Origin of the sequence: Desulfomonile tiedjei DSM 6799 (genome assembly GCF_000266945.1) — a bacterium.
Taxonomy (GTDB): Bacteria; Desulfobacterota; Desulfomonilia; order Desulfomonilales; family Desulfomonilaceae; genus Desulfomonile; species Desulfomonile tiedjei.
Map to the genome: position 1 here is coordinate 6,346,583 of NC_018025.1, position 57,671 is coordinate 6,404,253.

General features: G+C 49.3%; 43 protein-coding genes and 1 pseudogene (1 of these 44 cut by a window edge). 29 read left to right on the forward strand and 15 right to left on the reverse strand.

The window, feature by feature from the left end; all coding sequences use genetic code 11:
- Together DESTI_RS27335 and DESTI_RS27340 are read left to right on the forward strand one after the other, a co-directional pair.
- Window positions 1-1,056 carry the 3' portion of an ABC transporter permease gene (locus DESTI_RS27335; protein WP_014813185.1) on the forward strand. 153 nt of this gene lie to the left of the window's left edge, so only the last 1,056 of its 1,209 coding nucleotides appear in the window; the start codon falls outside the window, past its left edge; the stop codon is at window positions 1,054-1,056.
- Window positions 1,057-1,060: 4 nt separating this feature from the next.
- Complete coding sequence (locus DESTI_RS27340) at window positions 1,061-2,287, forward strand: ABC transporter permease (RefSeq protein WP_014813186.1); 1,227 nt, start codon at window positions 1,061-1,063, stop codon at window positions 2,285-2,287.
- 372 nt (window positions 2,288-2,659) lie between these two features.
- Here the strand turns inward: DESTI_RS27340 and DESTI_RS29570 are convergent, their stop codons facing one another.
- Entirely contained in the window at window positions 2,660-4,294 is a 1,635-nt protein-coding gene (locus tag DESTI_RS29570) for an FAD-binding oxidoreductase (protein ID WP_014813187.1), read from the reverse strand.
- 512 nt (window positions 4,295-4,806) lie between these two features.
- On the opposite strand from DESTI_RS29570, the gene DESTI_RS27350 reads away from it, so the two are divergent.
- The 4 genes from DESTI_RS27350 to DESTI_RS27365 all read left to right on the forward strand — a co-directional run bounded on the left by DESTI_RS27350 (window position 4,807) and on the right by DESTI_RS27365 (window position 13,953).
- Window positions 4,807-5,613, forward strand: coding sequence for a 50S ribosomal protein L11 methyltransferase (locus DESTI_RS27350; RefSeq protein WP_014813188.1), 807 nt, complete (start codon window positions 4,807-4,809; stop codon window positions 5,611-5,613).
- 83 nt (window positions 5,614-5,696) lie between these two features.
- Entirely contained in the window at window positions 5,697-6,224 is a 528-nt protein-coding gene (locus DESTI_RS27355; RefSeq protein WP_014813189.1) for a (Fe-S)-binding protein, read from the forward strand.
- Window positions 6,225-6,544: 320 nt separating this feature from the next.
- Window positions 6,545-12,514 carry a polysaccharide deacetylase family protein gene (locus tag DESTI_RS27360; protein ID WP_014813190.1) on the forward strand — a complete coding sequence of 1,990 codons (5,970 nt, stop codon included), beginning with the start codon at window positions 6,545-6,547 and terminating at the stop codon, window positions 12,512-12,514.
- 497 nt (window positions 12,515-13,011) lie between these two features.
- Window positions 13,012-13,953, forward strand: coding sequence for an IS110 family RNA-guided transposase (locus DESTI_RS27365; RefSeq protein WP_014809154.1), 942 nt, complete (start codon window positions 13,012-13,014; stop codon window positions 13,951-13,953).
- 129 nt (window positions 13,954-14,082) lie between these two features.
- Here the strand turns inward: DESTI_RS27365 and DESTI_RS27370 are convergent, their stop codons facing one another.
- The 5 genes from DESTI_RS27370 to DESTI_RS27390 form a co-directional block, all read right to left on the reverse strand.
- Window positions 14,083-14,493: a hypothetical protein gene (locus DESTI_RS27370; protein WP_041286544.1), complete on the reverse strand. Its 411-nt coding sequence runs from the start codon at window positions 14,491-14,493 to the stop codon at window positions 14,083-14,085.
- A gap of 501 nt (window positions 14,494-14,994) precedes the next feature.
- Entirely contained in the window at window positions 14,995-16,158 is a 1,164-nt protein-coding gene (locus tag DESTI_RS27375) for a class I SAM-dependent rRNA methyltransferase (protein ID WP_041286545.1), read from the reverse strand.
- Between the two features lie 32 nt (window positions 16,159-16,190).
- Entirely contained in the window at window positions 16,191-17,039 is an 849-nt protein-coding gene (locus DESTI_RS27380; protein WP_014813193.1) for an ABC transporter permease, read from the reverse strand.
- Window positions 17,040-17,078: 39 nt separating this feature from the next.
- The gene (locus DESTI_RS27385; protein ID WP_014813194.1) at window positions 17,079-18,056 is read right to left on the reverse strand and encodes an ABC transporter permease; all 978 of its coding nucleotides are present in this window, start codon (window positions 18,054-18,056) and stop codon (window positions 17,079-17,081) included.
- Between the two features lie 6 nt (window positions 18,057-18,062).
- Window positions 18,063-19,706 (reverse strand): peptide-binding protein, encoded by a 1,644-nt coding sequence (locus DESTI_RS27390; RefSeq protein ID WP_041287709.1) that lies wholly within the window; start codon window positions 19,704-19,706, stop codon window positions 18,063-18,065.
- A 225-nt stretch (window positions 19,707-19,931) separates the two neighbouring features.
- Here DESTI_RS27390 and DESTI_RS27395 point away from each other — a divergent pair, with 225 nt between their 5' ends.
- From DESTI_RS27395 to DESTI_RS27405, 3 genes are all read left to right on the forward strand, one after another.
- Window positions 19,932-20,246 (forward strand): hypothetical protein, encoded by a 315-nt coding sequence (locus tag DESTI_RS27395; protein ID WP_157212294.1) that lies wholly within the window; start codon window positions 19,932-19,934, stop codon window positions 20,244-20,246.
- Window positions 20,247-20,522: 276 nt separating this feature from the next.
- Window positions 20,523-21,800, forward strand: a complete 1,278-nt coding sequence (gene serS / locus DESTI_RS27400) for a serine--tRNA ligase (RefSeq protein ID WP_014813197.1) — start codon at window positions 20,523-20,525, stop codon at window positions 21,798-21,800.
- A 110-nt stretch (window positions 21,801-21,910) separates the two neighbouring features.
- Complete coding sequence (locus tag DESTI_RS27405; RefSeq protein WP_014813198.1) at window positions 21,911-22,777, forward strand: formyltransferase family protein; 867 nt, start codon at window positions 21,911-21,913, stop codon at window positions 22,775-22,777.
- Between the two features lie 160 nt (window positions 22,778-22,937).
- On the opposite strand, the gene DESTI_RS27410 is transcribed toward DESTI_RS27405, so the two are convergent.
- On the reverse strand, window positions 22,938-23,372 hold the full coding sequence (locus DESTI_RS27410) for a thioesterase family protein (RefSeq protein ID WP_014813199.1): 435 nt from the start codon (window positions 23,370-23,372) through the stop codon (window positions 22,938-22,940).
- Window positions 23,373-23,485: 113 nt separating this feature from the next.
- On the opposite strand from DESTI_RS27410, the gene DESTI_RS27415 reads away from it, so the two are divergent.
- On the forward strand, window positions 23,486-24,388 hold the full coding sequence (locus tag DESTI_RS27415) for a LysR family transcriptional regulator (RefSeq protein WP_014813200.1): 903 nt from the start codon (window positions 23,486-23,488) through the stop codon (window positions 24,386-24,388).
- A gap of 354 nt (window positions 24,389-24,742) precedes the next feature.
- Here DESTI_RS27415 and DESTI_RS27420 read toward each other — a convergent pair whose 3' ends face one another.
- The 3 genes from DESTI_RS27420 to DESTI_RS27440 form a co-directional block, all read right to left on the reverse strand.
- The gene (locus DESTI_RS27420; protein ID WP_014813201.1) at window positions 24,743-26,137 is read right to left on the reverse strand and encodes a short-chain fatty acid transporter; all 1,395 of its coding nucleotides are present in this window, start codon (window positions 26,135-26,137) and stop codon (window positions 24,743-24,745) included.
- Window positions 26,138-26,551: 414 nt separating this feature from the next.
- Window positions 26,552-27,328: a selenium cofactor biosynthesis protein YqeC gene (yqeC, locus tag DESTI_RS27430; protein ID WP_014813202.1), complete on the reverse strand. Its 777-nt coding sequence runs from the start codon at window positions 27,326-27,328 to the stop codon at window positions 26,552-26,554.
- A gap of 477 nt (window positions 27,329-27,805) precedes the next feature.
- Window positions 27,806-28,153, reverse strand: a complete 348-nt coding sequence (locus DESTI_RS27440; protein WP_014813203.1) for a hypothetical protein — start codon at window positions 28,151-28,153, stop codon at window positions 27,806-27,808.
- A 135-nt stretch (window positions 28,154-28,288) separates the two neighbouring features.
- Between DESTI_RS27440 and DESTI_RS27445 the strand changes: the two genes are divergently transcribed.
- The 13 genes and pseudogenes from DESTI_RS27445 (at window position 28,289) to DESTI_RS27500 (ending at window position 40,823) form a co-directional block, all read left to right on the forward strand.
- A complete protein-coding gene (locus DESTI_RS27445; protein WP_157212295.1) occupies window positions 28,289-29,623 on the forward strand; it encodes a glycerate kinase type-2 family protein in 1,335 nt (444 codons plus the stop codon).
- 31 nt (window positions 29,624-29,654) lie between these two features.
- Complete coding sequence (locus tag DESTI_RS29575) at window positions 29,655-31,265, forward strand: adenylate/guanylate cyclase domain-containing protein (protein ID WP_014813205.1); 1,611 nt, start codon at window positions 29,655-29,657, stop codon at window positions 31,263-31,265.
- A gap of 88 nt (window positions 31,266-31,353) precedes the next feature.
- Entirely contained in the window at window positions 31,354-31,647 is a 294-nt protein-coding gene (locus DESTI_RS27455) for a hypothetical protein (protein ID WP_041286551.1), read from the forward strand.
- A 72-nt stretch (window positions 31,648-31,719) separates the two neighbouring features.
- Complete coding sequence (locus DESTI_RS27460; protein WP_014813207.1) at window positions 31,720-32,622, forward strand: phosphoribosylaminoimidazolesuccinocarboxamide synthase; 903 nt, start codon at window positions 31,720-31,722, stop codon at window positions 32,620-32,622.
- Window positions 32,623-32,974: 352 nt separating this feature from the next.
- Window positions 32,975-34,681: a CTP synthase gene (gene pyrG / locus DESTI_RS27465; RefSeq protein WP_014813208.1), complete on the forward strand. Its 1,707-nt coding sequence runs from the start codon at window positions 32,975-32,977 to the stop codon at window positions 34,679-34,681.
- 140 nt (window positions 34,682-34,821) lie between these two features.
- A pseudogene (gene kdsA, locus DESTI_RS31865) lies at window positions 34,822-35,640 on the forward strand (3-deoxy-8-phosphooctulonate synthase); the annotation flags it as partial.
- A 42-nt stretch (window positions 35,641-35,682) separates the two neighbouring features.
- Window positions 35,683-36,219 carry a KdsC family phosphatase gene (locus tag DESTI_RS31870; protein WP_169316412.1) on the forward strand — a complete coding sequence of 179 codons (537 nt, stop codon included), beginning with the start codon at window positions 35,683-35,685 and terminating at the stop codon, window positions 36,217-36,219.
- A 47-nt stretch (window positions 36,220-36,266) separates the two neighbouring features.
- Complete coding sequence (gene lptC, locus DESTI_RS27475; RefSeq protein WP_041286552.1) at window positions 36,267-36,875, forward strand: LPS export ABC transporter periplasmic protein LptC; 609 nt, start codon at window positions 36,267-36,269, stop codon at window positions 36,873-36,875.
- Window positions 36,872-37,465, forward strand: a complete 594-nt coding sequence (locus DESTI_RS27480) for an LptA/OstA family protein (protein WP_157212296.1) — start codon at window positions 36,872-36,874, stop codon at window positions 37,463-37,465. The genes lptC and DESTI_RS27480 overlap by 4 nt, the downstream gene beginning before the upstream one ends.
- An 8-nt stretch (window positions 37,466-37,473) precedes the next feature.
- Window positions 37,474-38,196 carry an LPS export ABC transporter ATP-binding protein gene (gene lptB / locus DESTI_RS27485; RefSeq protein WP_014813212.1) on the forward strand — a complete coding sequence of 241 codons (723 nt, stop codon included), beginning with the start codon at window positions 37,474-37,476 and terminating at the stop codon, window positions 38,194-38,196.
- Between the two features lie 13 nt (window positions 38,197-38,209).
- Complete coding sequence (rpoN, locus tag DESTI_RS27490; protein ID WP_014813213.1) at window positions 38,210-39,640, forward strand: RNA polymerase factor sigma-54; 1,431 nt, start codon at window positions 38,210-38,212, stop codon at window positions 39,638-39,640.
- A gap of 40 nt (window positions 39,641-39,680) precedes the next feature.
- Window positions 39,681-40,223: a ribosome hibernation-promoting factor, HPF/YfiA family gene (hpf, locus tag DESTI_RS27495; RefSeq protein WP_014813214.1), complete on the forward strand. Its 543-nt coding sequence runs from the start codon at window positions 39,681-39,683 to the stop codon at window positions 40,221-40,223.
- A 135-nt stretch (window positions 40,224-40,358) separates the two neighbouring features.
- On the forward strand, window positions 40,359-40,823 hold the full coding sequence (locus DESTI_RS27500; RefSeq protein WP_014813215.1) for a PTS sugar transporter subunit IIA: 465 nt from the start codon (window positions 40,359-40,361) through the stop codon (window positions 40,821-40,823).
- A 15-nt stretch (window positions 40,824-40,838) separates the two neighbouring features.
- Here the strand turns inward: DESTI_RS27500 and DESTI_RS27505 are convergent, their stop codons facing one another.
- Window positions 40,839-41,414: a Fe-S-containing hydro-lyase gene (locus tag DESTI_RS27505; protein ID WP_014813216.1), complete on the reverse strand. Its 576-nt coding sequence runs from the start codon at window positions 41,412-41,414 to the stop codon at window positions 40,839-40,841.
- 22 nt (window positions 41,415-41,436) lie between these two features.
- Complete coding sequence (locus DESTI_RS27510; RefSeq protein WP_014813217.1) at window positions 41,437-42,276, reverse strand: fumarate hydratase; 840 nt, start codon at window positions 42,274-42,276, stop codon at window positions 41,437-41,439.
- A 397-nt stretch (window positions 42,277-42,673) separates the two neighbouring features.
- On the opposite strand from DESTI_RS27510, the gene DESTI_RS27515 reads away from it, so the two are divergent.
- Entirely contained in the window at window positions 42,674-42,955 is a 282-nt protein-coding gene (locus DESTI_RS27515; RefSeq protein WP_014813218.1) for a hypothetical protein, read from the forward strand.
- Window positions 42,956-43,164: 209 nt separating this feature from the next.
- On the opposite strand, the gene DESTI_RS29580 is transcribed toward DESTI_RS27515, so the two are convergent.
- Together DESTI_RS29580 and DESTI_RS27525 are read right to left on the reverse strand one after the other, a co-directional pair.
- Complete coding sequence (locus DESTI_RS29580; RefSeq protein WP_014813220.1) at window positions 43,165-44,184, reverse strand: sensor histidine kinase; 1,020 nt, start codon at window positions 44,182-44,184, stop codon at window positions 43,165-43,167.
- A gap of 202 nt (window positions 44,185-44,386) precedes the next feature.
- A complete protein-coding gene (locus DESTI_RS27525) occupies window positions 44,387-50,104 on the reverse strand; it encodes a hybrid sensor histidine kinase/response regulator (RefSeq protein WP_014813221.1) in 5,718 nt (1,905 codons plus the stop codon).
- A 791-nt stretch (window positions 50,105-50,895) separates the two neighbouring features.
- Between DESTI_RS27525 and DESTI_RS27530 the strand changes: the two genes are divergently transcribed.
- The 5 genes from DESTI_RS27530 to DESTI_RS27550 all read left to right on the forward strand — a co-directional run bounded on the left by DESTI_RS27530 (window position 50,896) and on the right by DESTI_RS27550 (window position 55,955).
- Complete coding sequence (locus tag DESTI_RS27530) at window positions 50,896-52,047, forward strand: ABC transporter substrate-binding protein (protein WP_014813222.1); 1,152 nt, start codon at window positions 50,896-50,898, stop codon at window positions 52,045-52,047.
- Between the two features lie 63 nt (window positions 52,048-52,110).
- Complete coding sequence (locus tag DESTI_RS27535; RefSeq protein ID WP_014813223.1) at window positions 52,111-53,166, forward strand: branched-chain amino acid ABC transporter permease; 1,056 nt, start codon at window positions 52,111-52,113, stop codon at window positions 53,164-53,166.
- A gap of 33 nt (window positions 53,167-53,199) precedes the next feature.
- Window positions 53,200-54,132 (forward strand): branched-chain amino acid ABC transporter permease, encoded by a 933-nt coding sequence (locus DESTI_RS27540; RefSeq protein ID WP_014813224.1) that lies wholly within the window; start codon window positions 53,200-53,202, stop codon window positions 54,130-54,132.
- 121 nt (window positions 54,133-54,253) lie between these two features.
- On the forward strand, window positions 54,254-55,036 hold the full coding sequence (locus DESTI_RS27545) for an ABC transporter ATP-binding protein (protein ID WP_014813225.1): 783 nt from the start codon (window positions 54,254-54,256) through the stop codon (window positions 55,034-55,036).
- Between the two features lie 214 nt (window positions 55,037-55,250).
- Window positions 55,251-55,955 (forward strand): ABC transporter ATP-binding protein, encoded by a 705-nt coding sequence (locus DESTI_RS27550; RefSeq protein ID WP_014813226.1) that lies wholly within the window; start codon window positions 55,251-55,253, stop codon window positions 55,953-55,955.
- A gap of 660 nt (window positions 55,956-56,615) precedes the next feature.
- Here DESTI_RS27550 and DESTI_RS27555 read toward each other — a convergent pair.
- A complete protein-coding gene (locus tag DESTI_RS27555; RefSeq protein ID WP_041286553.1) occupies window positions 56,616-57,488 on the reverse strand; it encodes a substrate-binding domain-containing protein in 873 nt (290 codons plus the stop codon).
- Window positions 57,489-57,671: the final 183 nt, after the last annotated feature.

The window sequence follows — 57,671 nt, forward strand, 5'->3', positions numbered from 1 at the left end:
AAAGTCGAAAGATGGGGACTCGATCAAATTATGATCATGGCCGGGGCAGGAAGAAAGCCAGGAGTCCCTCAGCCTATTCCCACAACACTCAGGGTTGAAGATGCTCAGGCAATGATGTCTGAGATAGAAAACGTTAAAGATGTGAGCCCACAGATCAACCGCAGAGATTTCCCTGCAAAATACGGGAACAAGAGCACTTACGGCGTGCTTGTTGCGGCCAATCCCAATTGGTCGTCCGTCTGGAGCACGACTGCGGAAAACGGTAGATTCCTTTCACAGGATGATAGCAGTAAGCTCGCTCGGGTGGTCGTGATAGGAAAAACGATTCAGAAGGATCTCTTTGAAGACGAGGACCCGGTAGGGAAACAGATTATCCTGGGAACCAATCCTTTTGAAGTCATCGGTGTTCTCGAACCTCGTGGAACCGCCGCAGTTGGGGTCGACATGGATAGTCGCATGGTCATACCTCTTTCAACCGGCCAAAAGAGAGTATTCAATCAAGACTACCTGCTTATGATAAAGGTGGTTTTCCACGATGCTTCACAAATGACGGATAGCGTCGAAGACGTTCGTGCTCTCCTCCGGGAACGACACAATCTCCAGGCCGGAGTGGAGGACGATTTCACCATTGTCACGCCAACCCATGTGATGAATATTGCGTCCAAACTGTCTTCCACCTTCAGCATCTTTCTCGTGCTTGTGTCCGGCATATCTCTTATCGTAGGAGCCATTGTTATAGCGAATATCATGTTTATAGCCGTGAACGAGAGAAGATCCGAAATCGGCATTCGCAGGGCAATAGGGGCCCGTAAAAGAGACATCCTCCTCCAGTTTCTCTTTGAAAGCGTGAGTGTCGCTGCTATTGGAGGCATTATCGGTATCATCCTCGGGCTGACAGGATTAAAGCTGCTTTCAGGTGTCATGAAGATGCCGTCGGCCATTCTCTGGCAACCTATCGTTCTGGCGCTCGTCAGCGCAATCATCGTCGGGCTTTTGGCTGGGATTCAACCTGCCAAGAAGGCTGCCAATCTGAACCCGATCGACGCGTTGAGGTAAAAGCGTGCGAACGACGCATGTGCGAGGCTTCCACATTGCCTTGAAATCCCTGATGGGTCACCCCATGAGAGTCGCTCTCGCTGTGCTCGCCATTATGATCGGAGTAGGTTCCGTAATCATTATGGTCGGAATCGGGAGAGGCGCTGAAGACGATGTTCGTCAAAGAATAGAGAGCATGGGTACGAACCTGATAGTGGTGAGCGCAGGACCGTCCAGGTCTGTCAAGGGACAATTGGGAAGCCTCAGAATCATGACGACCCTTACGTTGAAGGATGCTGCTGCTATCGGAGAAGAGTGCCCGTCCGTTCGTGAGGTTGCCCCGGCATATTCCAAGAAGCTTGCCATCAAATTCGAAAATGTGAGCTACAGCACTCGCGTCGTGGGGGCCACTCCGTCAATTCAGTCCATACGAAATATCTCGATTGAACACGGCGCATTTTTTGATGATGAAGAAAACAGGCTCATGGCTCCGATTGCGGTGGTCGGGCCCACGGTCGTACAGAATCTTTTTCTGGGCCGCGATCCCATAGGAGAATCCATACGAATCGGCAAAGTGCTGTTCAAAGTGATAGGTGTGACAGTCCCCAAAGGAAATGTGTCAGGTGAAGATGAGGACGATCAGATTATTGTTCCATTACGAACAGCTATGAATAGGCTTATGAACGTCACGTACCTGAGCAATATATTCGTCGAAGCTACAGATTTTGAGAACATTCATATCGCAGAGACCGAAATTAGAGTGCTCTTGAGGGAGCGACATCGACTGCGAGAAGGAAGAGACAACGATTTTACCATTCAGAACCAGGCCGATGTGATTGAAACTCAGGGCTCGGTAGCCAAAACCTTCAGCCTGTTGGTGGCAAGTATCGCTGCAGTCTCCCTCCTCATAGGCGGAGTCGGAATACTTGGGGTCATGCTCCTTTCCATCCGGGAAAGAGTCAGCGAAATCGGCATTCGTCGCGCTGTAGGTGCAAGACGGAGAGATATACTTACCCAGTTTCTCGCTGAATCTGCCTTCCTCGGCATAGTAGGCGGCGTTGCCGGTCTGATGTCAGGTGTTGCCGTTTCATGGGGAATAGGATATTTCTCGGGAATGCCGGTGGTCCTGGTTCCTGAATATGTAGTGCTCTCGCTGGTCTTCTCTCTTGCGACCGGGTTGATTTTCGGGATTTATCCCGCATGGAAAGCTGCCGGGCTCGATCCGATTGACGCCCTCAACACCAGGACCTAATTCTCGTACCGAAACGATGATGTAGAGGATCTCTCTCTCGGTGGCATTCTCTCTTCGCTCTGTCCAATGCGATTACCTGACGGTAAGGTTGCTTTTATAGCAAATGTCAGAATTTTTATCCGATTGCGAAAAGCGCTTCTCGATAATTGGTGGGAGCCAGCCTCCGTGCTCCCGAGACTGTCTCAAAATTCTCGAATGCACAAGAAATCGTGCCACGATTCTCCATCCGAATAGAGGCAGACCTATGTGTCTGCCCATATTTGGGCGGACTCGCAGGTCCGCTCCTGCAATCAGGCCGGGAATATGGTGAGAAATACGTGCCACGTGAAGAGTGCTCGTTGCTTAACCAATCTAACTTACGGAAACGAAACCCTAGACTCCATACCTCCCCGCTGCAATGATGTGGTTGGGGTCTATGGCCAGTTTTATCTTCTTCATGAAATCTTGATAGGATGGATTGTCCTGGAGAATGTTATCCATTTGAGGGGTAGTGCACCGGTACTGCTGGTAGTGGTGTATTTTAAGAAATTCGCAAAGTTGATCGTAGGTTCTCTGGCAGCGCTCTGCTTCTTCTGCATTTGTTCGATCGAAAAACAACGGAACGAGCACAATGAAGGTTCTCGGATTTGACTGAATAAGTAGGACGGCAGTTTCAAAATGATTGCTACTACAAATCCGCTCGATATTTTGTAGGAAGACTTGAATCTCATTTCCTATGGCTGGCAAAATGGGAGCAAAGAAAATAAGTCCACATGCATCTCGAGCTGGATCTAAATTCTCCTTGGGTTGTCGCTCCTTATTTTTGAAATAGGCAGCGGCCAAGATATCCTCGTTTGGTTCACCTCTAAGGATTGGATACAAAGCTAATAGAGACTCGATCGTCTTTGTGGATATTCTGTCAACAAACAAATGCAGAAAGGATTTCAGCCCCCGATAAAAAGCCCCATGAAAGCCTGGTCTGCGAACTCCCTCAACTATCCGATTCAATGATTTTTGTGAAAGCTCACCGATAAAGACGAGATGCCCCAACCTCGAAAGATACTTTGCGATTTCGCGTTTGTTGGTCCTAACCTGTCGAGAAGTCCCATATATTCCTCCGACAAAGGTCCAAGGCGGCAGTCCTTGTTCGGCAGCTAACTGCTCAATCACTTCTTTATCTAAAAGTTGCTTTCCATCAAGAAGGTGGCTCGGATACCCAATCGAACGAGCCAGTGCCAGAAAAGCATTGAATCCGTGGCAATGGCTGATGATTCCTCTCAGGGCTAATTTTCGTTGTGCATCGATTACCGGCGCAAGAGGTTTTGGATCAGAGATGCCTATTACGAACATTTCGAATGCTTCCGGTTTGGGCATAAGCCACAGGCCCGCTTTCGTGACAATTCCCAAACTGGATTGAGCAAAGAGTCCGTCAATACAGGGCCCCACACCCCACTGGTAGATATGTCGAGTTGGGCATTGTTTCGATACTCCCCCAGTGGTGACAACTTGTCCGTTGGCAAGAACAACTTCCATACCGCAAAGATTACCGAAATGATCGCCGTAGGGAGTATAGCCGACTCCTTTATCGAGAGCATTGCCAATAAGACTACCGTCGGGAGACGAATCCGTGCAATCAATCCACAGGTTGAAGCCTTTGCTTTTAAGATATCCGTTGAGCTGGCCCTGGCTTACACCTGGCTCGACCACCGCATAACAGAGTTCTTCATTGACCTCGTGAATCCTGTTCATTCTTCTGAGGATAAGGATCAAAGCGCCTTGTTGCAGAGCAAGTACAGTTCCGTAACCCCAATTATGTCCCCGACTGAAAGTCCAGACAGGAGTTCCGTACTCATTACACAGTTGAACGATCCGTGAAACCTGATCGACGTTATCGGGAAGAGCCACAGCTCCACAGGTCCGAGACCAGGGAATAGTACATCTGGAATATAGCTCGATAGCTTCAGGCGAGCGCAAGACATGTTCGGAACCGCAAATCTCAATCAGGCGTTTTACAAAATCGGTCTTCATGTGAGGTACTCCTTCTTCCGAACTGAAGCTCGTCTTTCTTGGGCAGAGGCAGGGTCTTAGTTCACGGAATCATATCATATTAACCAGGGCTTGATCAGTTTCCACTTTTCTCATAAACCCTCAATGCGTTTTGTTTTCGCTTCAGGTGTACGAGAATGGAATCGATCGGTTTCATACGCAATTGGGCTTGCCTGCCGAGCAACTTTTATCACCGTAATCCAAATCCGGACCTTGCAGTAATTCGGATTTTCAGCAAGTATGAAAGAGAGTAATACCATTTCGACAGTTGTGGGCGAAGGCTGGGGTGCCCTGAGCGGAGTGATTAGACGGCTCTGCGTCGTCCGGAGCGAGGGATACTCCAGCCTCCCAGATTATGAGAAGAAAAAGCGAATCGGTTAAGACCCTTCGCAGGAAGGCCGAATGCGAGCATGATGGATGCCAATCTTGCCGTCCTGTGACCGGCATCTCGCATTTCGCGAAGACATTCGAAAGTTCAAGGTCAAAAACTGCTCATGATGGCACCGGAAACAACTCTCATCGTCTATGAAATCGAAGGTGACATCCGCGACAATTTGGACGATCCTCCTTTCTCATTTGTAGGTCTCTGGAATGAAGATGATGCCTCTTATCTCTTCTTCACCGAGATACAGGACGCATATATGGATGCCTGTCTGTCTCGAAGTGGCTGCAAATTACGATGCCGCCATTCTACGAAATACTCTGAATGGCAAGATGCAATCCCGGAGGAAGGCCGAACAGTCGGCAACTTGATATTTGTGAGGGACAATCACGGCTCTCCACCGCGTGGAGCTTTACTTCTGGATCCCTCGGTAATCTTTGGGGACGGTTCTCACCCCACTACCGTGACCTGCATTGAATTCATGCACGAGATAATTACGGAGAATTCGATCGAGTCTTTCCTGGACTTAGGCACAGGAACCGGAATTCTGGCCGTCGCGGCTGCAGCAATGGGCGTTGAACGAATCACCGCAGTGGACATGAACAGCCTTGCGGTGAAGACGGCCGCGAAAAATGTTGACGTGAACGGCTTCAGCAATCGGATCGAGGTGATTGAGGCCGATGCGGCACAGTTTTTCAGGGCGAGTTACGATCTGGTTGTGGGAAACCTTCCTTTCGAAGTACTTCAAAATATTGCAACTAACGGAACAATCGGGCATTCTAAATGCTGGGTGATTTCCGGTGTAAGTAGAGATCAGGGCGGGATTCTTGAAAGCCTGTTCGTCCGGAACGGTTTTCGGCGTAGTGGATTTCGGTCAATTCCGCCGTGGGTAACAATGGTTTTTCACAGGACAATTTAACCGATTCTCCTTGTGATACCATTTCGCAGTCATGCATATAAGATAACGATGCAATTTGCTGATTTCAGAAAAGGAGGAATACTTTGCTAATCAAGAGCTTTTCGACTGAATTCTTTCGGCCGAAGTGCAACCCGGGATTTGTCTCTGTGCACTGTGTAGCCCATTTGGATGGCGATATTTCAGAAGCGCTTCCTTACGTGAATTCCGCATTGGGCGGAGGCGGAGATTACGTAAGATCGCCTCCAACGCTCACGCTACGGGTTCATGGAAAGCTCATAGCGCTCCACAGTCGGGACATATTTGTGAACGCAATCAAAGATGAAGACGAAGCGGACAAGATCCTGGCATGGCTGAAAAAAGAGATAAACGAAGCCTGGGCAAATCGCGATAGCATTACACCCTGTTATGAAAAAGCCCCTGAACCTCGTATGATCGACATCCTGAAACTGCTTCCCAAGACAAATTGTGGGAAGTGCGGTGAACCTACATGTATGGTTTTTGCCCTCAAGGCGGTGGAAGGAGTAAAAGGGGCAGTTGATTGTCCTGATATGTCCAATGACAAAAGGAGTGCTTTGGAAGTTTACTTGTCTCAATTCACTCTTAGCATTTGACGTCTCGATCCGGAACGAGGCAGTGGTGAGATTTCAAAGTAAAATATGCACGTTATTTATATGGGATGACAATAAAAGCTGTAAAAAAACTGACAAATAACGTGTTAAGGCATAATCAGAGGGTTTTTTATCCTCTTTATTGAGCTTTTGAGTAAAAAAACTCTCATGTTGGCAAAATATGTGTAGATTATACACAATTAATTGATACATTTTTCCGCTTCCAACCCATCAATTATGAAGTCTACACTGAGTTACATGGGTTGGTGCACTTATTGCAAGCCGATATTACATTCATTCACGCTATTATGGGGGGAGCAAACATGGTATTCGCCAACATGAGAAAACTGTGTCGAGAATTAGTGCTGGAGCCATTAGAAGACAGAGTTGTCCTCGACGCTTACGTGGATCCCGTCTATCAGTCAGACATTACTGTCGTTGATGCGTTGGCGGCGGTCAATCACGAACCGATTGCATATGCTCAGAGTATCACACTGGTGGAAAACCAGGTGAGTCAAATCACCTTGACGGGAGATGACGGTGATCCTGATGTGGTTCAGAGCTTGACATTCTTCCTCGATTCCGTCCCAGCCAATGGAGCGCTTTACCTGAGTCAGGCCGATGCCCAGAATGGGACGAATCCGCTCGGAGTAGGCGCTTCTCTTACCACGGGTGTTCTTTGGTACAAATCTGCTCTGAATAACGATATGGATACGTCGTTCATGTTTCATGTCAAAGATGATGGCGGAACAGCTAATGGCGGCGATGACACAAGCGCTTCTGCCCTTGTTACAGTAACCGTGGCACCGGACAATCAGTCACCTGACGCCGGGAATTTCAGTGTGGTTGTGAATGAAGATACTGCGATCAAGGTGACAGGGTGGAATTTCACTGATGCAGAGGGCAATCAGGGCCAATCCATCAGAATAACAGACCTGCCCGACCACGGCATTCTGTTTATTGATGCAAATGATAACAATGTCGTAGATCCTGGTGAGGCGATCGGTTCCGATCAGCTCAATGGAAGAGTGACGTTCACTTTTGACGATGGGTATCTGAATAATTATATCAACGCCTTTCCTATCATGGAAGAATATGGTGTTGAAGGGGTCTCGCTAGTCGTGACAGGTGACATCGGACAGAACGCCGAAGCCATGACCTGGAGTCAACTGCAGGAGATGCAGGCTGCCGGATGGGAAATTGGCAGCCACAGCATGACCCATCCGATGCTAACGGAACTCACGGACTCGCAGTTGGTTTACGAGTTGTCCGAATCGAAGAATTTACTGGTTCAGCACGGATTGACCGGAACAAGTTTTGCCTACCCCTATGGTGATTTCGACCCAAGAGTTGTCGAATACGTAATGGACTACTATGAAGGGTGTAGAGAGGCCTGGGGAAATAACGGGATCAATGAAACACCCGGGAACCCCTATGCAATTTACAACAGATCCGTTGACAATACGACGACTCCCCAGGAAGTGATTCAATGGATAAATGATGCTGTAGCGAACAATTATTGGCTGGTAATTTCGTTTCACCACATAGTTACTGGCACACCAGGCCCTTATCAATATAATGTCAACAACTTCGAGACCATTGTAAGTTACGTTGCCAGTCACAACATAGCTACTCCAACGATAAGTGAAGTCTTGAATAACGACTTGGCACCAATCAGTTGGGCTGATGCAACGACCAAATTGAAATATATCGGGAGTCAGGATTATTACGGACAGGATTCCTTTCAATATGTGGTGATCGATTCCGCCGGGTCGGAAGGCACAATGCCTGTCGATGCCGGAACAACTACGGTCACGGTTAATCCGGTGAACGACGATCCAATAAACGACGAGCCGATCGCCAATCCTCAAAGTATTACATTGACCGAAAACCAGGTGACTCAGATCACTCTTACCGGAGACGACGGTGATCCCGACGTAACCCAGACTTTGACGTTCTTCCTTGATTCCCTGCCGGCCAATGGAGCGCTTTATCTGAGTCAAGCCGATGCTCAGAGTGGGACCAATCCGCTTGGAGTAGGGGCCTCTCTTTCCACAGGCGTTCTTTGGTACAAATCAGGGTTGAATGCGGACGCGGATACGTCGTTCATGTTTCATGTCAAAGATAATGGCGGAACCGCTAATGGTGGCGATGATACGAGCGCTTCCGCACTTGTGACAGTTACCGTAACACCGGACAATCAGTCGCCTGATGCGGGGAATTTCAGCACAGTTGTGAACGAAGACACAGCAGTGAACGTTACGGGTTGGAACTTCACCGATGCTGAAGGCAATCAGGCCCAGTCCATCAGAATAACGGACCTTCCGGACCACGGTACTTTATTCATTGATGCAAATGATAATAATGTGGTCGATCCCGGAGAAGCAATCAGTCTTCAGCCCAATGAAGGAAGAGTAACCTTTACCTTTGACGACGGATACCTGGACACGTATACAAACGCCTTCCGCATTATGGATACATACGACGTTGAAGGCGTATCGTTAGTCGTAACAGGTGATATCGGAGACGCGTGGGCAATGACCTGGAGCCAGCTCCAGCAAATGCAAGCTGCCGGTTGGGAGATCGGCAGCCACAGCATGACTCATCCGATGCTTACCGGACTGACGGATTCCCAGTTGGTATACGAGCTTTCTGAATCAAAGAACTTGTTGGATCAGTATGGTCTGACCGGAACGAGTTTCGCGTACCCCTATGGTGATTTCGATCCGAGAGTCGCCGAATTCGTAAGTCGCTATTACGAGGATTGTCGAGAGGCCTGGGGGAATAACGGCATTAATGAAATTCCCGGTAATCCGTATGCGATTTACAATAGATCCGTAGACAACACGACAACTCCCCAGGAAGTGATTCAGTGGATAAATGACGCTGTGGCAAACAATTACTGGTTGGTAATCTCATTCCACAGGATTGTGGACGGAACAGCGAACCCTTATGAATATAATGTCAACAATTTTGAGACCATTGTGAGTTACGTTGCCAGTCACAATATTGCTACTCCAACGATAAGTGAAGTAGTGAATAACGACTTGGCTCCAATCAGTTGGGCCGATGCAACGACTAAGCTCAAATATATCGGTGATCAGGAATATAGCGGCTCTGATTCTTTCCAATATGTAGTGATCGATTCGGCAGGCTCCGAGGGAAAAATGCCTGCTGATGCGGGAACAGCCATAGTCACTGTAATTGCCGTGAACGATGCACCCGTAAACTCTATACCAGGCCCTCAGACCGTGAATGGAGGTACCGATCTGTTATTCAGTACTGCAAACGGGAATGCAATTTCCATTTCTGATGCCGATGCGGGTACCGAAGCAGTCAGAGTGCAGTTGACCGCTACACACGGCACCTTGACGCTTAGCGGAACCAGCGGTTTGAGCTTCACCGCAGGTGACGGAACCACTGACGCAACCATGACCTTTACCGGAAGCATGACCAGTATCAATGCTGCTCTCAACGGCATGCACTTCACGCCTACTTCCAACTACAGCGGTGATGCAACGGTGCAAATCGTCACGAACGATCTGGGAAATAATCCATCAGGTGAAATGTCCGACAGTGACACAGTAAACATTACCGTCGTGAGTACCAGCGGTCCTCCGGTGGCCGGTGATTTTGCGGTGTCCGTAAATGAGGATGCAGTCACTACCGTATCGCAATGGACTTTCACCGATCCGAATGGCGACTCTGCACAATCAATAAGAATAACGGATCTTCCGGATCACGGCACGCTGTTCCTGGACGCCAACACCAACAATATCCTTGATGCAAACGAAGCAGTGTCTCTCAATCAGGTGATAAGCTGGGCGGATGCCAAGACCTCCCCCAAAGTGAAGTATGTGGGGAGCCAGAACTACAACGGTCAAGATTCTTTGGCGTACGTTGTGATTGATTCCAGCGGAGAGGAAGGGGTTGCTCCGGATGGTGACGGAACGGGCAGCATTACGGTGACCGCGGTGAACGATGCCCCTGTGAATGCTGTGCCTGTAGCGCAGACGATGAATGCGAATACGTCTCTGATCTTCAGTACGGCAAACGGGAATGTAATCTCCATTTCCGACGTGGATGCTGGAACCGATTCGGTCAGGGTTCAACTGACGGCCACAAACGGGAATTTGACGCTTAGCGGAATCGGTGGTCTGAGCTTCAGCGCAGGTGACGGAACCGCTGACGCAACCATGACCTTTACCGGAAGCGTGGCCAGCATTAATGCAGCTCTCAATGGTATGAGCTTTACGCCCACTTCCAATTACAGCGGCGCAGCAACCGTGCAGATCGTAACAAACGACCTGGGACACAATCCATCAGGTGAAATGTCCGACAGTGACACAGTAAACATTACCGTCGTGAGTACCAGCGGTCCTCCGGTGGCCGGTGATTTTGCGGTGTCCGTAAATGAGGATATAGTCGCTACCGTATCGCAATGGACTTTCACCGACCCGAATGGCGACTCTGCACAGTCCATACGAATAACGGATCTTCCGGATCATGGCACGCTGTTCCTGGACGCCAATACTAACAATATCCTCGATGCCAACGAAGCAGTGTCTCTCAATCAGGTGATAAGTTGGGCGGATGCCAAAACTTCCCCCAAAGTGAAGTATGTGGGGAGCCAGAACTACAACGGTCAAGATTCTCTAACGTACGTTGTGATTGATTCCAGCGGAGAGGAAGGGGTTGCTCCTGCAGGTGACGGAACGGGCAGCATTACGGTGGCCGCTGTGAACGATGCACCGGTGAACGCAATACCCGCCGCACAGACGATGAATGCGAATACGTCTCTGATCTTCAGTACGGCAAACGGGAATGTAATCTCCATTTCCGACGTGGATGCTGGAACCGATTCGATCAGCGTTCAACTGACTGCTACAAACGGGAATTTGACCCTTGCCGGAACCAGCGGTCTGAGCTTCACCGCAGGTGACGGAACTGCTGACGCAACCATGACTTTTACCGGCAGCGTAGCCAGCATTAATGCAGCTCTCAATGGCATGCACTTCACGCCGACTTCCAATTACAGCGGCGCAGCATCCGTGCAGATCGTGACGAACGACCTGGGACACAATCCATCGGGTGAAATGTCCGACAGTGACACGGTAAACATCACGGTAGTTTCTGCCGGTGGACCACCGGTTGCGGATGATTTCACGCTCAGCGTGAAGGAGGATACGGTTGTCACAGTATCGAAATGGACTTTTACCGATCCTGATGGCAACTCGGCTCAATCCATACGAATAACGGATCTTCCGGATCATGGTACGCTGTTCCTGGATGCCAACGCAAACAATATCCTGGATACTAGCGAAGCGATATCTCTCAATCAGGTGATAAGCTGGACGGATGCCAAGACTACTCCTAAAGTGAAATATGTGGGAAGCCAGAATTACAACGGTCAAGATTCTCTGGCGTATGTTGTGATTGATTCCAGTGGACAGGAAGGGATTCCTTCGGCTGGTGATGGAACGGGGACAATCACGGTGACTGCCGTGAATGATGCTCCGGTAAACGCAGTTCCTGGCTCTCAGAGCATCAATGAAGACACTGTTCTTACATTCAGCGCAGCAAACGGCAACGCTATCTCAATATCCGACGTGGATGCAGGAACCGAACCCGTCAGAGTGACGTTGACCGCGACACGAGGGAAACTGACGCTTAGCGGAACCACTGGCCTGACGTTCAGTACAGGTGACGGTACCGCAGATACGACTATGACCTTTACCGGAAGCATAGATGACATCAATGCAGCTCTCAACGGCATGAACTTCACGCCAAACGCAAATTACGCCGGTGCTGCAACCGTGAAGATCGTCACGAACGATCTGGGGAATAATCCATCGGGCGCGAAGTCTGACACGGATACGATCGCTGTCACCGTAAACGCTATCGATGACGCTCCGGTCAACTCAGTACCAGGCACACAGACGGTTTCGGCCGGACAAACTCTTGTGTTCAACAACGTCAATGGAAACAGGATAAGGGTTTCCGATGTAGACGCGGGAGCTAATCAGATCGAGGTAACGCTCACGGCGGCCAACGGAACCTTGACCCTTTACAGCTTGACGGGTTTGACCTTCAGTGCGGGAGACGGGACAAACGATGAGAGCATGACATTCCGTGGGACAGTCAGCAGCATTAACGCTGCGATCAACAGACTCCGGTTCATTCCGACTATTGCCGGCTCTGCGAGCCTCAGCATTACTACAAACGATCTCGGAGCATCGGGCTCGGGAGGTCCGTTGACGGACACCGACAGTATCCAGATTAACGTTACCTGATATCCGTGGGCATATTGGAATCGGGCGAGGGATGCGGAAGCACTTCTTACGAGAAGCGCTTCCACGTCATTCTAGCTCGATTACGAATCCGCATAGATAAAAGACAGTTATACGATTGCCAAAATTTCTGACGTTTTCCCACGTTCCAACACAAGATATTAGTAGAGACCGGCGTCCCTTGTATGTTTCTGTCCATGAAGTACTGAATCTCTGGAACCGGTACCGAGCTGAGGGGAGGGGCTGATACTGGATCAATGATACGAGGTACTTCAAAAAATAGGACTCTTGGTTGCCAAGATATAAGAGTCCTGATAGAGGGGGGATGCACGTCTGTCAGACTCTCTGCAGGAGTCGGGCAGAGGCACCGGTAGATCGTTCGTCCCTTGGTCCTCTGAGACTGCCCGGCAGCTGGATCACCGGAGGCCTTCGTGTAAAAAGCCCGAACAGTCGCCTGGACTCGTTGAGAAGTCCGTATCCACAAGGGTGGGATGTTACACATGCATGAAGAAGTTTTTGTTGGCATAGATATCTCTAAAGATCAGTTGGATGCGCATGTGCTGCCAAAAGGCATGCACACCACCGTCAAGAATGACACTCAAGGCATCGACTCGCTGATTGAGATCCTCCACGCAGAGACCCCCATGGTAATCGTGATGGAAGCCACCGGAGGCTACGAGATAACCGTTGCGGCCCAGTTAGGTCTCGCCGGCCTGCCGATCGCTGTCGTCAACCCTGGTCAGGTGCGGGACTTTGCTAAAGGCATCGGAAAACTCGCCAAGACAGACGCCATCGATGCTTATGTGCTGGCACGCTTTGCCCAAACGGTTAGGCCCATACCGAAGCCGCTGCCAACGGAGGACGAAAAGCAAATCAAGGAACTCGTAACACGTCGAAAGCAGCTTGTTGATTTGCGTGCATCAGAAAAGAATCGCCTCCATCGAGCCCGTTCCAATCGCGTGCAGCGCAGCATTCAAACGGTCATAGCAGCCCTAGATAAGGAAATCGAAGACATCGATAAAGATGTCGATGACCTTATCAGGAAATCGCCTCTGTGGCGTGAAACAGAGGAACTCCTCCGAACCTTCAAAGGCGTGGGCCCCATAACTGCCAGAGTGCTCATGGCAAAACTGCCCGAACTGGGACATGTCAGCCGTCATGAAATCAGTCGCCTCGTCGGCCTGGCGCCTCTCAACAAAGACAGCGGAAAGAAGAAAGGCAAGCGCGAGATTTCGGGTGGACGGGCGGATGTACGCTCAACCCTGTATATGGCTGCAGTCGCGGCCATAACGTCCAATGTAGTCATCAAGCCTTTCTATCAACGCCTCATTGAGGCTGGAAAACCTTTCAAGGTTGCCATCACGGCTTGTATGCGTAAGATGATCGTCATCCTAAACGCAATGCTCAAGAAAAAACAGCCTTTCCAGGTAGTTTTTCCTTGACAAGAAACACAGTCGCTGCCGGTCTATTTTAGCGATATCATTCATCATTTTTAAGATGTGCCGGCACGGAGGCACGGCACCCACCAATACCCCTAATCTTCGATCGGACACTAATTTTTTGCATTTGGTCTAAATCGATCCCGGTGGATCGGGAATGAGCTCCAATTCTTTCTCAGCAGGTTTGGACGGGTGTTGATGTCTTCCAAACAGGTAACCGAGAAATGCCCAGCTCATCCAACTGCCGCCGAACCCGCCGCCTCCAGAAAAAGCTGAAGTTGGGGCCTGGGGAGCCATTCCCGCTCCTGGAACTGCTCCGGCAGCCGATTCGGGCGGTTTGCTTTTGACCATGTCGGACGGCGCCTTCGTGGAAGGATTTATTCCGAGATCTTTAATCGTTCCTGTCTTGCCCTGGTCTCCAGGTATTGCCGACGATCTTGGCGGTTTGAAACCGGATCGTCCCTTCGGACCGGCGCTTGCGAGCATAGGCATGCTCACAAAAGCCACTGCTGCAATCACTGCAATAATGCATCTGAATCGCATAGATTTTCCCTTTCTCAAGCGACGCTCCGAGCGTGATTCATCCGCTCATAGAATACGCAAAATCTTGCAATATACAATAACTGTGGCAGTTGACATAATTTCTGACCTTTTGACCACATTGTTCCTTGAAAGGATAGTAGAGGCCGGCGTCCCTGCCAGCCCGAAGTGGTTGATTTGTATTTGAAAAACGTGCCGGCACGGAGGCACGGCACCCACCAATTGTCGAGCAGTGGTTTTCGCAATCGGACACTATTTTATACACTTGGCATAAGTCTCTGCCGGAGACTATGAGTTTTGTCCTCAAGACTGTCATGTTGGGAAGACATTTCTGGGTGCATGTCACACGTAATTCCCTGAATGAGCTCTAATGATACGCCGGAACCCCAATTTCTGGAAAGGAAATTGGGGTTCCGGCGTGTGTTAAAAGTTCTTGAGGTGGGGTTTGGGGAGTCCCGCTAAAGCGGGATTACAAGAAGTTCCTCCCCAAATTCCTTACTTCAATTAGACAGCCCGGGCGACGATGACCTTCAAATAGCGCGTTTCGGGCATTGTCAGAAGAAACGGGTGATCCGGCCCTTGTCCTGCAACGTTGAGAATGCGCAATTCCTTGCCGCTCTGCCGGGAAGCAGCGAGAAGTGCATCCTCAAAAGATTGTTGATCCAGGTGATGCGAGCACGAGCATGTCACCAGGATTCCGCCTGCATTGAGCTTGTTCAGGCTGCGCCGGTTCACGTCGATATATCCCTTAAGACCCTCTTTTAAATGGGATTTTCCTTTGATAAAAGCGGGCGGGTCCAGGACGATCATGTCCCAGGTTTCGGAGGTTTTCTTTAAAAAATCGATGACGGGCTCCCGTACCGCTTGAAATTTCGCTGACATACCGTTCAATTCAGCAGTCTTTAAGGCTATATCGAGCGCAGGTCTGGAATTGTCCACCGCCGTTACAGTCTCAGCTCCGTTTGCTGCAGCGTGAAGTCCCCAGGCTCCGGTATAGGAGAACAGGTCGAGCACCTTGGCTCCAGGAAACGTATTTTGGCTGACGAGCGTTCTGTTCGCCTCCTGATCGAGGAAATACCCGGTCTTTTGTCCGTTTTGGATATCCACGACGAATCGTAGCGTACCCGAATGTATAATCGTGGTCTCAGGCACGTCCCCGTACGCGAGTCTCTTCTCCTGGGATAATCCTTCCAGAAGGCGCATGGGGGAATCATTTCGAAGGAAGATGCCTTCCGGAGCAAGCACATGGATCAGTGCTTCCACAATTTGGTCGAGAAGCGCATCGATTCCAGCGGTAAGGCTCTGCACGGACAGAAACGGTCCGTACCGATCCACAATGAGGCCTGGCAGGAAATCGCTTTCCGCAAAGACGACCCTGTACGCATCCCGCAACGATGCAATCGGTTTCCTGAATTCCAAAGCAGCCGAGATTCGTTTTCGAAAAAAATCCGTATCAATGGTCTCTTTTTTCCGGGAAACAATCCGAGCAGCAATGAGGCTGTTGGGGTTTGCATATACCATTCCGAGGAATTCCCCGGAAACGTCCGTGAGCTCATGAAGAGAGCCGGCTTCAAGTTGAGAAATCGGGGGATTGGCAATCTCATTTGAGAAGACCCAGAGATGGCCCCGCCGTATTCGTCTATCGTGGTTTTTTTTGAGAGTAATCATAAGAGTTTTGGGAAGTACACCCCTTGTAGTAATCAATCATTCAGACGGAGTCTTGGGTCCAGGGTGTCCCGGATAGCCTCGCCGAGCATGTTGTACCCCATAACCGTCACGAGTATGGCCAGGCCCGGAAATAACGAGAGCCACCATGCGATTTCTATGTTGTCTTTCCCCTCAGTCAGCATATTTCCCCAGGAAGGGTCAGGGGGCTGCACTCCTATGCCCAGGAACGACAATCCCGATTCCACGAGAACCGCTGCAGCAACGCCCAGGGTAGCTGAGACCAGCACGGGGGCCATTGCATTGGGGAGAATGTGCAGGAAAATGATCCGAAAATCGCTCGCTCCCTGACTTATAGCAGCCTGCACGAAATCGCGTTCCCGGATACTGAGGAATTCCGCACGAACGAGCCGAGTGACCCCCATCCAGGACGTCACTCCAATCACCACCATTATGTTCCAGATACTGGGCCCGATGTATGCGATGACGGCAAGAATCAGGAAGAAGGAAGGAAAACACAACATCACGTCAACGAAGCGCATAATAACCCGGTCTACCACCCCTCCGTAATATCCTGAGACAGAACCGAGAATCATCCCGACCAAAGTGGAGATTCCTACTGCCACAAATCCGACGCTCAGAGAAACCCAGGAACCGTACAAGATGCGGGAAAACACATCTCTTCCGAGCACATCAGTCCCGAGGAGATGATCTTTGCTGGGCGGAGCCAAAATGTGGGCAGTGTCTATGCGGTCCGGTGCATATGGCGCTATAAGAGGCGCAAACAATGCCACGATGAAGAGCAGTGCCACTACGCACAAACCGATCATGCCCAGTTTATTCTTGGACAGACGTGAAAGAAAATCTCCGGAAAATACTGCCATAATCTTGTTCAAACCCTTGTGCAAAAAACTTCGGTCGGTTTATTCGCTCACCCGTATTCTGGGGTCTGCCATTGAGTACATAAGATCCGCGAGCAAGTTCCCCAGGAGCGTAAGAACGGCTCCGATCACGAGAATCCCCATTACACTTGGATAATCTCTCATCATAACGGATTGATAGAACAACTGACCCATTCCGGGTATGGCAAAGATCGTCTCGGCTATGACACTTCCTCCAATGAGACCCGGGATTGATAATCCGAGAATAGTAATCACCGGCAGAAGCGCATTCCTTAGGGCATGCTTGAAAATGACTGTCCGTTCATCAAGTCCCTTGGCCCGCGCAGTGGTAATGTAATCCTGCCGAATGACTTCCAGCATATTGGATCGCATGTACCGGCTCATCCCCGCAAGTCCGCTGAATGCAGACACAAATACTGGAAGGATGAGGTGTTTTGAAAAATCGAGTACCTGTCCTACGGATGACAGCTCTGTATAATTCAGCGATCTCAAACCGGAAATGGGCAGTATATTTAGCTGGACTCCAAACAGGATCATAAGCAGCAAGGCAAGCCAAAAGCTTGGCGTGGCAAATCCCAAAAACACGAAGAGCGTGGTAAATCTGTCAAAAAGAGAGTTCCGCTTTACCGCAGACATTACCCCTATTGGAACGGCAACAATGAGAATGACGCTCAGAGAAAGAACGTTTATCAGGATCGTTATGGGGATACGCTCGGCAATCTTATCGATCACCGGTCTGCTATCCGGAGCGAAGGAACGTCCGAAATCCAGCACTACGATATTCTTCAGCCATTTGCCGTATTGCACGTACCAGGGCTGGTCAAGTCCATAATGGGCTCGTATCCGCTTGATGGCTTCTTCATTCATATTGGGATTGAGATCCGTCACGAGGCTGGTCGGATCTCCGGGTGCCATCTTCATTACGCCGAATGAAATAATCGTGATTCCCAAAAGAACAGGAATCATCAAGACAAGGCGCTTGGCTATATAAGAAATCATGTCACCTCAAGGCTCGATCGTATATTTCTGCAACTGTTTCGGCACATACCATTTTATGAAATTGTATCCGATTCCTATCGGAGCTGGATCTATACCCCGAAAACGGGAGCTTATGATGGGAAGCGCCTGCTGAACATACAAGAACGTGTAGGGCTGGTCTTCCGCAACTATCTCCTGAAATTTGTCGTAGTATTTTTTCCGCTCTTCCGGATCGTACACCGATGCTCCCTGCTCCAGAAGTGTATCTACTTCGGGATTATTGTAACTGACAAAATTCAGCTCGTTCTCGCCGGTTTTTTTGGAACTCCAGATGTCGATCTGGTTCGGATCGATGCCGATACCCCAGCCGAGCAGGCACGCTTCGAAGTTGCGTTTATTGATAAAATTCTTGAGAAATGCAGCCCACTCGATAACGCGGATCTTCACGTCTATGCCGATTTTTTTCAAATCACTCTGGATGATTGTCGCTGTATTCTTTCGAAGCTCGTTTCCCTGATTGGTAATAATCGTGAACTCGAAAGGTTTTCCATCTTTCTGCATAACACCGTTTTCCAGTTTCCAGCCTGCCTCTGCAAGCAACCGTTTGGCGCCTTCAGGATCGTACGGATACTTTTTGACATTGTGGTTGTACCACATAGTGTCGGGTTTATACGGCGCATTCGTCACTTGACCCAATCCCAGGAGAACGCCCTGGACGATGCTCTCCCTGTTCATGGCCATGGTCAGCGCCTGTCTGACTCTTTTGTCCTCAAATTTCCAGTCCCGAAGGTTGTACCCGAGATAGGTGTAACTGAATGTCAAGTATTCGTATTTCTTGAAATTGTCTTTGAACCATTGGGTATCGGTCTGTCTCTTGTACTGAAGTGGAGTCAATCCCATTTGATCCAATCTTCCGGCTTTCAACTCAAGAAACATGGTTGCAAGGTCAGGGATAGTTCGGGTGAGCACTCGATCGATATAAGGCCGGCCTTCAAAATATTTGTGATAACTATCCACTATAATTTTTTCGCCGGTCACCCATTCCTTGAACCGATACGGACCGGTCCCCACAGGATCCCTTTTCAAAGGACTCTGAGTTACGTCCTTGCCTTCCAGGAGATGTCTCGGATGGATTGCCTGGCCCCAGGAGCCCAGAGCGGGCGCGTACGGCTTATCGTAGGTCACTTCGATTGTATGATCGTCGATGACATGAAATTCCTTTACTTTTAAGAAATCCGTTGCATAGGCCGTGGGCGTTTTAGGATCGATATAGAGCTTGTACGTGAACTCCACATCTTTGGCGGTGAACGGAGTTCCATCCTGCCAGAGCACGTCTTTTTTCAGAAAAAACTTGATCTTGAGCTTGTCTTCGGAAATCTCCCATTTTTCGGCAAGATCGCCGGTAAGTAAGATATCTTTATCGTACTTTACGAGACCATTGTAAATAAGTCCGGTTATATCGAAGCTGGCTGAATCCGATGCAAGAACCGGGAGGAGCACCGAAGCGTCTCCGATGCTGCCCCTGACTATCATGTCACCGTATGCGGGCTTTCCTTCGTCCGCGACCGTATTCTTGACCGAACCGGTCGATGGACTGGAATTGTTCGATCCACATGCGGACATGGCAAACATAAGTGCCAGGAGTACAAGAAACCGTGATAAGTTGTTCATAAATTTCCTTCGGTCGCATATGAGGAGATTTTTCAGCCCCCGTTTCGAGAATATAGTAAAAATACGAAAATCCGGCAAGAGGTCCTCGTTTGTGTCATCTTTGGCACGTTCATCTCAACGGTCTTGCAGGAGTTCTGTTGAATTGCTAAGTTGAGTTCATCTTACGGTGATGGGGTGATCTTGCCTCCGAGCGCACTGCAAGAGAATGAGCAAAGGGGAAAAGGGTTGGAGGAAAAAGATCTTTCTGAAAAGCAGCGTGAATGGCTTGAAGCATCAAGGAAGATAGGCCGCGTGTCCATGACAAAGACAGAGCGTCTCTTGCTTGAACGTCTGTACAAAGAAATGCTTCCTCATGAGCAGCAGGATCTGCAACAATTCATCCAGGACAAGTACGGTAAAAAGCCCGAAGAATCCGGGGAAGAAAAACAGACGGAAGACGATCCTATTGAACGCATGATGCAGAAAACGTGGTCGATCCCGTCGGAAAAATTCAGATCTGCACTGGCGAAAACCCAACCCTCGAGGCCTCCGAGAAAATGAATCCTTGCTTTTTGAAAAGATGGACGCGGCAGATTCTGTCATCGGTTTACCCTGAACAGGATTGCATGCCTGATACGAATTTGCATTCAAAATCCCTCCATTCCCCCCTTTATAAAGGGGAGTTAGAGGGGATTTTCGTCCAATTTTGAAAGCAAATTGGCATGAATCATTGTTTTGAAAGATTTCTTTGCTTTATTTTCGTGGCAAGAACGAACAACTTCCTGCCACGTCTGAATGTGCAGAAGCTGCACAGGTGAGTTGAAAAGGAGCTCTCTTATGCTTGATATCGCTTTCATTCGAAGCAATCCGGAGATCATTAAAGAAGGCATTCGCAAGAAAAGAATGCCTATGGATGTTGATGAACTCCTTTCTGTTGACGAGGAATTAAGGAAAACCCGCGCCGAAGTCGAGTCATTACGAGCCGATCGAAATCGGGTATCCAAAGATATTCCCAAGCTCATGGGTGAGGAGCGGGATCAAGCTGTGGAACTGGTAAAAAACGTCAAGGATCGTATGGCTCAAGCCGAGCCTCGGCTGAAGGAGCTTGAAGAGCGATTCGACCGCCTGATGCTCATGGTGCCGAATCCACCTCTCGACATGGTTCCTGAAGGCGATTCGGACGATGACAATGTTGAGGTCCGGCGGTTCGGTGAACCGACACAATTCGCTTTTCCTCCCAAAGATCATCTGGAACTGGCTGAGGGACTCGGAATTCTCGACATGCCCCGTGCCGTGAAAATCTCCGGTGCGCGCATGTACTTCCTGAAGAATGAAGGGGCGCTCCTGGAATTTGCGCTTTTCAGGTTTGCTCTGGATTTGCTCGTGTCCAAAGGTTTTCAGCCGATGATCGTTCCCCAGATCGTGCGACGCGATGCGATGATCGGAACGGGGTTTTTTCCGTTGGGCGAGGAAGACACTTTCTTCATAGAAAAGGATCAGCTTTATCTTGTGGGGACTTCGGAAGTGCCATTGGTCTCCTATCACATGGACGAAATCCTCAATGAAAAAGAGTTGCCGAAGCACTATTGCGGATATTCTTCCTGCTTCAGGCGAGAGGCCGGTTCATACGGGAGAGACACACGCGGCTTTTACCGACTCCATCAATTCAACAAAGTGGAACAAATAGCCATCTGTGTAAACGATCCGGAAGTCTCCATGAAAGAGCATTATTTGCTCCTTGGAAACTCCGAGGAGTTGATGCGGTCGCTCGGTCTGCCGCACAGAGTGGCTCTTGCGTGCGGAGCCGAAATCGGCCAGGGACAAGTCTTGAAACACGAGATCGAGACATGGATGCCGAGCAGGAATACGTATTCCGAGACGCACTCATGCTCGAGCCTGCATGAATTTCAGGCCCGGAGGCTCCGTCTACGCTGGCGTGGCAAGAACGGCAAAACTCATTATTGTCACACGCTCAACAATACGGCAATTGCATCTCCGAGAATATTCATTCCGATCCTTGAGAATTTTCAAAACGAGGACGGCAGTGTTACCATTCCTGAAGTGCTTCGCCCTTATATGAACGGCATGGAACGAATCGAGCCCAAATCCAAATAATCTGCAGCCAAAAAGGTAAAATCGGGGAGAAATTTCTTGTAAGAAGTTCCTCCCCGATTTTCCTTCTTGATTGCGTAATCACATCACAGTTTACCTATGGGGTTTGTCACATGGCATTAAAGATGGGGTGGCTTTCAACCGGCCGTGATCCTGCTGCACGGAATCTTCTCCAAACGGTTTACGAAGATATAGCGAAGAACAATATTCCGGCATCTATTGAATGGGTTTTTTGCCACCGCGAGACCGGTGATGCGCCTCTCAGTGAAGAGTATCGCCAGCGAGAGCTCTTCTTCGATCTCGCTGCAGGTTTCAATATACCTGTCGCGACTCTATCGCATCTTCGAGTTGCTCCGGACCTTCGGAAACGAGGTATTGCAGAGAGTCCTTCCGCAGCAGAAGCTTCCCCTGCTCTAGAAGAATGGCGCAACCTGTTCGGTCAGGAAGTCATGAAGGTCATCCGGATGCTCCCCCCGGTAGATATCGTGATAATGGCCGGGTACATGCTCATTATTGGCGACCCCGAGTTGGAAGGCATGGTGCTCGTGAATGTCCACCCGGCGCTTCCCTGGGGACCTCGCGGAACATGGCAGGAGGTCATCCATCAGCTCATTGCAGAAAATGCGGAAGAGCAGGGCATCATGGTTCATGTGGTCACCAAAACCCTGGACCGCGGACCGGTCATCTCGTACTGCAGATTTCCGATAAAGGGAGCCCAATGGGATCCTCTTTGGGATGCGTGGCACAATGAGATTAAACCTGAATCTACTCGTGAAGAGCGTGAAGCTCATCCATTGTTCCTGAAAATACGGGCCGAAGGAGAGATTCGGGAACTCCCGCTGCTGCGATCCGCTATCCGGGAAATCGCGTATGGAAATATTACTATCCGCGATAAGCGAATCCGGGTGGGGGGAATGGCTCAGGAAAACGGTGTGGATCTGACGGAAACCATAAGCAAGATCGTTTTTCAGGAAAAGTGAGTTCGCGAACCTCTCGCTGCCGGTCCATTCTGTCGATATTATTGATTATATTGAAGATGTGCCGGCACGGAGGCACGGCACCCACCAATACACCTATCCCTCAATCGAACATTAGTTTTGCCAATTCCTATAAGTTAGATCCAACACTACCGATTTTACCCTATGTAGTGTCACCGTATTTTGCCTGCTTTTCCGAAGCCCTGCTGTTGAATCGTATCGCATCGATCACGAATCTTTCGTGGGTACCTTCGGAAATAGAATCCACTCCATCTTCGGCTGAAAAAGAAAAGACCAGTTTCCGGCCCTCTACTTGCTCCAATTTCCCATGAATTGTTACGAGGAGCCCCGGAGGTGTAGCCGCAGAATGAGTCAATGTGATGCCAGTGCCGACCGTCTGCTCTTCCGGCCAATCAATGTGAGGATTGATTGCTCGTATGCAGGCCCATTCAACTAAGCCCACCATAAAGCCGGTTGCCAATACCTTCGGCATGACCTGGAATTCAGATGATTCAGGAAACAAATGGGGAACCGTCTTGTTATCCGGAACCATGAATCTGAACCGAAACGTCAACCCTGGCTGCAAGGATGATTTCATTCCGTTCCTCACACTCGAGAAAATTTTTCCATATTCCGATCCATATTACTAAATGGTATATTCATTCATCAAATTCATAAACGGCATATTATTTATAAGGAAATCTTATCAAAATGGAGTGGCAGCAAATCATAGGATTCTATCATGTTGCCCGACTTGGCAGCTTCACCAGAGCCGCTGAAGCCACATTTCGCACTCAACCCGCATTGAGCCAGCAAGTAAGTGCCCTTGAAAAGGAGCTTGGCTGCATACTTATCGAGAGGATTGGAAGACAGAAGCTCCGGCTCACCGAAGCAGGAATGGAATTCTTCAAATACGCGGAAGAAGTCCTGAACAAGTATGATTCGTTCCTCGAAGACTTACAGGATCTTCAAGGAGTCCGGAAAGGAACGCTTACGGTCGCAGCGCCTTTCACTACGCTGTATCATCTGTTTCCACGGATCTTCCTGGAATATGCCGGCAAATTCCCGGAAGTACAGATAACTATACTCGATCGCCCTCAGAAAACGGTGATTGACCTCATTAAGGCCGGAGAGATTGATTTCGGATTCGTACTGGAATCAATGTTGCCTGCCGGTTTTGCATCCTGGCGATGGAAGAAAGTGAGCAGTGTGTTAATGGTCCCATCGGGTCACCCGCTCCTGGCCGAAAAACCGGTAACTCTGGACTCGGTAGTTCAACACCCTCTCATATTGCCTCCGAGAGGCTCACTGCATTCTCGCTTTTCGGAGGTGGAGGAACTTCTTCAGAAACAGGGCCTTTCGTACCGCGTGATTATGGAATCCTCCAATGTCGAGCTCAGTTCACTATACGTGGAAATGGGGCTTGGAGTATCTTTCGCCACTGTGGTAAATCGTGCTTCCATCTTGAAGGGTCGTAAAATCGAGTTCATACCTTTGGACCACTATTTCAAAGATGATTATGTGGTTGTCAGCGGAAGAAAAAACAGAAGGCTTTCATCTCCCAAGAGCGAATTCTTGAATATGATCCTGAAGAAGCGCATTATGGAAACGTGATTTCCGAATAGAACTTCACGAAGCAATGCTCAGCAGCGTTATAGCGGTTATCGAAGGTCTTGACGGAATCCAATGCCTGCAATGGGAAGAATCAGTAGCGCCGGCGTCTCTGCCGGCGAGAACTGGCTGATTTGTTTGGTGAATTGTTCGCCGGCACGGAGGCCGGTGCTACCGACTGCTGGGAGCTGCTCTTCACAATCCGTGATTACTTTCGACAATCGGTATAAGCGACCACAATAGTGTCGGAGTTGTTCGGAAAGAGTCCGACGAACACAGCGAAAAAAGCGGTTCGCGGAACCCTTTCCAAAATCGCTCGTATCAGATTCGGTGAAAGACGGTGAAGTCCCGATCTACTCAGATCATTGGATATATGAGAAACGCCACTGACGTGATTGCAAGGAAATAGAGAAAAACCACCATTAACCATCCCATAATTTCCCGGAATTCCAGTTTTGCTATGGCAAGCATGGCAATGGCCCAGAACGGCTGAATCATGTCCGTCATCATGTCTCCCCATGCATACGCCATGACCGTCTTAGGAATACTGACTCCGAGCTCTTTCGCTGCGGGTATTATGAATGGTGCTGTTATGGCCCATTTGGAACCGCCCGAAGGAACGAGATAATTCTCAATCCCGGAGTACCAGTACACGATTAAGAGAAACGTTTTGGGATTGGATATGGATACCATCGCAGCGGTCAGGGCATTTCCTAATTCAGTGAATTTGAATAATCCGAAGATTCCAGCGTAGAACGGGAACTGAATGACAACACCCCATACTGCTTTTCCTGCTTCTTCGCACGCTTTCAGGAACGTCCACGGTCGCCAGTGAAATAGTACTCCCAACATCAGAAAGAACAAATTGATATTATTCAGGTTAATGGATTTGGCAAAGCCGTTTTGATTGATTGTCCATGCAAGCCATATGAGTCCTGCTATAGAGACGATAAGGTTAAACCCCGGCCACCAGTTCAGCCAGTCGGAAGGCATCAGCTTGCCCGTGGGACGCTGGGGCGGCTCATACAGCTTTAACTCGTTGAGCAGTTCCGGTCTGATCTTATACGTGTTTTCAGGCCTTGGATGCATTAAACACATAAGAACCACAATGCTGATCACCATCAGAAGGACAAGGATAATGTTGAATCCGCTGAAAATAGTCTCGGAAGTAGGAATAGTGGCTTCAAGGATCTTTCCTTTGATGAGAAAATTATCTGGAGTATTAACCAGCAGTGTGGCCGACCCTGACAATCCCGAATGCCAGGTACACCCCAGCCCAAGATAAGCGGCCGCCACCATAAGCCTGTAATCCGTTTTGGGATTCCTTCTTATGAGGAACAAAGCAAAGACGGCGCTCCCTATAAGACTGAGACCCCAATGGAACCAAGCGCTTACCATCGAAAACAGACTCATCGCCAGAATTGCCTGCCACGGCTTGTCAGGATTGGGAAGATTTGAAAGACCGTCCAGCAGTTTCTTCACTGGAGGAGAGCATCCCAGTATGTACCCGGTCATAAGTATCAGGCACATCTGCATCCCGAATTCCAGAAGAGCCCAAAATCCTTTACCCCAGGCAAGCAGGGCACCCAAAGGGGTCGCTTTCCCAAAGATCAGCGCCAACGCGAATGCAATGAAATTCAGAATCCAAACAATTACCAAGGCGTCCGGAATCCACTTCTCGGACCATCGGGTCAGCCCATCCCCCCAGTTCTTGAGAAACTCGAAAGTAGAGGCATCGCTTTGAACAGCCATAACTCAGTTCCTCCTTTGGTTTTTCTGACATGCATTGCTGTAATAACAAGGTTGAAAAAGCTGAAATTTAGTGGACAAATTGAGGGAAGATTCTACATGAAGCCTACATTGAAGCTTCGGGCAGGGCGGTGTCAAGCAATTTAATGAGAAAGGTCATCATTCATATATATTCTAATTGCACATGCCGAAAACGGTTGCCATACTTGCTGAAATGAGAATCAAGCTATGGTGGACGAAAGAAGTGCTTGCTGTTTCATGTAAGTCAGTCATGCCGATTCGCTTTCTGTTCATAATCCGGGAGACTGGTGGCATCCTTCGCTCCGGACGACGCAAAGCCGTCCAATCACTCCGCTCAGAATACCTCAGCCTTCGCCATCTTATATGCATAATTGCGAAATAGTATCAGAGGTTCATTCAACTGAATCTGTGGCGGGAATCACAGGCCCTTTCTTTCAGACTTCCGTAAGCTATCCAATCGAATTTATGAGCACAAAGGTTGGCGATGTCATCGACCACGCTTTTGATAGATAATTCGGCACCGAGGACATCCGACTTGTTGAGGAACAGCACCGCTGGTTTTTCGGAAGGAACCCCCTTCAGGCCGCCATCGGGATGGACAGCCAACCGCGCAATTGTCTTCACGTCGATCGTTCCGCCCGGATCGAGACCCGTCAGAGACAGAAATTTCTCCAATCTGAATACGGTTTCGGACAGAGCCGGTTTACCGAGACAATCCAGACCTATCACATGAACCACCATGTCCGAAAAATCCGGGACAACCGGTTCCCATGCCTCCGGGGCCTTGATGGGTCTTCCTGATGCACCATCAGCCTCGATGAGAACACGGTCCGCTACACTACGGCAATATTCCACTACATCGGACGCAATTCCCTGTAGTTTGCCGCTGGCCTCGAGAATTGAGCGACCTACCGTAATGTGGCCGCACCGTTCCAGCTCCTGTTCGAGCGCCCTGGGATTGTCGCAACCGTCCAGCAGAAAAGTGCAGGGCGATTGGTCCGGACCTGGTGGAAAAATCTTGGTCGTTGTTGTGGTCACGACTTTTTCCGATCGGTCCAGCATCTCGCGAGCAAGCTGAAACATCAATGAAGTCTTGCCGCCTCCGCCGGTGATCGCTATCACCCTGATGCGGGAATCAATCCCGAGACATTCCATGAAGGTTTTTCTGAACATGGCCACCGAGTCTCATATCTATCCACTTTCAAAGAAGTAATACTCGAGGAACCTTTTTTGTAAAAAAGGTTCCTCGAACTCCTCCAAAAAACTTTTGACACTTGTTTAAATCATGGTTTTTCCATTGAAAAACCATGATTTAAACAAATGCTAAAAGTTCTTGGGAAGGGGTTTGGGGAAACACTTCTTACAAGAAGGGTTTCTCCAGTATTTACTGCTTAAAGGTGGAAAGATAACATTTTCGTTCCGGGAGTAGAACCTCCGATTCCGAGTGCATTTCATGATAGAATCTTTTTGGGGAGAAATGAAGGAGAGAACCACCAGAAACGCGTGTGGGAATGAGTGGAGGATCGATTTCGCGATCTGGAGAACAATTTGACGAGGAACTTCTCGTACGAAATTCCTCGTCAAAATCCACCTCAAGAAATCTTTGTGATCGGCGGAGCGGAATCCTGCACGCCTCACGGACACATTCTCTTAGATCCAGGGCGGTGTCATACTATATCGGATTTGAAAAGAGGCACATGTGCCTGATATTATCATGGGGCCCTTGCAATGATTATTCTTGTACATCTTGATAAGGTATGTTCCGTTGTTGCCTATTTCATAGCACTTGGTCTCTTTGTCCCAGCTCACCCAGATTTTGAAGCGATCCAGCAGTTCGTATGGGAACGTGCACCGGATATCGAAAACCTGAACATAAACAGGTCCAACGTGGTTCTCCGGCCAATCGATCACGTATCGAGTGCCTCGCGCCAGGCCGAACGAAGGAACAATCAACAACAATACCAGGATCATAACTGAACTATAAAGCCACTTTTTCATGTCCTTCCTCTCGAATGGTCATAGACCAAGGGGAGATAATGCGAAGTAAATATATCATATTTGTTCAATAGTTAAAAGAGAAAAGTAATCTATTACATCACGTGATTCACGGGAGCCCTCTTAATGCAAGTCGACATGAAAAACATGAAAAACATGAGAAATGATGCACTGGCCATCTTTAATGCAAGCCTTGAAGCCGTCGATCCTGAGAAGGCGGTTCACAAATACCTGAAGCGAGAAGGCGATCTGCTTCGAGTGCCTGGGGAATCGGCAGTCGATCTGCGCGATTATGAAGAAGTGCTGGTGGTGGGAGCAGGAAAAGCAAGCGCGGCAATGGCGAAAGCTGTTGGCGAAATCCTGTATGACAGACGCGTCCGTGGAGTCATTTGTGTAAAATATGGCCACGAACTGGAACTCGATAGAATTGATGTGATTCAGGCGGGCCATCCCGTTCCGGACGAGGAAGGAACGCTTGCAGCACGAGAAATCATGCGCCTTGCTTCTGAAGCAACGGCACGACATCTTATCATTTCCTGTATTTCTGGCGGCGGTTCGGCTCTGCTTCCGGCGCCTCCACCGGGAATCAGTCTTGATGAAAAGCAGTATTTGACGAAGCGACTGCTTGAAGTTGGGGCGGACATTCATGAGATGAACTCGGTCCGTAAACATCTTTCGCTTGTGAAAGGCGGCCGGCTCATGAAGGCGGCTTTTCCTGCACGAGTCATCAATCTTATGTTATCTGATGTTGTGGGTGACGATCCGGGAGTGATTGCTTCAGGCCCCTTTGCGCCAGATAACTCTACTTTTCAGGATGCCCTGAGGATTCTGCAAAAATACGATATGATGAAAGATGCTCCTGAATCTGTTCTTTCATGGCTGAAACGAGGTGTTTCCAGGGAACTGCCTGATACGCCGAAATCGGGCGATCCCATTTTCTCCCAAGTGACGAACATCATCGTGGGGAGTAACATTCAAGCGCTCATTGCCGGAAAGCACGCTGCTGAAGCCTTGGGTTACAATACTCTGATCCTCTCCTCTTCTGTACAGGGGAATACGGCTGAAGCAGCCCTTTTGCATGGGGCAATCGCAAGGGAGATCAGTGCTTCGGAAAATCCTGTTTCGCCTCCTGCCTGCATTCTCAGCGGCGGAGAAACCACGGTTCAGGTGAGAGGACCCGGCAAAGGAGGCCGTAATCAGGAATTTGCCCTTTTGCTGATTGAGGCTGCCGCGCAGATTCCGAACAGTCTATTCTTTTCCGCCGGAACCGATGGGACTGACGGCCCAACCGATGCAGCGGGAGCTCTAGTGGAATCTTCTTCCTTGGAGAGGGCGCGGCTCCTGCATCTTTATCCGGAACATTTTCTGGCACGGAACGACTCATATCATTTTTTCAGTTCTCTGGGAGACCTGATCAAGACAGGTCCCACCAGGACCAATGTAATGGATGTTCGAATCGTGCTGGTCAGATGAACCTGCGTATCTGAAGCGCAGAGGGACATATATGATACGTGAACAGTATGAAACTAACCCTGCACCGTGGAAGAAACACGCACTCCACTGCATCGTTTTTGCTTTGGGAGTAGCCCTGATCTTCAACATTCTTGGTGCTCTCATAACGTTCTTCTATTTTGCATTTGTTCAAGCAGGTCTGCAATCTGCCCGTAATATCCCGGAAACAGAAGCAAAGTTCATCTATTTTGTTTTGAGGGCCAGTGCAATTTTTGTGGTAGTCAATGCCCTGGGAATCTACACGTTCAGGCCCATGATCAAGCGGCTCAGGCGAAAATCATATACTCTTTCCGTTGAGACTGTCGGCAATCTACTCAGTTTACCGGCTTATATGGCGGGATTCAGTCTGGTAGGGTGGGCTGCGGCAGCAATAGTATTCGGGGTTGTTCCCATATTTTTGAACGAATTCAGTGGAGGTCCTTGGCATCGGGCCACGCACTCGTTATTGGGAATCACTCTTGTGGGCGGCCCGTTTACAGTCATTTCGGTATATCTTGTGCTGGAACGCATTATGCCGGCCCTGGTACAGCGCTTCTTTCCCCTTGACATGTTCGTCGGAGTGCCGCGTTCGTTCAGGATCAGCGTTTTGCTTAAGATGATCGCAGTGCTGCTCTTGATAGGTCTGGTTCCTGTATCGGTTGTCAGCTTTTTGACGCTGCAACAGATCCATTTGGTCCAGAACGGAAGCATAGACTTCGAAGATTTTCTGGCGCGCATGCCGTTCACCATCGGATTCTTGCTTTTTTTTGCAGTAGCGTCGGGCACGGCATTGTCTATTCTCATTGCACATACCGTGTCACTGCCTTTGCGGCAAGCGGGAACGACGATGGAGCGCATACGAGAAGGTGATCTGAATGTGACGATTCCCGTTCTCTCGAACGACGAAATCGGTCTGATGTTGGCTGGTTTGAATCGTATGGTCGAAGGCCTGCGGGAACGGGATACGATCCGTGAGACCTTCGGTATGTACTTGAGTCCGGATGTGGTTACCCGCCTCCTGCGGTCGCCCGAAAGTGTCAATCTTGGAGGTCAGTTAAAAGAAATCACCATTCTCGTTGCAGATCTTCGCGGCTTTACTGCATGCACCGCGAACTTGAAACCTGAGCTGGTGTTGAAGCTCGTCAACATGTACTTGGAGAAAATGGTGGAAATTATTCTAAAGCATGGCGGAATAATTGATGAATTTACAGGTGATGGCATCTTGGCGTTTTTTGGTGCACCAAAGTACCTGCCCGACTCCCAAATGGCCGCTCTCCGTTGCGCAGTGGAAATGCAGGAGCAAATGCCTGAATTTAACAGAGAAATATCTGAAGCCCTTCCCGAGATTGGTTCCAGAGAGTTAACCATGGGAATAGCCGTGAACTCCGGCGAACTGGTGGTCGGCAATATCGGTTCTGAGAAGAGAAAAAAATACGGCGCGGTCGGTGTACCGATCAACATCGCCTTTCGCGTGGAAAAGCTCACTCCGGGAAACCAGATACTAATCACAGAGCCGGTGTACGAGAAAGTGCGAGAAATTGTTCAGACTGAGACTATTGAGAATGTTTGTCTCAAGGGTATCGACACTGCCGTTACTCTCTACAGGATCCTGAAATTAGACTGATTATCAAAAATTCTGACCTTTTATCATACGCTACAATTCAAGATATCAGTGGGGGCCGGCGTCCCTGTCGGTCCATTTTATTGATATCATGTGTTATTTTGAAGATGCGCCGGCATTAATCCGATCCGAGATAGCGTGGCTTCGTTACAGGTTCATCTTCATCGACTTCACCGCCGGAACGATGAAAAAGGTGAGCATTGAGGCTATTGAACAGTGCTATTTGCTCTTCAAAGGACAATTGTGGCCGGGAGTTACGGGATTTGCACGCAATGCAGCGGCTTTCCGCACAATTCTGGCACATTTTGCAGTCCCTACACCTGTGCTTTCGGACTTCCCGTTGTCCGTTCCCGTGCGATTGCATCGTATCCCCTTGTCATGGTAGTTTAGTTCTTCCGGTGAGAGAGTCAATGACGAACACTATCTCCTCCGAGTATTCATCCAAAATGGTGTGCCTATGATTCCACGCGCAGTTAAAGAAACCGAATTGCCGACATTGTCTCTTAAAGGTCGGGGCAAAGTCCGAGACGTCTACGATTTCGGCGACAAGCTGCTGATAATCTCGACTGACAGAATTTCCGCTTTCGACGTGATTTTACCGGATCCTATTCCGGATAAAGGCAAGGTCCTCAATTCTCTGAGCGTTTTTTGGATGGAGAAGACCAGATCTATCTGCTCGAATCATCTGATCTCGGCGAATCCTTCATCTTACCCTGTCGAGTGCAAACCTCATGCAGAAATGCTTGCGGGTCGCAGTATGCTGGTAACCAAAGCAAAAACCTTTCCCGTGGAGTGCGTGGTGAGGGGGTACATCATCGGGAGCGGCTGGAAGGATTACCAGGCTACGGGCGGAATTTGCGGGATTTCTCTGCCGGCAGGTCTGAAGCAAGCGGAAAAGCTCCCTGAACCGATCTTTACTCCTTCCACCAAAGCGGAGTTGGGTGAACATGACGAGAACATCTCTTTCGCCAAGGTCATCGATTTGGTGGGACAGGAAGATGCCCAGTGGCTCAGGGACAAAACCATAGAATTATACCTCTTCGGCTCCCGATGGGCCGAAGAACGGGGCATCATTATTGCCGACACGAAATTCGAATTCGGCGCGACCGATGATGAACGGATTCTGGTGGACGAATGTATGACTCCGGATTCGTCACGATTTTGGCCTGTGGAACAGTATTCAACAGGAATTTCCCCACCTTCTCTGGACAAGCAGTTCGTTCGGGATTATCTGGAAACCCTCGACTGGAACAAACAGCCGCCCGCGCCATCGTTGCCTGATGAAATCACGAGTAAGACCAGGCAGAAATATCTGGATATCTATCGTATTCTCACAGGGAGCGAACTGCCGACGTCATGACCTGGAGTCCGAACCTTTCCGTCAGAATGCGTCAAAAAATACAATTCTGATCCTCCTGCAAATAACCGGGATTTGGGAGCCGGATTTTGCCGTGAAATTTCTAATCGAATATTTATGCATTCTCTGACTTGACATTCAGTCGGTTACGGGGGAGATTACCCCCCGTAAATCGTCCGTGAAAGGTCGTCGGCTGGACGGGAGGATCCTGCGGCACATCCGGAAGGCTGGGAGGGCCTTTCTCCATGTGATAACTTGAGAAGTTTGAAAAATTCGGGCGAATGCTTATTCTATACGCGTAGTTTGAAACCTCTATCAATTCACCGCCCGACCAAATCAAATTCCGGAGCGGCTCATGTACAAGAGCACAAAATTCATATTTGTTACAGGGGGAGTGCTTTCTTCACTGGGAAAAGGACTGTCCGCTGCGAGCATCGGGGCACTGCTGGAATGTCGCGGCCTGACCGTCACTCTCTTGAAGATGGATCCCTACATCAACGTAGATCCCGGAACTATGAACCCATTCCAACACGGAGAGGTGTTCGTAACGGATGATGGTGCAGAAACGGATCTGGATCTGGGGCATTACGAACGATTCACCCACGCCACCCTTCGTCAGAAGAATAACTTCACCACAGGCCAGATCTACGATTCCGTGATCCAGAAGGAACGCAGAGGCGAATATCTCGGGGCCACGGTTCAGGTAATTCCTCACATCACCGATGAAATCAAGGCAAATGTCCGCAGTCTTGGAAACGGTGTGGATGTCGCAATCGTAGAGGTTGGCGGCACTGTGGGAGATATCGAGAGCCTTCCTTTTCTGGAAGCTATCAGACAGCTCCGAGCAGATCTCGGCCCTCAGAATGTGCTGTACATTCACCTGACTCTACTCCCGTACGTAAAAGCCTCCGGTGAAGTTAAGACAAAGCCTACCCAGCACAGTGTCAAGGCACTCAGGGAAGTCGGCATTCAACCGGATATCCTGATCTGTCGCACTGAAAAGCAGATTACCAGGGACGTAAAAGAAAAAATTGCTCTTTTCTGTAATGTGAGACCCGAAGAGGTAATTGCCGCGGAAGATGTGGACTGCATCTACGAGTTGCCTCTGAAATTCCACGAGGAAGGTCTCGACCAGAAAATTGTGGAGCTCCTCAATATCTGGACCAGGGCGCCGAGGTTGGAAGACTGGAAATCCTTTGTTCACAATGTAAAATCCCTCAAGTCCGAAGTTGTCATTGGAATCGTGGGCAAATACGTGGACTTGCATGAATCGTATAAAAGCTTGAATGAAGCACTTTTTGCAGGTGGAGTTCACAATCACGCTTCAGTGGATTTGAAGTTCATCGATTCTGAGGCTATCGAAAAACACGGAATTACCGACCAGTTCGACGATGTGCACGGAATCCTCGTGCCGGGAGGATTCGGTTCAAGAGGAATAGAGGGCAAGATCGAAGCTGTGAAATACGCCAGGAACAACCGTATCCCCTTCTTCGGGATTTGCCTCGGAATGCAGATGGCGGTCGTAGAATTCGCTCGAAACGTATGCGGGATGAAAAACGCCAATTCGACGGAATTCGATCAATTTACTCCCTATCCGGTCATCGATCTCATGGACGAACAACGGTCGATTACGGACAAGGGCGGAACCATGCGTTTGGGAGCCTATGACTGTGTTCTTACCAAGGACAGTCTGTGTCAAAAAATTTATCAGAAAGATGTCATAAGTGAGCGACATCGACATAGATATGAATTTAACAATAAATATCGGAGCGCTCTTGCAGAAAAAGGCTTGAAAGCGGGCGGCACGTCTCCGGATCAAAAACTTGTCGAGCTTGTGGAATATCAGGACCATCCCTGGTTCGTCGGTTGCCAGTTTCATCCTGAATTCAAGTCCCGGCCGATGGATCCTCATCCTCTGTTTGCTTCATACATCAAAGCATGTGTGGAGTACAGGAACAAGAAAGCCAAAAGCAAAACTGAATCGACCAGACTTGAAGTGGTGAGGACCTCGAAATCCCGGACAGGAAAATCTTCCGCGAAAACGAGGCTTCAACAAACGTGACATTCTGATTCTCTCGGACGTGTGGCAGTCATAAGAGGACACTCTTCGGCAGAGGGTACTCTTATGGCTTTTTTATTTTCGCCTCGGCTGAGCATGACATGCTTGTCCCGTATGCGAGTCATGAAGAAGGGAGGAGTTTCATGGTAGATGTGAGTGTTCAAGGGCTGGAAATCGGAAATCGTACATTCGGACCCGACCTGTTCTTAATTCTTGGGCCGTGCGTCATAGAATCGGAGGAACTTACTCTTCGCATTGCTCGAAAGGTAGCCGCAGTGTCCGAAGAGACCGGAATTCCCGTCATCTTCAAGGCGTCCTTCGACAAGGCAAATCGCACTTCCGTGCATTCGTACAGAGGACCAGGGATGGACGCGGGTCTCGAGATTCTTGCGAAAGTCAAAAAGGAAACCGGTTTACCCGTGATTTCAGACATCCATATCCCTGCCCAGGCCGATGCTGCGGCTGAAGTGTTGGACGTCATCCAGATACCCGCTTTTCTCAGCCGTCAAACGGACCTGCTGCTCGCTGCCAGCCGAACGGGTCGTGTCATAAACATCAAGAAAGGTCAGTTTCAGGCCCCGGACGACATGGAGCATGCAATCAAGAAAGTGATATCCGCAGGAAACTCACGGATCATGCTTACGGAGCGCGGTGTAAGTTTCGGGTACCAGGATCTCGTCGCGGACATGCGGTCCATTATCAAGATGAAACGATTCGGTTTTCCTGTTGTTTTCGATGCAACTCATTCCTCCCAGTTCCCGGGTAAAGGCGCCGGACGCTCGGGAGGAGATCGGTCGTTCGTTGCTCCACTAGCCAAGGCGGCTGTTGCAGCCGGAGCGGATGGAATATTCATGGAGGTTCACCCCGATCCCGATCATGCCCTGTGCGACGGGCCGAACTGCTACCATCTGGACCATCTACAGCACCTGGTATTGGTCCTGTCGGCAATTCGTAAAGTCGTTTCTTCAGGAACCGAACAATTCAGCGAACCGGTGTTGAAGAAGATGGATGAGACTCCGGACATTCTCAAAGAAAAACTACAGAAGATTAAGTTGATCGTTTTCGATGTCGACGGGGTGCTCACAGATGGCCGCATCACTTTCGGTAGCCGCGAGATCGAGATAAAATCCTTTCATGTAAGAGACGGACATGGTATAAAGATTGCTAAGAGAAGTGGTCTCAACATCGCTTTTGTCACAGGAAGAAGTTCTGAGGTAGTGGGCAAAAGGGCCGAGGACCTCGGAATCGAGCGCGTTTACCAAGGTATGTGGGATAAAAGACCAGCCTTGGCTGAACTCATGAAAGATCTGCAACTCCTTCCTGAAGAAATCGCGGTGGTGGGCGACGATATCGTCGATATCCCACTTATGAGACGAGTAGGAGTAAGCTTCACCGTACCCGAGGCATCGGAAGAGGTTCAGCGCGAAGCGACGGTTGTAACACAACATGGCGGCGGCCGAGGCGCTGCACGGGAAATAGTGGAAACCATTCTTAAAGCCCAGAACAAATGGGAACAGGCAATGGCCAGATATTACGAGTAAATTCTCAACCTGTACATAGTGAGAATCTCATCAAGAGCGCGGTGGGCATGAATCACAAAGAGATCGAGCGCTGGCACAGGCGCAGAAACATAAAGAGAGCTGCTCAATTTCTCGTTCTTGCGGCGGTTTTGCTGCTGGTAACCGGGTATTCCGCGTCGCGATACTTTCACTCAGACACCGATGATTTCTCTGTCAATTCCGATCCAAATGCCGGAATCACCATAAAGAAATTCACGTACTCTTCTCCCGGCGCACATCCATGGGAATTGGAAGCCGCGAGCGCAATGGTTGCCGAATCACTCGACAAGATAAATCTGCACAAGCCCAGAGTCGTGTATCACGGCGGCAAAGGTGGCAAAATCTTCCTGATTGCAGACACCGGAGATCTGGACAAACAGCGACAAACGGTTCTTGCCCGCGGCAATGTCACGGTTAAATATGAAGACCTGGAGTTTGCTGCCGACAACATCAACTATTCCCAGGAGAAGCAGACAGCGCAGACACAATCGGAAGTGTCTCTGAAAGGTGCGGATTTCCAGGCTACTGGTAAAGGCCTGAAGATGCATATTCAGGAAGAGGAAATCACTATCGAGAACGATGTAAGAGCCCGTTTATTCAACGTGAAGTGGACTGACACCAATAAGGTGACGATGTGAGCACAGGCGGATATTGGAGACAGTTCCTGTTGTGCTTCTTTGTCATTTTGGCCGTACTCGGTTTTTCCACGAGTGCCGGATCGGAAACTCATCCATCGGAAGCGTCGGATCAGCCCATGGAAATCAAATCCATGAAGCTGACCGCAAAGAAGACTTCCACCGGACAGGAACTGGTGTTCGAGGGACGAGTCACCGTCACTCAAGGAAATCTCGTCTTAACCTGTGATCGTTTGGTTGTGATTTACGATCAGAAGACTAAAACAGTATCGGCAGAGATCGATCGTAAAGCCAAGAATCCTGTAATGGATCAGAAAGATCCGGGAACCCTGAAGAGCGCCATCGCTTACGGCAATGTGAAAGTAGTCCAAAACGAGTTGATGGCCGTAGCAGGAAAAGGAATCTTTGACAACCTCAAGAAGACTATTACTCTCACCGATAACCCGAGACTCTCGAGAGGCAAGGATTGGGTTACCGCGAATACGATCGTTATTCATGTGAGTGATAATAGTATGGAAATGATAGGCGAGGAGAAAAACGGGGTCAAAGCGACGATCAACACGAATCCGTCGAAACTGGAAAAGGAAAAGTAGAAGAGAAAGTGCGAGAACTCAGAGCACGAGGTCTTGTCAAAGAGTATAGCGGACGTCGTGTGGTGGACGGCGTAAGTCTGAAGATCAACTCGGGTCAGGTTGTGGGACTTCTAGGGCCGAATGGCGCCGGAAAAACTACGACTTTCTACATGATCACGGGATTGGTAAGACCGGACAGCGGTGAGGTCTATCTCGACGATCAGGACATGTCCCAGTTGCCGGTATATCTCAGAGCAAGATTGGGAATCAACTACCTTCCCCAGGAAACTTCCGTTTTTCGCAAACTTTCCGTAGCAGATAACATCTTGGCCATTCTGGAAATGGTGGAATCGGACAAGACTCGACGAGAAGAGCGCCTCAACGATTTGCTGGAGGAACTCGACATTGCTCATCTGAGAAACCAGAGAGCAGAAAGCTTATCCGGAGGCCAGAAGAGGCGTCTCGAGATCACCAGGGCTCTGGTCACACAACCCGATTTTATTCTTCTGGACGAGCCTTTTGCAGGTCTCGACCCCATTGTGGTCTTGGAAATTCAGAAAATCATCCGTAAACTAAGGGAACAGGGTATAGGAATCGTCATCACGGATCATAATACTAGAGAGACATTAGGAGTATGTGATAAAATATATCTCCTGGATAGAGGCCGTATTTTGGAAGAGGGAGATCCGAAAACCATAGCTTCAAGCGAGCGGGCCCGGGAAGTATATCTCGGTAAGCAATTCAGTATGTAAGATCTTAGGACGCATGGCACTCGAAATCAAACAACAGTTGCGTCAGACTCAGCAATTGGTCATGACGCCTCAGCTTCAGCAGGCAATCAAGCTGCTCCAGTACAATCATCTGGAGATAGTCGAAGCTCTGGAACAGGAACTGAAGGAAAACCCCCTCCTGGAGATTTCTTCTGCGGATGATCCGGTTACACCGCAAGAAGCCGATCAAGACAGCAAACACGATCTAAACCAACTGGAGGAAATGAACAAAGAAGAGCGCCCTGATGCCGATATGTTCGACATTGACTGGGAGAATTATCTGGAAAGCTACGGAGCTGACTATGCTCCGTCGCAGAAAGATTTTTCCGAACGGCCGCCTCTGGAGAACATGGTTACGTACAGGGAAAATCTTTTCCAAAACCTGATTCGGCAGCTTCAACTGAGCGGTATCGAAGGAACGGATCGGCGCATTGCTTTCGAGATAATCGGGAATATCAATGAAGACGGATATCTTGAAAGCCCTTTGGAAGATCTGGCAGAAGAGCTGAATGTGCCTTTTGAGGACGTCTTGCGGGTTCTCATGCTCGTGCAGGCGTTCGATCCGCCGGGAATTGCTGCTCGGGATCTGCAGGAATGTCTGCTCAACCAGGCCTATGTATTGGACCCTCCGGACCGCTTGGCCGTTCGAATCCTCGAAGATGCTTTCGAACAGTTCCAACAAGGAAAACTCGATCTCGTAGCCAGAAAACTGAAAGTTACTGTAGAAGAGGTCAAGAATTCAGCTCAAACCATCGTGAGCCTGGAGCCCAAGCCAGGCAGGCCATATTCAAATTCGGAACCCATTTACGTCGTGCCCGACATCTTTATCATGAAGACGGGAAACGACTATACAATTGTCCTCAATGACGATGGTTTGCCGAAGCTGAAAGTAAGCTCCTTTTATCAAAAGGAACTTCATTCCAACGGCGGAGGACGTGCCAAAGACTACATACAGGAGAAGATGCGAGGTGCTTTGTGGCTCATAAAGAGCATTCATCAGCGCCAGCGAACGATCTACAGAGTGACGCAATCCATAGTGAAATTCCAGCGGGATTTCTTCGATAAAGGTATAGACTACCTGAGACCTCTCATTCTTAAAGACATAGCTGACGATGTGGAAATGCACGAGTCCACCATCAGCCGTGTCACCACAAACAAGTACGTTCATACCCCACGAGGAATTTATGAGCTGAAATATTTCTTCAATTCAGGAATACGTCATGGCAGCGAAGTGATTGCCTCGGAAGCAGTCAAGAATCAGATTTTACGGATCGTAAAAAGCGAAAACCCGAAGAGACCGGCCAGTGATAAACAGATTGTAGAGGAATTGGCGCGATTTCAAATCCAGACAGCACGGCGAACAGTTGCCAAGTACAGGGAAATCCTAGGAATTCCTCCGTCTAGCAAGAGAAAGAAAAAATACTGAGCTCTGGTAGCTTCGGTTAAGTCGGTGAGGAGGTAGTTTTATGCAACTTGCAGTCACATTCAGGCACATGGAGCCCTCTGAGGCGCTCAAAGGTTATGTTCAGGAGAGGACCGGAAGGCTTGTCAAGTACATCGATAAGCCACTGGAAGCCCAGGTTACCCTTACGGTCAACAAATTCCGGCAAATCGTTGATGTGGTAATCAATGCGAATGGTATACGGATAGCGGGACAGGAATCACACGACGACATGTATGCAGCCGTCGATCTCGTCATGGAAAAGATCGAGCGGCAGGTTAAGAAATATCGTGAAAAGATACGGCGCCACAAACCAACTCCCGGTAAAGAGCTCATGTGGCGAAGAGACACGTACGAACTTGAGAGTTTTGAAGACGATCGCGAACCGGTTGTTGTCCATACGGACAGCTATTTCGTAAAACCTATGTCCATAGATGAAGCAGCCATGCAAATGGAACTGTCACACCAGGATTTTCTGGTATTCAATAATGCTTCGACTCAGATGGTCAATGTGTTATATAGAAGGAAAGATGGAAATTACGGTTTAATTGTCCCTCAGAGTTCATAAGCTACCGCGACCTGAACGCTATAGATCGGACATTCTTTTCATGCCCGGTTGTGGATTCAAATCCCGCCGGGCTTAATCACTTGAGCCCGGAGAAGAACGTTTCGGGCTAGCACGATTTGCCGAGTGTTTCTTGCCATGAGGATTCTCGATTTTCTCACCCCAAGCGGAATCATTTCTTCTTTGACAGCTACGTCCAAAGAAGGAGTACTGGCCGAACTGGTCGAACCCATCGCAAATGCCTATCCAGGCATAAATAAAGTGCATTTGATCGACACTCTCATAGGACGCGAAAACCTCGGGAGTACTGGAATCGGCGGAGGTGTGGCCATTCCCCACGGCAAACTGGATGGTTTGGAACATCTTGTAGCCAGCTTCGGAAAAAGCAGCAAAGGGGTCGACTTCAATTCAATGGATAATCGTCCTGCGTTCCTGTTTTTTCTGCTGATCGCTCCCAGGAATTCTGCTGGCGAACATTTGAAAGCATTGGCCCGGATTTCCAGGTTGTTTAAGGACCCTTTACTCAAGACTGCATTACAGCATGCACATACTGCGGACGAAATCTATCGAATACTCGAGGAGTTCGACTTGAGGGTCCCTTAATCTGTCTCCGCTTTATTATTTCCGATACTTATTTCTGCCTACAAGGTACAGGTCGTTACCTGTGCTGTCCACGGCCACAATAGCGGGGAATTCCTTTATGGTGAGTCTGCGCACCGCTTCCGTGCCAAGATCTTCCCATGCCAGGATTTCCGCTGTTTGAATACAGCGCGAGATTAATGCCCCTGTGCCTCCTACTGCCGCAAAGTACACCGCCCCCCATTTGATCATGGCTTTCTTCACTTCGTCCGATCTTTGGCCTTTGCCTATCATCCCTCGCAGTCCGTGTTCGATCAAAAGCGGTGCATACGCGTCCATGCGGTAACTGGTGGTAGGACCCGCTGCTCCGATCGGGCTGCCTGGAGGAGCAGGAGAGGGGCCGACGTAATAAATGACCTGGTCCTTAATATCGAAAGGCAACGGCTTTCCGTCGTTAAGCAGATCCACCATGCGCTTGTGGGCCGCATCCCGTCCGGTGATTATGGTCCCGGACAGAAGCACCGTATCTCCGGCTCTGAGTTCTCTTACTGTTTTCTCGTCCAGGGGAGCAGTAATACGAATCGGCTCGGATATATCTGAAGCAGAATGAGACATGTTTTTCTCCCTGTTCACCAAATCACAGCTCAATTTCGCTATGCCGGCAGGAGTGGCATTGTATATTTACAGCACAAGGAATACTGGCTATATGCGTCGGATACGTATTCACGTGGACTGCAAGCGCTGTAGTGCTGCCTCCGAGCCCCAGGGGACCGATGCCGAGATTGTTTATTCGGCTCAGGAGTTCAGCTTCCAGCTCGGCAAGCATCGGATCTGGATTGACCGTTCCCAGTGGTCTTAGAAGGGACTTCTTGGCCAAAAGAGCGGATTTTTCGAACGTGCCTCCGAGCCCTACACCTACTACAATGGGTGGACACGGATTTCCTCCGGATTCTTCGACACGCTGGACAATGAATTGCTTAACACCTTCAATTCCGGCAGATGGAGGAAACATCGTGACACGGCTCATGTTCTCCGATCCGAATCCCTTGGGCGCGAGAGTTAACTTCAGAGCGTCTCCGGGCACGATCTCGTAATGGATCACTGCGGGAGTATTATCGCCCGTATTGACTCTCGTAATGGGATGGAGCACAGATTTCCTGAGATGACCGTCCCGATAACCTTGACGGACTCCTTCGTGAATCGCTTCTTCAAGATTTCCCCCCGAGATTGCCACATTCTGCCCGATCTCGACGAAAACCACCGCCATGCCGGTATCCTGACACAGGGGGATTCTCTCGGTTTTCGCTATGGAAGCATTTTCCAGAATCCGGCCGAGAATTTCCCGTCCAATAGGGGACTCTTCACGCTTGAGCGATCGTTCGATTGCTTGAATCACGTCATCGCCGAGAATCGTGCAGGCATCCATGCACAACTGGCGAACCGCCGGAATGATACTGCTTGCCAGAATTGTTTTCATGTTCTTGTCCGGTTTTTAGATAAGTGATGAGAGCATAAAGGCAGGATGCCCGAAATTCAACTGCTATTTGCATCAAATTCATCAGTTGGATAGACGACCAGTCATACTCATCCGTTTTTCTTCTCATAATCTGGAAGCTGGAGGTATCCTTCGCTCCGGACGACGCAAAGCCGTCTAATCACTCCGCTCAGGACACGCTCCAGTTTCGTTATCTTATGTGCATCAGCGAAATGATATCAGGTAACTCTCGCGCGGGCTTCCGTGCGGAGGGCCTGGTTGGCATCGGGAATTACGCGGAGAATTTGCCCTGTACGCTTGTAATCGCATTTTTGCGTTCTGCGTTGATTTTGCTTATATTGAACAGTAGTCTTCAGTTTCTGTTTCATGAAGGTGGACGATGCTGGATCATTCCGAAAAAAAGACGATGATATACAATTCTCTGCTGGATTTCTTGGATAGGAAGGGACTTCTGAAGGAGAGACTGCCGTACACGCCTGCCCTCCTTGAGGAAGTGGTCTTCTTTGCGTACAAGATGCGATTAATCACCCAGGGTGAAGTTAAGAAATTTCTCGACCTGGACCGCCAGGGCTTGAAGCAAAAAATCAACGAATGGAACAGCGGCGATGAAGGGAACTGCACGTGCCGCATGGCACGCAACCCCTTTGTGGAACAGCCCTAATCCGAATATGCGCACCTGATCCGAGCAAAGGACATTGCGGCTGAGAATATACTTCCCAGCAATTGTGAAGAAAAATAGATGGGTCGCTTCCATATGCATAAAATGCGAATCAAAAAGATCTTCAGGGGCAATTTCGGCAAAATATTCTTCTATCTTTCCGCACACATGCGATCCGGCACGATGCCAATCTCCCGAGAAATGCCGTGATTTCAAGCATTGTCCCTGGGGCCTGAAAATGACAATTTGAACTCCGTACCATTTACTGATGTAGCCGTAACCGATGCTTCTATTTGGCGAGAAAAGGTCCGTACAAGACTTAAACCGAACGATCGAGGATTATTCACATCAACAGTATCCGGAAGGCCTACTCCGTTGTCACTGACACTCAATTCCGCAACTCTGCCAATAGTTTGTAAGCTTACCTTTACCACGCCTTTTCTATTATCGGGGAAAGCATGCTTGAAACAGTTGGAAACAAGCTCGGTGAGGATTATTCCTACCGGTATTATGATTTCAAGACCGAATACTTGTTCTTTTAGATCCGTCTCCAGAGTGACCGGTCTTCCTACCATGCGGAATGTGTTTACAAGATGATCCAGTAAACCTTTTATATATTCGTTCAACTTCAGTTTCTCTATATTTTGATTGTGATGCAATTGCTCATGCGCCAGAGCCATGGAACGTATGCGATTCTGCACTTCCTGAAACATGGCTAAATGCACTTCGTCTTTCACATACTTGGACTGCAGATTGATAAGGCTGATAATAATGGCAAGATTGTTTTTTACTCGATGATGGATTTCTCTCAAAAGGAATTCTTTTTCTCTCAAAGAAGCTTTTAGGCGATCCTGGGCGTTCTTAACTCTCAAAAGAGAGTTGACGCGAACTCGTAACTCAAGTAAATCCAGTGGCTTGCTTATGAAGTCATTTGCTCCTGCTTCGACCGCATGCAGTCTATCCTGTTTGCTGTCCAGGACTGTCACCATGATCACCGGAACGTCGCCGAAATGAGTGTGTTTCCGAATGGCTGCGGCTGTCTGGAATCCGTCCATTTCCGGCATCATGGCATCGAGCAGTACCAAATCGATAGACTCGTCCAGTTTGCGGAGCGCCTCACTGCCGTTGGAGGCCTCCTCTGTCTCTAATCCGAGAGCTTCGAGCATGCTTTTCAGGAGCTCCACATTTTGGCGCTCGTCATCCACAACGAGAATACGATTCGGCCGCGGCATGGCTATTTTTCTCCCTCAATCTTGCGTGTGATACCAAAGTGCTTTCATAGAAGGAATATTGAGAAACCTGTTATTTGCCGGTCCCGGCAAATCTCCTTCGCTACGAAGGCCACGCCTTGGCGTGGCTGACTTCGCTTCGGAGACGTGCCGGGACCGGATTTGCTAGACGTTACTTCTTTGAACGCACATTTGTATGAGTACGTCACAGTTTTCGATCTCTGTCGATGAGCCGTCTTATGGTGTCATAGAACTCTTCAACTTTAATGGGTTTTCGCAGATACTCGTTACAACCCGCCTCCAACGCCTTTTCCCTGTCACTGTCCATGGCATGAGCTGTCAAAGCGACAATAGGAACGAGTTGTGAGTGTTCTCTGATTATCTTGGTTGCCGTCAATCCATCCATTCCGGGCAAGCCCACGTCCATCAGGATCAAATCCGCCCCCTCGGTTAAGAAGGCGGCCACCCCTTCTTCCGCTGTACTCTTGTGTATGACGCGATATGATTGTTTTTCGAGCAACTCCCGGATAAGACGCACATTGGCCTCATTATCCTCCACAACAAGGACCGTCGCCTCGGATGGGTTATCCTGAATCCTGTCGTACGTTCGAACAAGCGAAGACGATGCCAAGTCACTGGAAGAACTGGGATCTGTAAAGACCTGGTCTACAGGAATACTAAAAACAAAGGTACTTCCCTGGTTAAAACCTGCGCTCTGCACGTGAATAGTGCCCCCATGAAGTTCCACCAGTTCTCTGGTGAGAGCGAGCCCGAGTCCTGTACCTTTCTGCCGGGATTCAACAGGTGCATTCAACTGAACAAAGGGTTCGAATATTCGTTCTTGATCTTCCTGAAGGATGCCTATTCCGGTATCGGAAACGCTTATGCTTAAGGCATTAGGTTCCATTGATGCTTCAAGCTCGATTCTTCCTTCATCCGGCGTGAATTTGGCCGCGTTCGACAAGAGATTTACGACTATTTGTTTGAATTTCACTTCATCAGCTACGATCTTCACCCCGCGGAGGCTCTCGGGTATGTGAACAATTATATCCAAGTGTTTCCGAAGAGCCTTCTCCTTTATCATTATCGTGCAGTGCTTGAGGAGCTGTCCGATGTTCACCGGCTTGAGATCGAGTTCCATCTTTCCGGATTCGACTTTTGCCAGATCCAGGATGTTGTTTATCAGTTCGAGGAGATGATGGCCTCCAATTGAGATTTCGCGAACATATTGCAACTGCTTTTCCGTGAGTTTACCTCCCCATTGTTCATTGAGGAGTTGAGAAAATCCAATTATGGCATTGAGCGGGGTTCGCAATTCATGACTCATGTGAGCAAGGAACTCGCTCTTGGCACGGCTTGCCGATTCTGCTTGAATTTTTGCCCGATACAGCTCTTCCTGGGCACTCTGGCGAACTTCGATTTCGTGGGACAGATCCTTATTGGATTTCTCAAGTTCCGACGTGCGCTCTGCCACCAATTGCTCCATTCGTTCGTACAATCTCGCGTTTTCGATTGAAATGGCAGCCTGGGAAGAGAGCATCCTCAACGTCTCAAGTCGGTGTGGAGTAAATGCGTGACTGGAGAGATTATTCTCGAGATACAGCATACCGATGAGGCTCCCGTGGTGCAGGATAGGTACGCACAAGACGGATTTGGGTTTCTTCTCCATTATATAGGGATCCGAGGTGAATGCTCCTTCACGGACAGGATCGTTCAAAACCAGGCTTTCACTGGTGCGCAGGACGTACATGACTACCGCGGAGCAGAGTTCGCATTTCTCTATTGGAGTAGGCTGCAGATCCTGGACGATCATCTGGCTGACACAAGCTTCGGCTTTTACTTCAAGACGATTTCCGGACCGGAAGATAAGAAATCCTTTTTCCGCCCCCGCAGTCTCAATAACTGTCTTCATCAGTTTTTCGACGAGCTTCTCGAGGAGAATTTCACCGGATATAACCTGGGAAGCTTTCATGATCCATGCAAGATCTAAATCCCTGTGGAAATCAGTACTCCCCGTTGAAGCAGAGTCCCGGGAGGTCACAACGATTTGCGACTCTGCCGGCCCTTCAAAAAACAGTCGGTATTTCGCTTCGAGTTGTTCCACTTTAGCAGCAGCCCCCCATTTTTTGTAGCAATAATGAGCATCAACAATTTTCGTCCGGGCGAGATCGAGATTACTCCGGGATAAGTAAAATTTCCCTGCAAGTTCGTTGGCTAAAGCCTCTTCGTTCTGATAGGCATTTTCTCGCGCAAGGGTTATGGCTTGTTCATAGAGTTCGCCCGCCAATTCGTACTTACCCTTGATTCTTAATAGTTCCGCTTTAACCAGAATGTACTTATGGAGAAAATTCATAGGTGCGTGCTTTGCCCATTTGCGCAATTTTCTTTGATTCAGGTGCACTCTCCACAAATGAATTTTCTGCTTGGTTTTGTCGCAAACGGATAATCTGGCGAGCGAATCGTAGAAATTGAGGGTCGGAATCGCAGGCGTCCCAAGTATCCCGGACTCATGTTTTTGAGCCAGCATTACATTTTCAAGCGCTTTCGAATGTTCTTCAAAAATGTAACAGAGTGTTGCTTTATTCAGGTAAGTGACACACATTCCACTTCGGTCGTTTGCCTCCTGAAAAACTCGCAGCATAATATTTTCGTCAAAGACATCGCCTACCAAAGTGCATGGATCGGGCGATTTTCCCATAAGATTAAGAACTGTTTGATGGAAGATAAATAAAAGTCTCAAAGCGGATTCATGCTTGATTTTCCGTATAAGCTCACTATATTGGGTCATCTTTTCGTGCAATGCCGGCAATTCCCATCCAACGCGAAACCCCCCGGAACAATACATGTAAGCGCAATGAGCCGCATCTTCCAGGCTGCCGTTTTCTATGCCTATACCAATAGCCTCCTGCAAAGTTCCGAGAAGTTTGGCGTAATGTTCCTTCCAGGGTTTGACAAAAAAATTCACTATCATGACAATGTTGACTCGGAGTTTCGCGGTATCAAAGCGTTCCGTCAGCCTCAAGGCGAGATTTCCGAGAGCGTAACCTTTGTTTATGTCTCCCAGAACTCCAATATACAAGAAGCCCAGAATAGCGTACGCAAGCACCGATTCACGAGAAATCCCGTACCGTATGGATAGTTCCAGTGACTTCAGCGTAACCACCGGTGCAAACTCGGGATGGGCAGCGTACAGTGCCTTGCCCAGCTTGGACATTATCTTGAGAGCCGCGAGTTTCTTGCTGTCTGTCATGACCGGTAACGAGCCGAGCGAGTCGATATCCCTCTTCCTGAAGATAAAAAATCCTTTTGTGAGTGCCCAAAAGAGGTGAAGTCGGGAGGGCTTCCGAGGAATTCTCACCCCCAGCATTCGTAATACCGGGATTGCTGTTTGCACCGCCTCAATCATCTTATATTGGGCTGTCGATGCTTGAATCCGGATTTCACATACTTTCGCTTTGTCCAAGATTTCCTGTGAATGTTCCAGGACCTTTTTACAGTAGAATTCCATGGTGACAAAGTTTCCGGTCAAATAGGCCGACTCTGCCAACTGTCTGTAGAGTTCGAGAGCAAGGGATTCCCCATGAGGTAAAGGGTATTCTTTCAGGGCTCTTATTCCTGCTTGAAAGTATTTGAGCCCTGCCTCGAACGCCGCAGACGCATGAGCTTTCCTCCCGGCGAGCAGATTGAGTTCCGCCAGCAGCATCCGTTCATCTTTTTCTGTGATGAACTCAAGTCCCAAATTCAGTTGATCCACAATATTCAGGATCTTTTTGTCCCATTCCCGGCGAGGAGTCCCCTGCAACAAGAGTCGTCCCACAGTGGCATGGACGAATCTTTTTTCCTCATCGGGAATACATCCATAAGCTGCTTGCTGGACCCGATCGTGACAAAATCGGAATTCTGCAGTATCCACACGATCGACTCCGGCACGCAATAAAGAGAGACTCAGCTCGGGCTCCAACGGAAGCAATAGCCCTTCCTCAACTGCTTGGGAAAGGAATTCCTCTGTTTCAGATTCTTCCTTCTTCATTACGAGGGCAAGATCCTCAAGGCTGAAACGGCTTCCCAGGCATGCAGCCAATTTCAGGCACGCCTGAGTCTCCTCATTCAGGCGCTGAATCTTGTCTGCCATGAGTTCAACAATGTTGTCGGTAATATTACGAGATTGAATGTGAGATAAATCCCACTGCCATACGCCCTGGCGATGGTCAAAGATCAACAGTCCCGTCAGGTACAATGACATGAGGAATTCGCCTACATGAAACGGATTGCCTCCTGTTTTCTTGAGTACAAGGTCTGCCAGTTGACCGACCGACTGTCCATTCGTGTTCAGCGCATCTGCGCAGATGGCATTTACGGAATCAAGGTCCAGCGACTGCAATTTAATGAGCGGGATGTGCTCCGAACAGGTCTTGAGTCGATCGATAGTGGCATGCAATGAATGTTGGGCATCTATTTCTTTGTCTCGAAAAGCCCCTATAAAAACGAGATGTCCTATATCCGAATCGGTCAAGATAAATTCCAGGAGACTCAGCGATGCCGTATCTATCCATTGCAGATCGTCAAGAAAGAGTATTAACGGCTCTTCCTGTTCGCAGAAGACCTGGAAAAAACGAAAGAATGCCAGGTTGAACCGGTTTCGGAATTCCTGAGGCTCAGCGGGTGAAGGTGCAGGTTGAGAACCGATTACCAGCTCCAGCTCAGGGATGAGATCCGACAGAATTCCGGCATTCGGACCGAGTGCCGAGAGCAGCTTCTCTCTGTATCTCTGGAGCTGCTGATCGTTCCCCATCAGAATGTGCTGCAGCATTGCAAGTGCAGCATCTTTTAATGCCGAATAGGGGAAATTCCGAGAAAACTGCTCGCACTTTCCCCATGCAAAAAAACGTTCCGGCAAAGACTTGAACGTTTCCATCACCAGGGCAGTTTTGCCGATTCCGGGATCCCCTGCTACAAACCCGAAACGTTTGGTCCCCTGTTTGAATCCGGTGAGCAATCCGGCGAGTTCGGCTCTCTCACGATCTCGGCCATACAATTTTTGTGGAATACGCAACCGTTCCGGTCTGTCCGTGGAAGCAAGGGGGAAAGCTTCAATGCTACCGGATTCTTTTAATTGTTTCAGGCAGTTGTTTAAATCCCATTTAATGCCCCAGGCGCTCTGATATCTTTGATCAGGGTTTTTGGCAAGGAGTTTCATTATGATATCTGAGACGATTTGCGGAATTTCGGGGTTCACTTCAGCAGGCGATTCAGGCATTCGAGCTATTTGAGAGTGAATTATCTCGAGGGGATCCTGAGTATCGAAAGGTATTTTAGCGCACAGCAGCTCGTACAGAGTCATTCCCAAAGAATAGTAGTCAGTACGATAATCTGTGGCTAAAGCGGTTCTTCCCGTTTGTTCGGGAGACATATACTGAAGAGTTCCGGAAAATTTCGTATCATGCGATGCTGCTTGTTCTCGCGAGAATGTCCCTGCGAGATCGAAATCGATCAGTTTTACAATGCCGGTTGCCGGATTCAGTACGATGTTGGAAGGGTTTACATCTTTGTGAATAATCTGTGCGGAGTGAATTTCACCCAGAATTCCAGCCAACTCCGAACCGATTCGAAGAATCTCCGGAACGGAGAAAAAATGGCTTTCGATTCGATCGAGGGAACTGCCGTAGCAATCTTCCAGAACCAGGACGGGTCCGCGACCGTGATCCTCGATGCCGTACGCTTTGATTACGCCTTCCAAATTCAAAGATTCAAGTATTTTGTACTCTTTTTTGCGTCTGTCCGTCTCCTGAATCGAAGGCCGCTCATCCGTGAAGGTTTTCAGGATAACCGGTGTTCCATCGCTGCCGCGAGTTGCTCGAACGACAAGCGATCTTGTCCCCCTGTATATGGTTTCAGTTATGAGGTAGCCTGGAAAAACCCGCATTGGAATACTCATGCCGCTCAAGCCAGCGCCATGCCTTCCGAAAAATATGGAGCTGTTAGAAACAAATCCCTATGAAAAAAGCACAATCTGTCACAGGACTTTACGCTAAACAATTCATGCACACAAGAGAAAAGATCCTCTCAACTAACCTTTAGGTTATACGAATAACCGGCAAATTGCGGCTTGGATAGATGTCACAAAAAGCCCTTGCTTCCAATCGTCTTATTTCTTCGTAAAATACGGTTCTTGATGTGAGAATCTCCCGTTCATGCTCCCTGTTACCGTTTTGCATTCAGGATGCTAACTGCACTGACCTGTGCTCGTCAGTGGTACCCCTGTGCCCGGGCCTGATGTCAGTCTTGGGTGCCACGGACCTGTCCTGTAAGTCCGTGGCACCGCCTCAATGAGGACTATTTTGACTGCAAGTCCGCATGACATGGTTTGATGAGATATAGCCATTGCCAAGATAAATGACCGAAACTCAGCGCAGATGTTAGTCGAAAAATCTCCCCTTTATAGAAGGGGGGGGGTAGAGGGGATTTCCCCACGAATGACTGAAAGCATACAAACCGCGTCAAGATTCTCTTGACGGCCAAGTTGCCGAAAAGTATAGTGTCTGTTTACGGAGGAAGATCGCTGACACCTCCTTGGGGGATTCTCCTCGGTCGATTCGCCAATGCTGCAAGGCCCAAGTTCCCTCTCGAGAATCGGTGAGACGATTGCCGCTATTCTGGCTCACGCACTCTTGTTCGTGATTCCCCGAAACAGACTGTTCTCATGGAGGTCAGGACGTGAAAGCACGCTCTACTGTGTTCTTCGTACTATTGGCGCTTTTGGCTGTGGGCTTCGGCGTTTATGGTACTACCATCGCAAACGCGGAAAAAGGTCTTGAAGGTGAAATCCCAATGGGCGCCGTTTGGTCGCTGACCGGAGATGCGGCTGTCTACGGATCGTCGCAGAAAAACGCTTCCATATTGGCGGTGGACGAAATAAACAAATCCGGCATGTTGGGCACGGCCAAGATAAAACTGATCACTGAAGACGATCGCTCGACAAAGGAAGGCGCTATCGCCGCCTTTGACAATCTTATCAAGAAGAACAAGGTCATTGCCATATTGGGTCCTACCCTGTCGAATTCGGCAAAAGCCTCAAATCCCATTGCCCAGGAATCCAAAGTGATAGTCCTCGGAGTGTCGAATACGGCAGGGGGCATTGTCGAAATCGGCGACTTCATCTTCCGAGACAGTCTTCCTGAAAGCGCTGTCCAGCCGAATACTATCCAGATGACCATGGACAAGTTGGGCTACAAAAAAGTAGCCGTCATGTACGGTGATGATGACGTGTTCACCAAAGGCGGTTATGACGTGTTCAAGAAGGTGCTTGAAGAAAAAGGCATCCAGGTATTGACCACGGAAACATTCAAGAGGAAGGATACCGATTTTTCGGCTCAACTCACCAAAATTAAAGGTCTTAATCCGGAACAGATAATCGTCTCTGCGCTGGCGGAAGAAGCAGCAGGAATAATGACGCAAGGGCGACAGCTCGGCATTCCCGAATCGGTCCACTTCATAGGCGGGAATGGCTTCAATTCTCCTAAACTGGCGCAGCTTGCCGGCCCATTTGCAGAAGGTGCAATTTCCGGTGCTGCCTGGTTCATAGGTAATGACACGCCGGGAAACAAGGCTTTTGTGGAAGCCTACAAGGCGCGTTATGGTTCCAATCCGGACCAATTCGCTGCTCAGGCTTATGCCGGTGTTTACATACTCGCACACGCGATTAAAACAGCAGGTTCTGCCGATTCGAAGGCTGTCAGGGACGTCCTGGCAAAGATTAAGGATCTGGACACGGTTCTCGGAAAATTCTCCATGAATGAGAAACGGGACCCGGTACACTCTCCAGTCGTGCAGATCATCAAGAATGGAAAATTTGAATTATTCCAATAATGGACACCCGGAAAGGGAGGGCGAGACATCACTCGCCTCCCCATTTCCGGTGAGGTTACCTGTATGACCCAACTGCCCCAGCAATTGATTAACGGTATATGGCAAGGAGCTGCTCTCGCTCTCTTTGCCATGGGATACACATTGGTTTTCGGTGTCCTGAATATTGTTAATCTGGCTCACGGCGCGACGTTCATGTGGGGTGCATTCTTTGCATTTCTCTGTGTCACAAAGCTTAATTGGCCTCTCTGGGCAGCTATCCCGGTGGCAATGGTCGGGGCAGGGGTGCTCGCTGTATTGATCGATCGCCTCGCGTTCAAACCGCTTCGCTCTTTGACGGCAGGGGGGCTGGTTCTTTGGGGTGCGTTTATTCTGCTCATAGTGGGCATGGTGGGTGAGTGGGCTCACCCCGTGAAAATGGGAATAACCATAGTCGCTTCTGTGCTCATGGCTGTGGGTTTTGTGCAGGACTATCGATCGATCAGACCTTTGCGGCAGCGTGAAGTCCCGCACCTGTCCCCGATGATCTCCTCCATTGGGGCCACGTTCATCCTTGTCAGCCTGGCCATTGGTGCATTTGGAGCACAGGTTTCGCGGTTTCCGCTCAATCTCTTTCCTGCCATGCCGTACCACATAACCAAAGATGCCGTTATCTCTCCCATACAGGCATTAGTGCTGGTGCTGTCATTGATCCTCATGCTGGTGCTCAATCTGTTACTGAAGCGTACCCAGATGGGAAGAGCGATAAGGGCCATAGCCTGGAACGAGCGTACCGCACGACTCCTGGGCATCAACGTTGATTTTGTGGTAGCCCAGACCTTCTTCATTTCAGGGGCTCTTGCCGGAGCGGCGGGAGTGCTCCTCGGGCTGGCATTCAATCGCCTGGAGCCAACAATGGGCCACGAGGTGGAATTGGCCGGTCTCACGGTGATCATTGTGGGAGGTATGGGCAGCATAGGTGGCGCGGCTTTGGCCGCTTTTCTCGTGGGAATGATACGGGTTCTGAGTGTGGCTTATGTGGACAGCAGTTTCCGGGATGCGTTTGTTTTCGGATTGCTGATCCTTGTCCTTCTCGTACGTCCTAGCGGCATTTTCGGTCGTAGCAAAACCGTACGAGCTTAAAAGGCGAAGTTCCAGGGCGGACACGTTAATCTTATGCCGGAATTTATCACGAACAATCTTTCGATTATCAATTTTGTGTTGATAAACATCGCACTCGGTCTCAGCATTTACTTGACGCTTGCAACCGGGCTTCTGTCTCTTTCGAATGCAGGGTTTATGGCGATAGGCGCTTACACAGTAGCCATTCTGCTCACAAAAGCTCAGTTGCCACTGAGTCTTGGCCTTATTGTGGCCATTCTGCTTGCCGCTGCGGTTGCTCTGCCATTCGGAATGCTGGTACTACGACTGCGTGACATCTATTTGGCCATCGCCACCCTTGGATTCGGAGAAATAATCAGAATAATCGCACTCAACGGTGACAAGCTTGTTCGCTTATTCAGCAAGGATAAGGACATAACTGTTTTTCAGGGGGCAGAAGGAATCACTCTGACGTACACTACTCCACCGACGATTCTCGGGCTGCCCGAAACCACATGGTCCGTTCTGCTTTATGTGATAATAGTAGCTTACCTGCTTGCTACACTGCAGTATTCCCGGTACGGCAGGATCATGGCTGCCATCAGGCAGGATGAAACCGCTGCCTCCACTCTGGGAATCAATGTGGTGCGTTACAAGCTGTTGGTTTTTGTGTTGGGAGCGATAATTGCCGCCGGTGCAGGTGCACTCAGTGTTCCCATCGTACGAGTCATAGATCCCCATAACTATGTTTTCGGCCGAGCAGTCGACATCTTGGCTTACGCGGTGCTGGGGGGCATGACCCACTGGGCGGGTCCGATCATAGGGGCCACCGTGCTTACGTCATTGCCCGAAGTGCTACGCTTTCTCAAGGACCAAAGGGACATCGTTAACGGCCTGATCATCATGTTGTCCATCATCTATCTGCCGTCGGGGTTGGCGGATCCTCGGATTTGGGATTTCTTCAAGAAGAAACTGTCATTTTCGAAGAGTTCAAGACGAGGTACATAATTATCATAAAATCGGGTCATTGAAGCGACCCGGGAAAGCAATTCGGCGACAATTCTCTGTTCGCGAGTTTCAAGTATCCGGCAGATGCAGTCGCAAATCTCGAACAAGAGGTAGTTCATTAATGGCGCAACAACCAGCCGGACCGCTGCTGGAAATAAAAGCTGTGACCCGAATGTTCGGCGGTCTTATGGCGCTGGATGAAGTGTCGTTTCAGGTGCCGCAAGGAGCGATCTGCGGCTTGATCGGACCGAATGGAGCGGGCAAGACTACTCTGATCAATGTGATAAGCGGACTGGTGCCCGTCACGAAAGGGGACATCTTACTGGATGGCCAATTGATAAGCGGACTGCCGCCTCATCGGATCGCCCAACAGGGAATCGGACGCACGTTCCAGAATATTCGTCTCTTCTCGGAACTTTCAGTACTTGAGAACGTTATGATGGGGCATCATCTTAAGCAGCGCGGGACCTTGATCGAGACTCTGTTGCGTCTTCCACGTAGTCGTAAAGATGAACGGCTTTCATCAGAGGAGTCTTTGAAATTGCTTCGCCGGTTGAACATGGAACATCTGGCGCATGTTCCTGCGAAGGCACTGTCTTATGGGGATCAAAGACGGGTAGAGATCGCCCGTGCTCTGGCTGTGGAGCCTCGCCTTCTCCTTTTGGACGAACCCGCTGCAGGTATGAACAGCACTGAGACGGCACAGCTTACGGACTTCCTGCTTGAGTTAAGCAAGACTTCGCTGACACTTCTCGTTATCGAACATGATATGGACTTGATCATGCGTATCAGCGATCTTGTGGTAGTCCTTAATTTTGGAGTAAAAATTGCCGACGGACCGCCCGGTTCCGTCCGAGATGACCCTCTGGTGGTTGAGGCATATCTTGGCGAAGATGAAGATTAATCTTTCATCGACCGGCGTGATAGCAATGTGCGTTCAAAGAAGTAGCATCTGGCAAATCCGGTCCCGGCATGTCTCCGAAGCGAAGTCAGGCCGTGCCGTTCGTAGCGAAGGAGATTTGGCGGGACCGGCCCAAAACAGATCTCTCAATAGCATATTGGTATGAGATAGGATACGGAACAATGGTTGGAACGGGCAAACGAGGTGATCATCCGACATGCTGATCGTGCGAGATCTTCATACTTCATATGGAGCAATTGCGGCTCTACAGGGAGTCAGTTTCGAGGTCCCTGAAGGGAGTGTGGTTGCTCTCGTGGGAGCGAACGGAGCCGGAAAATCCACCACTCTTAACACGATCAGCGGGCTTCTGAGGCCGGAGAGCGGGTCCATCCGTTTTGGAGAGAACGAAATTGCAGGTTGGAGACCCGATCGTGTGACAGGGCTTGGACTGGTGCAGGTGCCGGAAGGAAGGCAAGTGCTGGGCAGCCTCACTGTGGAAGAAAATCTGTTGCTGGGGGCCTATACTCGCAAAGACTTGGATGTTTCAAGAGATCTCAGAGACATTTACGAACGCTTCCCCCATTTGAAGAAACGTCGTCGCCAGATTGCCGATTCCCTTTCCGGAGGCGAACAACAGATGCTTGTCTTGGGGAGAGCATTAATGGCTCGCCCAAAACTGCTGATGCTGGATGAACCTTCCCTGGGCCTCGCTCCTTTGATCGTAAAGGAAGTCTTCCGTATCATCGCCGAACTTAAAGAGCGCACGACCATCCTGCTAGTCGAGCAGAACGCCCGGAAGGCTCTACAAGTAGCCAATTACGGGTACGTGTTGGAAGGTGGCCGCGTGGTCCAGGAAGGCCCTGCCGATCAGTTGCAGGGAGACCCCCGTATCGTGGAAGCGTACCTGGGACGTAAACAGTAATAGAGGTATCCTCTTTGCGAATGGTTGAATATCCCGTAATCGTTCAGTTACGCGGGTTAGAGAAGATCTTCTCCTGTAATCATGGTCCCTCCGACTCTATAAATCCCCTCTTCCCCCATGAGCGTTAGAATAAACGAATCCACTTTCAACTTTCCTGGTGGGGGTCGGCGTCTCTGCCGACCCATGTTGATGGAAAACGCCCGCGAACAGCGATGAATCCACCATTCAGCAACTGACTTAATCCTTGTCATTGCGAGGAGCGCAGCGACGTGGCAATCGCCTGGGACTCAGGCGCTTAATGTCAGGCGATTGCTTCGCTTCGCTCGCAATGACAACCATTCAGATTCTATAAAGAAGGACAGGAGGGATTTTCCCCCCGATTAACTCAATAATACGGAGGAATCCCCTGTTTGCCTCGTTACAACTTTACCGAGCTCCTTTTAATTTAAGGAGTTCCATCACGTCGGCATGTCGCCCGACGGTAGAGAACGTCAAAGCAGTAGCTCCGGTCTTCGATTTCAAATTCACATCAAACGACTGCCATGGATAATTCATATTCAAGCTCCCCGGAATACGTCGGGCTAAATAGGATTAGTACCAAAGCTATACACCAGAAGCTTTTCACGACCTTCCTCCTTGGATTTTTTCAGGTATGAGGTACTAGTTCTTGCTCTCAAGATCTCGAGGCCTGGGATTCCTGGCTGCACAGAACTTGAAAAACTCCATGGTGCAGGTATTCGCTCGATTGGCCGGTACACAGAGAAGATACGGTCTCGTGATCGGGTAGGTTCCTTCGTCGATACTCTCACGGGTAGGAGCTATGGCGGGTGAACGGTCGTCTTTTTTTAGTGCCACTACTTTGATCTTCTTGTCCATTCCTTGCTCGATAAGACGCTCCAGATTTCTCATACGAATGAGTCCGATTGCATTTTCGTCTTCTCCTACGGCTGCCGGTATAGAGCGGAAAAAAGAAACCAATTTTGCTCCTGGAGCGAAATTGCCGTGAAGAAAGTCTTCCGCCAGGTATTTGTGCGAACCCGATCGAACAGATTCGTTTATCGCTATGACCTGAACAGGTTTTTCCTGACCGCCCACCTGTGTCCAACTCGTAAGTTCACCCACAAACAGTTTACGCGCCTGATCCACAGTCAAGCTTACGACGGGATTCGCGGGATTTACTATGACGACTATTCCGCCCCATCCGATTGCGGCTTCCTGCAGATCGAGCCCCTTGGATTTAGCTGCCTCGATTTCCTTCTTTGAGAGACGGTTACTTATCATGGCTACTTCAGCCTCGCCGCTGAAGAGCGTTTCCATGCCCGATTCGTTGGCTCCGCCACTCACAACTATGGTGCAACTGCGATCGGGAGAGCTGAATTCGCCTGCATACATGGTCATGATATGAGCCATGCTTTCAGACCCTCTCACTCGCACAACACCTCTGCCTGACTCGGTAAACCCGTTTTCACACATACTGAGCGCAAGAAGAAAAGAAAGAGACACAAAACCAAGACCCGTCCACGTTCTGATCACAACGTCCTCCTGAGTGCGGCAAATCACCATCTTGCCCCTTACGATCACGTAAGATCATTCTTGTACAAGAGAGCGACTGCGCTACACACGCGAGTTTGGTTTTGGGAATCTTCTCGGAAATCTTACCAAATCGAAATAGCAAATGGAATGCTAAAATATCGGAGCTCAAATGGCTTAGAAATA

Excerpts from the sequence above, each read along its gene's own strand:
- DESTI_RS29570 (WP_014813187.1), bottom strand. The coding sequence starts at position 4,294 with ATGAAGACCGATTTTGTAAAACGCCTGATTGAGATTTGCGGTTCCGAA.
- DESTI_RS27350 (WP_014813188.1), top strand. The coding sequence starts at position 4,807 with ATGATGGCACCGGAAACAACTCTCATCGTCTATGAAATCGAAGGTGAC.
- DESTI_RS27360 (WP_014813190.1), top strand. The coding sequence starts at position 6,545 with ATGGTATTCGCCAACATGAGAAAACTGTGTCGAGAATTAGTGCTGGAG.
- DESTI_RS27365 (WP_014809154.1), top strand. The coding sequence starts at position 13,012 with ATGCATGAAGAAGTTTTTGTTGGCATAGATATCTCTAAAGATCAGTTG.
- DESTI_RS27370 (WP_041286544.1), bottom strand. The coding sequence starts at position 14,493 with ATGCGATTCAGATGCATTATTGCAGTGATTGCAGCAGTGGCTTTTGTG.
- DESTI_RS27375 (WP_041286545.1), bottom strand. The coding sequence starts at position 16,158 with ATGATTACTCTCAAAAAAAACCACGATAGACGAATACGGCGGGGCCAT.
- DESTI_RS27380 (WP_014813193.1), bottom strand. The coding sequence starts at position 17,039 with ATGGCAGTATTTTCCGGAGATTTTCTTTCACGTCTGTCCAAGAATAAA.
- DESTI_RS27385 (WP_014813194.1), bottom strand. The coding sequence starts at position 18,056 with ATGATTTCTTATATAGCCAAGCGCCTTGTCTTGATGATTCCTGTTCTT.
- DESTI_RS27390 (WP_041287709.1), bottom strand. The coding sequence starts at position 19,706 with ATGAACAACTTATCACGGTTTCTTGTACTCCTGGCACTTATGTTTGCC.
- serS (WP_014813197.1), top strand. The coding sequence starts at position 20,523 with ATGCTTGATATCGCTTTCATTCGAAGCAATCCGGAGATCATTAAAGAA.
- DESTI_RS27405 (WP_014813198.1), top strand. The coding sequence starts at position 21,911 with ATGGCATTAAAGATGGGGTGGCTTTCAACCGGCCGTGATCCTGCTGCA.
- DESTI_RS27410 (WP_014813199.1), bottom strand. The coding sequence starts at position 23,372 with ATGAAATCATCCTTGCAGCCAGGGTTGACGTTTCGGTTCAGATTCATG.
- DESTI_RS27415 (WP_014813200.1), top strand. The coding sequence starts at position 23,486 with ATGGAGTGGCAGCAAATCATAGGATTCTATCATGTTGCCCGACTTGGC.
- DESTI_RS27420 (WP_014813201.1), bottom strand. The coding sequence starts at position 26,137 with ATGGCTGTTCAAAGCGATGCCTCTACTTTCGAGTTTCTCAAGAACTGG.
- yqeC (WP_014813202.1), bottom strand. The coding sequence starts at position 27,328 with ATGTTCAGAAAAACCTTCATGGAATGTCTCGGGATTGATTCCCGCATC.
- DESTI_RS27440 (WP_014813203.1), bottom strand. The coding sequence starts at position 28,153 with ATGAAAAAGTGGCTTTATAGTTCAGTTATGATCCTGGTATTGTTGTTG.
- DESTI_RS27445 (WP_157212295.1), top strand. The coding sequence starts at position 28,289 with ATGAAAAACATGAAAAACATGAGAAATGATGCACTGGCCATCTTTAAT.
- DESTI_RS29575 (WP_014813205.1), top strand. The coding sequence starts at position 29,655 with ATGATACGTGAACAGTATGAAACTAACCCTGCACCGTGGAAGAAACAC.
- DESTI_RS27455 (WP_041286551.1), top strand. The coding sequence starts at position 31,354 with ATGTGTTATTTTGAAGATGCGCCGGCATTAATCCGATCCGAGATAGCG.
- DESTI_RS27460 (WP_014813207.1), top strand. The coding sequence starts at position 31,720 with ATGATTCCACGCGCAGTTAAAGAAACCGAATTGCCGACATTGTCTCTT.
- pyrG (WP_014813208.1), top strand. The coding sequence starts at position 32,975 with ATGTACAAGAGCACAAAATTCATATTTGTTACAGGGGGAGTGCTTTCT.
- DESTI_RS31870 (WP_169316412.1), top strand. The coding sequence starts at position 35,683 with ATGGATGAGACTCCGGACATTCTCAAAGAAAAACTACAGAAGATTAAG.
- lptC (WP_041286552.1), top strand. The coding sequence starts at position 36,267 with ATGAATCACAAAGAGATCGAGCGCTGGCACAGGCGCAGAAACATAAAG.
- rpoN (WP_014813213.1), top strand. The coding sequence starts at position 38,210 with ATGGCACTCGAAATCAAACAACAGTTGCGTCAGACTCAGCAATTGGTC.
- hpf (WP_014813214.1), top strand. The coding sequence starts at position 39,681 with ATGCAACTTGCAGTCACATTCAGGCACATGGAGCCCTCTGAGGCGCTC.
- DESTI_RS27500 (WP_014813215.1), top strand. The coding sequence starts at position 40,359 with ATGAGGATTCTCGATTTTCTCACCCCAAGCGGAATCATTTCTTCTTTG.
- DESTI_RS27505 (WP_014813216.1), bottom strand. The coding sequence starts at position 41,414 with ATGTCTCATTCTGCTTCAGATATATCCGAGCCGATTCGTATTACTGCT.
- DESTI_RS27510 (WP_014813217.1), bottom strand. The coding sequence starts at position 42,276 with ATGAAAACAATTCTGGCAAGCAGTATCATTCCGGCGGTTCGCCAGTTG.
- DESTI_RS27515 (WP_014813218.1), top strand. The coding sequence starts at position 42,674 with ATGCTGGATCATTCCGAAAAAAAGACGATGATATACAATTCTCTGCTG.
- DESTI_RS29580 (WP_014813220.1), bottom strand. The coding sequence starts at position 44,184 with ATGCCGCGGCCGAATCGTATTCTCGTTGTGGATGACGAGCGCCAAAAT.
- DESTI_RS27525 (WP_014813221.1), bottom strand. The coding sequence starts at position 50,104 with ATGCGGGTTTTTCCAGGCTACCTCATAACTGAAACCATATACAGGGGG.
- DESTI_RS27535 (WP_014813223.1), top strand. The coding sequence starts at position 52,111 with ATGACCCAACTGCCCCAGCAATTGATTAACGGTATATGGCAAGGAGCT.
- DESTI_RS27540 (WP_014813224.1), top strand. The coding sequence starts at position 53,200 with ATGCCGGAATTTATCACGAACAATCTTTCGATTATCAATTTTGTGTTG.
- DESTI_RS27545 (WP_014813225.1), top strand. The coding sequence starts at position 54,254 with ATGGCGCAACAACCAGCCGGACCGCTGCTGGAAATAAAAGCTGTGACC.
- DESTI_RS27550 (WP_014813226.1), top strand. The coding sequence starts at position 55,251 with ATGCTGATCGTGCGAGATCTTCATACTTCATATGGAGCAATTGCGGCT.